Here is a 56,922-nt window from a genome sequence, read left to right on the forward strand (position 1 = left end):
GTGGTTGGGGCCGGGGCCCTGGCTGTCAGTTGGGAAGGAGGTCGTTTCTGCACCCGCGCTGCGTCCTTGTTGGATGCCCCGCCGCAGGTTGCTCAACCTGCCGCGGACGTCCTCCGGGGCGCGGGAGACCTGGGGGCCGTCCTGCGGGGTCTGCTGTGCGGCTCCGGGGACGAGGTTCGCCCGCGGTACCCGGCGCGGCAGTCCTGATGGGGTGACTCCGCCCGCCTTGGGATCGCGGGCGCGCTCGGCCCGCTCCCAGTTGTCGTCGTTCGCGGAACGCCACTCGTCGGCGTCCTGGGCCCCTCCCTGTTCCTGCGCGCGCTCCTCGTCCGGCACGTCCGGCTCGGGCTGCTGCCGCCACTGGGCGTCGCGGCGCGGCAGTCCGGCGTCGGTCACCGCGGGCGAGCCGCCCACCGCGGCGTCCGGCGCGTCGTAGCCTACGCGTTCCGGGGCCTCCCGGGGCGGTTCCGGATCGACTGCGGCAGGGGCCGGGGGAGCCTCCCAGCCATCCATGGAGTACCCCTGCTCCCAGCCGTGCCGGGGCGCGAAGGCGTCGGTTTCCGGCCGATCGGCCGGATACTCCGCTTGTGGGGCACCTGTGACGGGGTGTTCGCCGGTTGTCTCGTACGCCGTCTGGTGCGGGATGCCGAAGGCGCCGTCGTCCTGGTGCGAGGTTTCCCCCGCCCGCTCCTCGTAGCCGGGGTAGGCGGCCGGGTAGCCGGTGTCGTAGGGCTGCTCGTAGCCCTGCTCGTACGGCTCCCGGTACTCCTCGTCGTAGCCGGGGTACGGCTGCTCGTGCTCACCGCTGGTCCCGTCGGCCGCGGGCGCCTCGTCGCGGAACAGGGCGCTGGTGTCCACCCGGCGCTCGCCTGCGGCGGCCTCCAGGGCGGCCCTGCGCTCCTCGCGCATCAGCGAGCGGCCCACCGGGTCCAGGGAGCCGGCGTCGTCGGGGACCTCGTAGCGCCGGTCGTCGAAGCCGAGTTCGGCCGCGGTCAGCCCGCCACCGCGGACTTCGGGGGCGTCCGGCCCCGCGTGCTCGGGCACGATCCGCGAGACGGTGAAGTCGCGCGTCTCCGGCTCGTCGCCGCCACCGCCGTGGGTGATCGGCTCGGGCAGCATCACCAGGGAGGTGGTGCCCGCCTGCTCACCGGAGGGGCGCAGCTGCACCCGGATGCCGTGCCGGTCGGCGAGGCGGCCGACCACGAACAGGCCCATGCGCTGGGAGACCGAGGCGTCCACGGTCGGCGGGTCGGCCAGCTTGTGGTTGATGTCCGCGAAGTCCTCGGGGGTCAGGCCGATGCCCTTGTCGTGGATCTCCACCATGATCCGGCCGTCCGGCAGCCGGGTCGCGGTGACCTTCACCCGGGTCTGCGGGGAGGAGAACGAGGTCGCGTTCTCCAGCAGCTCGGCCAGCAGGTGCACCAGGTCGGTGACGGCCGCGCCGTGGATGTCGGTCTCCGGCACCCCCGATATCTCGATGCGCTCGTAGTCCTCCACCTCGGAGGCCGCCGCGCGCAGCACGTCCACCAGCGGAACCGGCTGGTTCCAGCGGCGGCCCGGCTCCTCACCGGCGAGGACCAGCAGGTTCTCGCCGTTGCGGCGCATGCGGGTGGCCAGGTGGTCGAGCTGGAAGAGGTTCTCCAGCTGGTCCGGGTCCGCCTCGTTGTTCTCCAGGTCCGTGATCAGGCCCAGCTGGCGCTGGATGAGGCCCTGGTTGCGCAGGCTGAGGTTGGTGAAGATCGCGTTGACGTTGCCGCGCAGCAGCGCCTGCTCGGCCGCGAGCCGCACCGCCTCGCGGTGCACCTGGTCGAACGCGCGGGCGACCTCGCCGATCTCGTCGCCCGAGGTGATCGGGATCGGGGTCACCCGGGTGTCGACCCGTCCCGGGTCGTTCCGGGACAACTGGTCGACCAGCGCCGGAAGCCGCTGCTCGGCGACGTCGAAGGCGGAGGTGCGCAGCTTGCGCATGCTGCGGCTCATCGAGCGGGCCATCAGCGCGGCCACCACGAAGGCCAGCAGCACTCCGAGCAGGACCGCGGCCGAGTCGAGGATCGCGTCGCGCTTGGCGCCGGAGGCGATGCCGGCCGCGTCGGAGGCCGCCTGGTCGGTCAGCGCCGACTCCACCGACCGGTAGGCGTCGAACGCCAGCGTGGTGGAGGCCATGTAGCTGTCCGGCGTGATGCCCTTGGCCTTCAGCGCCTCGGCGGAGGCGCCGGAGGCGATGTCCTGGGTCATCGTGTCGCGCGACGGCGGGGTGACGAACTGCTGCCCGGCCGCCAGCGCCTTGGCCTTGGCGGCGTCCAGCTGCTCCTTGCCCTGGGTGGTCGCCGTGGCCAGCGCGGCCTTGAGGCGGTCCATGTCCTGCGGGGTGCCGCCGTTCTGGTACTCGGCGAGCGCCACGCCCTCCAGGAACGAGTACGACGACAGCGCGGTCTCCTGCTGCCTGAGCACGGACGACGGCACGTGGCCCTGCACCAGGATGTGGGTGCCGATGGAACGGGTCAGCGACTCGGCCGCCATCGCCAGCGACACCGCGTAGAGGGTGCGGCCGTAGGCGGCGACGTTGTTGCTGCCGTAGCCCAGCTCGTTGTCGAACTCCATCAGCGTGTGCTGGATGTTGACGTACGCCTCTTCGGTCTGCGTACCGGTGAGCTTGGCCGTGTAGGCGTTCTTGCGGACCTGGGGGAGCGCGCCCTCGCCCTGCCGGAACAGCGCCAGACGGCGCTTGAGGCTGTCGGTCTGCGGCATCTGCTTGACCGCCGCGTCGAAGGCGGCGGCGGCCTGGTCGGTCGCCGCGCGGACCTGCTTGACGACCGGGGAGTTGGTTTGTCCGGCCAGAAGGGGAACCACGCTCTGGTCCCGCTCGTCAAGAAGAGCGTGACTGTATGTGGCGGCGGCGCGGACGAGGTTGGCGGTGCGGACCGCGTCGTCGGCCTGCCGCCAGCGGTTGATCGAGTTGTCGACGTTGAAGCCGCCGACCACCAGGGCCACCAGGACCGGGATCAGCAGGATCGCGTTCAGCCGGGTGCGCACCCGCCAGTTGTTGGGCGAGAAGCGGCTGCCGGACGGCTCCGGGGGCGCGCTGGTGTCGGCCGGGCTCCCGGTGTCACGGCCGGGCGGGGTGAAGTTCCCCCGGGCCGGTCGCACGGGATCGGGCCGTGTCCGCGTCGTATTTCTCACTCGACCAACAACCTCTCGGCGCCGACACACCGACGTGCCGTGTCTACTCCCTGGTTCACCGAATTCCAGCACGTCACGGCGGTGGGCACCAAACCCCTGGCCGAATTCGCCGATTGACCGAGACGGCCCGCATAAAACGGTCATAAGTGGAATCCGGCGGCAAAACAAGGGCGCGATCTGAGCCGAACGGAACTGATCGTGTGCGAGCGGTGGCCACCCCGCCGCGATTGCCTGCCGAAACGTTATGAAGCAGCGGACCGGCCGTGTCTAACGACACAGCCGGTCCGCTGACAACTCACAAGATCAAGCGCCTACTTGGCACGATCGGACGACTCACTTCAGTCGCGCCAGCAGCGCGTGCTCCACCAGCGAGATCAGCGTGGACTTCGCTTCGCCGCGGTTCCTGGCGTCGGTGGTCATGATCGGGGTCTCGGGTCCGATCTGGAGCGCTTCGCGTACCTCGTCGGGGGTGTAGGGCTGGTGGCCGTCGAAGCCGTTGAGGGCGATGACGAAGGGGAGGCCGGAGTTCTCGAAGTAGTCGACGGCGGGGAAGCAGTCGGCGAGGCGGCGGGTGTCGACGAGGACGACGGCGCCGATGGCGCCGCGTACCAGGTCGTCCCACATGAACCAGAAGCGGTCCTGTCCGGGGGTGCCGAACAGGTAGAGGATCAGGTCCTCGTCCAGCGTGATGCGGCCGAAGTCCATCGCCACCGTGGTGGTCGTCTTGTCGGCGACCTTGCTCAGGTCGTCGATCCCGGCCGACGCCGAGGTCATCACGGCCTCGGTGCGCAGCGGGTTGATCTCGGAGACGGCACCGACGAACGTGGTCTTGCCCACGCCGAAGCCGCCCGCCACCACGATCTTCGCGGAGGTGGTCGAGCGGGCGGGCTCCTGCCCGTAGGCCTGCCCCTGCGGCGCGAAGCCCGTGTACGGGTCGGCTGCCGCCTGCGGCCTAGAGCTTCCGAAGTCCACTGAGCACCCTCTCCAGCAAAGTCACGTCCGGCTGCCCGCCGGCCTCACCGTTGCCCGGCTGGTGGATGGCGACCATGCCCGCTTCGGCGAGGTCGGCCACCAGGATCCGGGCCACGCCCAGCGGAATGGCCAGCAGCGCGGAGATCTCCGCCACCGACTTGATCTCCCGGCACAGGTGGCAGATCCGCTGGTGCTCCGGGAGCAGGGCACCGTAGCTCGACGGATCCGCCGTGGTACTGACCAGGGCCTCGATGGCGAGTTGATATCTGGGTCTGGTGCGACCACCGGTCATGGCGTACGGCCGCACCAGCGGCTGGTCGCCTTCGCCTCCGTACGGCGCGTGGTGGGCGGCACCGTACGGGCCGGGTGAGGCGGATGGCGGAGTCATGGGTCAGGCCCTCCGAGCAGATGCGGATGTAACGGGTCCGGTCGTTGCGTGGGGGGAGGTGCGATGAAACTGGCGTACCGCACGGAGGGCGTCCGTGCGGTACGTGCCCGGCGGGGTCAGCCGCCGAGCAGGGTGCCCTGAAGCTCGGCGCGAAGGTCGGGGGTCAGGACGGTTCCCGCGCGGTCGACGAGGAGGGCCATTTCGTAGCCGACGAGGCCGATGTCGCACTCGGGGTGGGCGAGTACGGCGAGGGAGGAGCCGTCGGAGACGGACATGATGAACATGAAGCCGCGTTCCATCTCCACGACGGTCTGGTTGACGTTGCCGCCCTCGAAGATACGGGAGGCTCCCGCCGTCAGCGAGGTCAACCCCGAGGCGACGGCGGCCAGTTGGTCCGCGCGGTCACGGGGGAAACCGTCCGACATGGCCAGCAGGAGGCCATCGGCGGAGACGACCACCGTATGGGACACACCCGGGGTGTTGTCCACGAAGTTGGTGATCAACCAGTTCAGATTCTGTGCCGCCTGGCTCATCGGACTCAACTAACGCTCCTGCTGGTGAGTGGTGCCGAAACCGCGGCCGTCCGTCTGCTGGGCGCCGGCGCTCCGGCCCTGCTGGATACCGCGGCGGAGGTTGGTCAGCCGGCCGCGCACGTCGTCGGGGGCGCGCGAGACCTGGGGACCGGTGTGCTCGCTCTGCTGGGCCGTGCCGGGGACGAGGTTCGCCCGCGGCACCCGGCGCGGCAGACCTGACGGGGTCACGCCGCCCGCGGCCGGTTCACGGACCTGCTCGGCGCGGCGCCACCGCTCGTCGTTGGGGGAGACGCGCCACTCGCCGGTGTCGCCGGTGTCGCCGGGGCCGCGCTGCGGGGCGGACGCCTGCGGGTCCTGGTCACCGGCCGAACGCGCCGGGCCGCGCGGGGGCTCCGGCCGCTGCGGCGGGCCGGACTGCGCCGGTCCGGGCCGCGTCGACCCCGTATGGGGCGTCCCGGGCTGCGGCGGAGCGGACTGCTGCGGGGAGCGCTGCGGCAGCGGGGGCTGCGCGGCGGGCTGCCGCTGCTCACGGCGGGCCGGGGCCTGCGGGCCGCCGAAGGCCTGCGCGTCGTTGCCGGCCGGGCCGTCCGCGTAGCCGGTCGGCGCGGTGCGCTCGGCCTGCTGACGGAACCAGTCCGACTCCAGCGACTCGAAGATCGGCGAGCGGCCGTCACCCGGGGAGGTGGCGGGCGGCAGCGCCATCGGCTCGGCGGCGGGCGGCAGTTGGGGCTCGGGCCGCCGGCCCGCTGGGCGCCCCGGAGCCTGCTGCGGCTGCGGCACCTGCGGCGGTCGGGGGCCCTGCGGGGGCTGCTGCTGCGGCTGCCGGTCCCGAGGCGGGCGGCCCTGCGCCGTCTCGCCCGCGCCGATCGCCGGGAACTGCGCGGTCGAGGCCGCGTCCTGGTCGCCGAGCGAGCCGATCGCCGGGAACTGGGCCGTGGACGAGGCGTCGTCGTAGGCCGGGGCGGGACGGCGCTCCTCGCGCGGGCGCCGCGGCGGCAGGCCCTGCTGCGGGCCGCCGGTACGCGGGCCCCGGGGACCCTGCGGGTTCTGGTTGCCCGGCGCCTGCGGGTTGTTGCGGGCCGGGGGCTGCTGGGGCCCGCGGCGCGGCGGCGTCTGGCGGCCGCGGGGGCCGAAGACGTCGGAGCCGGAGCCCGCGTGCTGCGGCGCGCGGAACTCACCGGTCGGCGCGTCCCCGACGAAGCCCGCCGAGGCCGGGCCGGCGCCCTGCGGCGCGTTCGGGGTCTGCGGGGCGTTCGGGCCTTGGGGGAGCGGGAACTCGCCGGTGGAGCCGGGGCCGAAGACGCCGCCGCCGAAGCCGTCGAATCCGCCGTCCTGGCGCGGCGCGTCCTGCCGCGGCTGCTGGGGCTGCCGGGGCGCGTGGAACTCCGCGGTCGTCGCGTTGTCGCGTCCGGTGCCGTGGTAGTCGGGGCGCTCGTAGCCCTCGGGGGCGTCCATGCCGAGGACGTCGTCGTGGCCGCGCGGGACGTCCGCGCCCGCCCGGTCGTCCGCCTGTGCCCAGCTCGGCGCGGGACGCTCGCTCGCCGCCGGCTGCGGCGCGCGCGGCGCGGTGTTCGGGCCCTGCCGGGTGGGCAGGCCCGCACCGCGCTGCTGCTGCGGACCGGGGACCGGGGCGCCGAAGGCGTTGGTGCCGCCGCCCGCGGCGGGAGCACCCGGGGCGCCCGGCCCGTTGCCCGGGCCGGAGTCGTGGTTGCCGGTGAGCGCCGGACGCTGGGCGCCGCCGGGCACCTGGCCGCGCTGCGCGGCGCGGCCGATGGGCTGGCCCACCCCGCTGCCGGAACCGCCGGCGGCCGGGGCGCGCTTGGCCTGCGCCTGTCCCTGACCCTGCTGGCCGGGCGCGGACTTGGCGCCGCCCTGCGTGAGGTCGACCGGCAGCATGACCAGCGCGGTGGTGCCGCCGGAGTCCGACGGGCGCAGCTGGATGCGGATGCCGTGCCGCAGGGACAGGCGGCCGACCACGAACAGGCCCATGCGGCGGGAGACGGAGACGTCCACCGTCGGCGGGTTGGCCAGCCGCTCGTTGATGTCGGACAGGTCCTCCGGCGACAGGCCGATGCCGGTGTCGTGGATCTCGACCAGCACGCGGCCGTCGGGCAGCGCGTGACCGGTGACCCGCACCTTCGTCTGCGGCGAGGAGAACGAGGTGGCGTTCTCCAGCAGCTCGGCGAGCAGGTGGACGAGGTCGTTGACGACGCGTCCTGCGACCTCGGTCGGCGGGACCGCGGTCAGCTCGATGCGTTCGTACTGCTCCACCTCGGAGGCCGCGGCGCGCAGCACGTCGACCAGCGGGACCGGGCGGGTCCAGCGGCGGCCCGGTTCCTCGCCCGCGAGGACGAGCAGGTTCTCACCGTTGCGGCGCATGCGGGTCGCGAGGTGGTCGAGCTTGAAGAGGTTGGACAGCTGGTCGGGGTCGGCCTCGCGGGACTCCAGCTCGGAGATGAGCGACAGCTGACGCTGGATCAGGCCCTGGCTGCGGCGCGAGAGGTTGGTGAACATCGCGTTGACGTTCCCTCGCAGCAGCGCCTGCTCGGCGGCGAGGCGGACCGCCTCGCGGTGCACGTCGTCGAACGCGCGGGCCACCCGGCCGATCTCGTCGCGGGTGTTGATGCCGATTTCCTCGACCGAGGTGTCGACGTCCTGCGGGTCGGACTCCGACAGCTGCTTGACCAGGTCCGGCAGGCGCTTCTGCGAGACCTCCTGCGCGGTGTCCTGAAGACGCCGCAGCGAGCGGATCATCGAGCGGGCCACCACGAACGCGCCGACCAGCGACACACCGAGGACCAGCAGGATCAGCGCACCGGACAGCAGGGCCTCCTGCTGCGCCGAGGTGCGCAGGGTCAGCGCCTGCTGCGACATCTGGTCGAGGAGTTCGGCCTCGATGCGGGACATCTCCTGCATCTTGGTGTCGTCCTCGTCGTACCAGTCGAGGTAGGACTTGGGCTGCTGGGTGATGCCGTCCGGGGTCTGCAGGACGCGTTCACGGTACTGGTCGGCCTGGGTGATGACGGTGTTGCCGCCGTCGAGGGCCTTCATCAGGTCCGCCGAGCCGTTGCCGTACGTCTCGATGAACCGCTTGATCTCCGAGTCCTCGCTGTCCGAGGCGCTCTGCGCGTAGAGCCGGTCGGAGGTGGACAGCTGGGGTCCCGAGGGGTTGGCGAGCGCGGCGCTGATCACCGCGCGCTGTATGGACTCGTACTCCTTGGCGGAGGTGAAGGCCGCGAGCGCGCGGGTGCTGCGGATCATGTCCGAGTTGCTGGTCGCCTGCGCCATGTCCTGGGAGAGCGACAGCAGCGAGGTGATCAGCTGGTCGTAGCCGGAGACCGTCTGCGAGATGTACTGCGTGTGGTTGTACGCGTTGTCACGGATCTGCTTGAGGGTCTGCAGCTGACGCGTGATGTCGATGACGGTGCTGCGGACGCCGACCAGCGACGGGTCGTTGCTGTTGATGTTGTCGGTGGCCTTCTGGAAGGCCGTGACCTCTCGGTCGGTCTCCTCGCGGGAGGCGACCACCGAGTCGTCCGTGACGTGGCCGGAGGTGATCGGGCCCGCGGAGGCGTCGCGTTCGTCCTGGAGGGCGTCGGCGAGCTTGGTCGCGCTGCCGGTCATCTCGGTCAGCAGCTTCATGTGGTCCAGCTGGCTGACGTTCTCCAGCGAGCTCTGGATACGCAGCGCGCCCAGCGTGGTGGCCGCGACGACGGGCAGCGCCAGCAGCGAGACCAGACGGGTGCGGATGCTCCAGTTGCGCATCGCCAGCCGGGACGAGGCGTGCTTGCCCTGTTCCTTGCCGGTGACGGGTGGTTCGACGTCGCCGATGGCTGCGCCCTTGGCGGACGGGTCCTTGAGGCTCTTGGCACCCTTGCCGGACTTGCCGCCCTTGGCGTCGGCCGGGCCGGACGGCTTGGCGGCGCGTGGCGCGGCGGGACCGCCGTCCGCGGGCGCACCGGCCCTGGCGGCCTGCTGACCGGCCGGGGCGGAGTGCCCCGCGTCGTCGGCGGGGTTCCGCGGCTCGGGGCCACGGTCGGCTCCGCCGCGCGGCTCCGGGTCTCCCGCGGCGCCGCCATCCCTCTTGAAACGTCCCTGCACTAGCGTCGCAACCTCTGGACCAGGCGTCCCCCGCGCGGGCGGCGGACGGTGTCGAGTCTGTGGGGGCTCGCGCGGTCCCCCGGGGGGTAACGGTCGACCGGCGGATGCCCGAGCACCGCCGCTCGACGCGTCTGCGCGCCCCCTGCGTGCCGGTCTTCAGTCGCGGCGGTCCGTGGAATTCCAGCACAGGCGCGGAAGTCCAACAAGGTCCGTAGACCAGCCTGTGACAAGGGTTACGCAGTGCTGTTGCCGAATCACCGCATGTCGAGGAGGAGGGCGCCGATATCGGACTTATCCAGGCGAGCCCGGTGCGGGCTCCGGCTGTCCCGGTCGCGGCGTTCGGCGGCGAAACGCGGCAGTGGGTCCCCAATGTCCCATTCTCGTACGGAGGTTGGCAGGGGGAATTTGTCGCGAATCTGGGGGTGTTCGTGAGCAATATCACAGGGTGATCGTTGTCTGCGTCACGGAAACCGCCCGATGCCGCCGCCTAGCCTGATCCTTTGCAGAAGCCGAGTCGGCGACTGCGGAAGCCAAAGCTGACAACACCACACGAGGCCGGCACACGATGAAGACGACCCTGCTGACGCGTCCCATAGCCAACCCCCGCCGGACCACCCTCGCGCACCTGAAGGACGCCGACGAGCGTCCGCAGGCCGCGGCGGCCGTGGCGGACGGCGAGCGCACCGAGCGCCCGGTGGAACTGCCCAAGCAGACCGCCAACCCGCGCCGCACCGTCCTGGACAAGCTGCCCGCCGCCTGAGGCACCCCGGGCCCGGCCCCCCGACCGAGACGTCCGGGGCCGGGCCCACCTGCGCGATAGCCTGGAGCGTCAGTCTCCAGCCACCGCAGTGAGGGGCAGCAGCTTCCCGTGCGCATCGCCAGGTTCTCCATCGACGGCAATGTCGCCTTCGGCGTGGTCGAGGGCGAAGGGACCGGTCCCGACGGTCTCGTCCTCGACATCATCAAGGGCATCCCGTTCGCCGAGTTCGAACGCTCCGGCACCAAGGTCCCGCTGGACAAGGTGCGGCTGCTGCCGCCGGTGCTGCCCAGCAAGGTCGTGGCGATCGGCCGCAACTACGCGGAGCACGCCGCCGAACTCGGCCACGAGGTCCCCGACGCGCCGTTCGCCTTCTTCAAGCCCTCGACCTCGGTCGTCGGCCCCGGCGACGCGATCCCGTACCCCTCGTTCACCCGGGAGCTGCACCACGAGGCGGAACTCGCGGTGGTCATCGGCCGGATGTGCCGCGAGGTGCCGCGCGAGCGGGCCCACGAGGTGATCCTCGGCTACACCTGCGCCAACGACCTCACCGCGCGCGACGTCCAGCGCGCCGAGAAGCAGTGGGCCCGCGCCAAGGGGTTCGACGGCGCCTGCCCCCTCGGCCCCTGGGTGGAGACCGGCATCGACCTCGCGGCCGCCGGCGACCTGGCGATCACCTGCGAGGTCAACGGCGAGCTGCGGCAGGCAGGCCGGACCGGCCAGATGATCCACGGCATCGCCGACCTGATCGTCAACGTCACCGAGGCCATGACCCTGCTGCCCGGCGACGTCATCCTCACCGGCACCCCGGCCGGGGTCGGCCCGCTCGACCCCGGCGACGAGGTCGCCGTCTCCATCGAAGGCATCGGCACTCTCACCAACAAGGTGATCAAGCGTGGCTAGCGCACCAACCGCGTCCGACGTACGCGTCCGTTTCTGTCCCTCCCCGACCGGCAACCCGCACGTGGGCCTGGTCCGCACCGCCCTGTTCAACTGGGCGTTCGCCCGGCACCACAAGGGCACCCTGGTCTTCCGCATCGAGGACACCGACGCCGCCCGCGACTCGGAGGAGTCGTACCAGCAGCTGCTGGACTCGCTGCGCTGGCTGGGTCTGGACTGGGACGAGGGCCCGGAGATCGGGGGACCGCACGCCCCGTACCGGCAGTCCCAGCGGATGGACCTCTACAAGGACGTGGCCCGCAGGCTCCAGGAAGCCGGCCACGCCTACGAGTGCTTCTGCACGACCGCCGAACTCGACGAGCGCCGCGAGGCCGCCCGCGCGGCCGGCCGCCCCTCCGGCTACGACGGCCACTGCCGCGAGCTGAGCGCGGAGCAGATCGAGGCGTACCGCCGCGAGGGCCGCGAGCCCATCGTGCGCTTCCGGATGCCCGACCACCCGATCACGTTCACCGACCTGGTGCGCGGCGAGCTGACCTTCACCCCGGAGAACGTGCCGGACTACGGCATCGTGCGGGCCAACGGCGCGCCGCTCTACACCCTGGTCAACCCGGTGGACGACGCGCTGATGGAGATCACCCACGTCCTGCGCGGCGAGGACCTGCTCTCCTCGACGCCGAGGCAGATCGCGCTGTACGCGGCCCTGGCGCAGATCGGCGTCGGCAACGGCACGACCCCCCACTTCGGGCATCTCCCCTACGTCATGGGTGAGGGCAACAAGAAGCTGTCCAAGCGCGACCCGCAGGCCTCGCTCAACCTCTACCGCGAGCGCGGCTTCCTTCCGCAGGGCCTGCTCAACTACCTGTCCCTGCTGGGCTGGTCGCTCGCCGCCGACCGCGACATCTTCACCCTCGACGAGATGGTCGCGGCCTTCGACATCGACGACGTCAACCCCAACCCGGCGCGCTTCGACCTGAAGAAGTGCGAGCACATCAACGCCGAGCACCTGCGTCTGCTGGACGTCTCCGCGTTCATCGAGGCGTGCGAGCCGTGGCTGCGCGCCCCGTTCGCGCCGTGGCGCCCCGAGGCGTTCGACCGGGCGAAGTTCGAGGCGATCGCCCCGCACGCGCAGACCCGGCTGACGGTGCTGTCCGACATCACCGCCAACGTCGACTTCCTCTTCCTCGACGAGCCGGTGGACGACGAGGCGTCCTGGGCGAAGGCGATGAAGGAGGGCTCCGACGCGCTGCTGCGCACGGCCCGCGCCAAGCTCGCCGACGCGGAGTGGAACGCGGAGGCGCTGAAGTCGGCGGTCCTGGCGGCGGGTGAGGAGCACGGCCTGAAGCTCGGCAAGGCCCAGGCCCCGGTCCGGGTCGCCGTCACCGGCCGCACGGTCGGCCTCCCCCTCTTCGAGTCCCTGGAGGTCCTCGGCCGCGACCGCACGCTGGCACGTATCGACGCGGCGTTGTCCAAGCTGACGGCCTGACGCGACGCGTAGGCAGAAGGCGGCGGGCGGAGCCCTCGGGCCCCGCCCGCCGCCTCACGCGTCAGGGATAGCGCACCAGGCTGTGGGGGAGGAGGCCTTGGCCATGGCCGTTGCGGATGACCGACCGCAGATGCTGGTCGAGGAGTTCGAGCAGGTCGCCGCAGCGATTGACGACCTGGGCGTCCGGCTGGAGTTGCTCCGTGGGCAGCGGACGGTGTGCGTTACGAGTCGGCGAAGACGGTGCCGTTCGGCAAGCGGATCGAACTGCCGGAGCCGGTCGGTATCACCCTGGAGACGGAACCGCTGTCGCAGTGGACGCGCTGAGGGTTTCGTGTCCCGTATCGGCTCTGACGGCCGACGGCCGTCGGCCGGGCACAGCTCTCCGGACTCCTTTGTCACCCCCTTGTCCCCGGCAAGGGTTTCGTCAACCGAACTTGTTGCCGCAGACAAGGGTGAGACAAGCGATTCCGGAGGGGCGCGGTCGGCGGTGGCCGACTCGTAGCTAGCTCAGATGCCGGGTCAAGAAACGGGCCCCGTCGTCCACCTCGAACCACGGGGTGCCGGTGTGGCCGCCCAGATTGGCGTGCAGCGTCTTCTCCCTGCTGCCGAAGGCGTCGAACAGGTCCAGGGCCCGCCCCCGGTCGTTCCCCTCGTCGTCCCACTGCATCAGGAACAGCAGCGGGACACCGACCTGCCGGGCTTCCTCGCGCAGGGCGCCGGGCACGAAGCCTCCGGCGAAGAAGGCGGCGGCCGTCACGCGCGGTTCGACCGCCGCCAGCCGGATGCCGATGGCGGTCATGCCCGAGTACCCGACCGAGCCGCCGATCCCGGGCAGCGCGAGGAGGGCGTCCAGAGTGAGCCGCCATTCCGGGACGGCCTTCTCGACCAACGGGAGGACGAAGCCGTCCACGATGTCGTCAACCGGCTCGCCGGCCCGCATCGCCCGGCGGAGATCGGCACGGGATTGCTCGTCGGCGGCGGAACGCGGCCGGTCGCCGTGCCCGGGAGCGTCGATCGCGGCCACCGCGAAGCCGTACGCCGCCGCGTAGTGCCGGGCCCGGGCCACCAGGCGGGCTTCCTGCTTGTGCAGGCCGCCGTTGTGACCCATGAGGATCAACGGGGCCGAAGCGGATCCGGGCGTCCACAGGACGCCGGGGATCTCGCCGAGGGTGAACTCGCGTTCCAGAACGCCCTCGTCCAGGGGCTGTTCTGAGATGAATCGCATGGTCGTGTGTGTCCTTCGGGAGTGCTCCGAACGGCGCTCCCGGACGACCTATCGCCCGACCGTGGCCCCAGAGGGGAGCACCCATGTCGATACTGCGTTCACGGGTACCACCTCCTCGTTCTTGCGCACGGCCTCCGGCAAGGTAGCAGCGGCACGGCGCTCGGCCAACGGGTTTTCCGCCGGCCCACGTGTCGCGGTCGAGGCGAAGGGGTTGCGGGCTGCCTCGGCCCGTTCGCCGCCGCCCCGCGCGGGAATCGCGTTCTTGCGGTCGGTCAACACCCCGCCCGCTCCCAGCAGTTCGTCCGCCCGGTCGATCGTCTGCGGGCGGGCGATGCGTCTGTCCTGCTCGATGGACGCGATCTGCGCCTCGCCGTAGCCCGGTTGCTCACCCAGTTCCGCCTGCGTCAGTCCTGCCCGCTCGCGGAAGATCTTGAACCGGCGGCCGAACGACCGCACCAACTCGTCGGCGGGATCCTCGTTCCGCCCGCCCTGTCCAGGGGTCTGGGGCATCGGTCGCCTCCTCGAACGCCACCCCGACGAGCCCGTACCCCGACCCCCGCGGAAACGCTCTGTACCGGGGTCGTCACTGGTCACCGTAGCGACGGCTGGCCACTCTCGACACCATGTGCAGCGAATCCCTCCATCGTGATCCCGTCCAGGCCGTCCCGACCAGCCCACCTGGGCACGGGAGTTCGCGATGTCGTTCACCGCGACCGACCGGGGTCCGCGGCTCGCCCGGCGGCTGGTCACCCGGCGTCTGGAGGCCTGGGGGTGTCCCCGCGGCACGGAGGCGTCCGACTCCGTGACGCTGATCGCCGCGGAACTGACCGCCAACGCCGTCCGCCACGGGCACGTGCGGAGGCGGGAGTTCCGTCTTGTCCTCGGGCTGTGCGGGCCCGGTCCGGTCATCCTGCGCGTGGAGGTATCCGACGCCCGGGGCGATCGCCTGCCGCCGGAGCACGCGTCCGCCGCCGCGCCGGACGCCGAGTCCGGTCGCGGCCTCTGGCCGGTCGCGTCGCTCGCCGCGCGCCGGGCCGTCCTCCCGCGCGCCGACGCTCCCGGCAAGACGGTCTGGGCCGAGGTGGACGCATGACGACTCGGGAGTCCCGCCACTTCCCAGTGACTAACCCCGCCACCTCCTAGTGACCAGTAGGTGGCTTCCTGACCCGAACTCGGCTTCGCGCCCGACCGGATCGCGCGCGGCGGCGACCACCCTCGGCGCCGGCCGCGCTCCCGCGCGCCCCCCTTCGCGTGACGGCCACGTCACCGGCCGTGCCGGACCTGGGGGCGGGGGATTCGGTTTTGGTGCCACGGCCCGCATCCGGTAATGTTCTTTCTGCGCCGCCCGGGCGGGCCGAAAGGGCCGGGACCGGGAGGCGCAAGCCGAGCGAAAGCCCCTCAGGGGGTTGAGTTCCGGTGGGCTATGGTGTAATTGGCAGCACGACTGATTCTGGTTCAGTTAGTCTAGGTTCGAGTCCTGGTAGCCCAGCAGGTCGAAAGATATCGATCAAGCCCCCGTTGTGTAGCGGCCTAGCACGCTGCCCTCTCAAGGCAGTAGCGCCGGTTCGAATCCGGTCGGGGGTACTGATCCTGACACCGTCACCATCCGGGTCGCTCCTGGAGGCGATGGGTCACGGATCGCCAAGGGCCCCCGTTGTGTAGCGGCCTAGCACGCTGCCCTCTCAAGGCAGTAGCGCCGGTTCGAATCCGGTCGGGGGTACTTGATCGCGTAAGCCCTTCGCCTCGGCGAGGGGCTTCTTCGCGTTCCAGGGGGCGGGTCCAGGTTCCGCCGCCGTGACCCGTCTCACAGGCCGTACCGCCGCGCGGACTCCTCCTCCTGTGCCAGCCGCCGCAGGCTCAGCAGTACGGGTTCGTAGAGCACCGCCGCCGCCACGGCCGCCTCGACCTTCTCCACCGGGGTCGGGTACTCGTCCAGCATGTCCAGGTCCAGCGCCGCGGTGCGGGCCATCTGCTCCGCGTACGGTGCCAGGTGCGCGGCGTCGCAGGGGTACCCGAGCCGGGTCAGCGTGGCCAGCGCGGCGACCAGCGTGCGGTAGGCGGGGGACAGGTCGCCGATCTCGCGTGACGTCGACCACCCCAGCTCCGCCAGCAGCCGGTCCACCTCGCGTGCGGCGGCCACCGCGTCCGGATCGTCCGGCTCGGGCCGCACGCCCTGCGGCAGCGCCCACAGCGCGGCGCCCAGCCGGATCGTCTGCCCGAGGCTGTCGTCGTCCACGGCCGCCAGCACCTCCCGTGCCGCGGCCACCGGCACCCTGCCGACCTGGATCAGAGCCCGCACCAGCCGCAGCCGCCGCAGGTGCGCCTCGCCGTACTCGGCCTGCGTGGCGCTGACCCGCTCGCCGGGCGGCAGCAGGCCCTCCCGCAGGTAGTACTTGATCGTCGCGGTGGGCACCCCACTGCGCTCGCTCAGTTCCGCCAGCCGCACGCTCTCGCGCCCTTCCTCAGGGTCTCCGGGCCTTGTGCCCTCACTTGGGGAGTGCCACTATCCAATCACTGGGCAGCGGGCGCCGCCCCATGGCGTCCGCGCGTCGAACGGGGGCCACCCATGCCGCGAACGCCGATACCCGGCCGCACCACCGCCGCCGCCGAGGGCGACCTCGTCGTCTTCCTGATCGGCATGCGGATCAACCACTTGTGGGCCCCGCACCACTGGCTGCGGGTCCTCGTCGCCATGCCGCGCATGCTGCGGGAGCTGCGGCGCAGGCCGGACAGCGGACTGCTGGGATACCAGCTGCTCACCGGTTCGCCGCGCACGTACTACGTCGTGCAGTACTGGCGGACCAAGGAGCAGCTGCTGCGCTACGCCTCCGACCTCACCGGCCTGCACCGCCCGGCGTGGACCATGGTCAACCGCTACGAGCGCAAGAAGGCACTGCACGTGGGCATCTGGCACGAGACCTACGTGGTGCCCGCCGGCAACTACGAGTCGATCTACGGCGACATGCCTGCGTACGGCCTCGGCGCGGCCACCGGGGTCCGTCCGCTGCGGGAGGGCGTCAGCGCCCGGGCCCGCCTGGAAGGGCACCGCTGAACGCGGCGGCGGCGCCGGGCTGAAGGCCGCGCTCAGCCTCCGTTGCGCCGCAGGGCCTCCGTCAGCCGCGTCGCCGCGTCTATCACCGCCTGCGCGTGCATCCGGCCAGGGTGCCGGGTCAGGCGCTCGATCGGGCCGGAGACCGAGACCGCGGCGACCACGCGGTTGGAGGGCCCGCGCACCGGCGCGGAGACCGAGGCCACGCCCGGCTCGCGCTCGCCGATGGACTGCGCCCAGCCGCGCCGCCGCACGCCGGACAGCGCGGTCGCGGTGAAGCGCGCGCCCTGAAGCCCCCGGTGCAGCCGCTCCGGCTCCTCCCAGGCCATCAGCACCTGCGCCGCCGAGCCCGCCTTCATCGGCAGCGTGGAGCCGACCGGCACGGTGTCCCGCAGTCCGGACAGCCGTTCCGCCGCGGCCACGCAGATGCGCATGTCGCCCTGGCGGCGATACAGCTGCGCGCTCTCGCCGGTCACGTCGCGTAGGTGGGTGAGCACGGGGCCCGCGGTCGCGAGCAGCCGGTCCTCGCCCGCGGCGGCCGACAGTTCCGCCAGCCGCGGCCCGAGGATGAATCGGCCCTGCATGTCGCGGGCCACCATGCGGTGGTGTTCGAGTGCGACGGCGAGCCGGTGGGCGGTCGGGCGGGCGAGACCGGTGGAGGCGACCAGCCCGGCCAGGGTGGCCGGACCGGCCTCCAGTGCGCTCAGCACCGCGGCCGCCTTGTCGAGAACGCCGACGCCGCTAGAGTTGTCCATGCAACGATACTTACGTCTCACAGTGTGAAACGCAAGTTCAATTTTCTCCAGAAGCCGTCACGCTGGAGGACAACGCCGGATCGGCGTCCGCGAGTGGCCGCACACCACGGGGACCGGACGCCGCCGTACTCGGACGAGTTGGCCGGCGACGAAGCCGGCCGGAGGGAAAGCGATGGGACGGACACTCGCGGAGAAGGTCTGGGACGACCACGTCGTCAGGCGCGCCGAAGGCGAGCCGGATCTGCTCTACATCGATCTGCACCTGCTGCACGAGGTGACCAGCCCGCAGGCCTTCGACGGGCTCCGCCTGTCCGGCCGCACCGTGCGCCGCACGGACCTGACCATCGCCACCGAGGACCACAACACCCCGACCCTCGACATCGACAAGCCCATCGCCGACCCGGTCTCGCGCACCCAGCTGGAGACGCTGCGCAAGAACTGCGCGGAGTTCGGCGTACGGCTGCACCCGCTGGGCGACGTCGAGCAGGGCGTCGTGCACGTCGTCGGGCCGCAGTTGGGCCTGACCCAGCCGGGCACCACGGTGGTCTGCGGCGACAGCCACACCTCCACGCACGGCGCGTTCGGCGCGCTGGCCTTCGGTATCGGCACCAGCCAGGTGGAACACGTGCTGGCCACCCAGACGCTGCCCATGGCGCCGTTCCGCACCATGGCCGTCACGGTGGACGGCGAACTGCCCGACGGCGTCACCGCCAAGGACCTGATCCTTGCCATCATCGCGAAGATCGGCACCGGTGGCGGCCAGGGCCACGTCATCGAGTACCGCGGCTCCGCGATCGAGAAGCTGTCGATGGAAGCGCGGATGACCGTCTGCAACATGTCCATCGAGGCGGGTGCCCGGGCCGGCATGATCGCGCCGGACGCGACCACGTTCGCCTACCTCCAGGGGCGCCCGCACGCGCCCGAGGGCGCCGACTGGGACGCGGCCGTCGCGTACTGGAAGACGCTGCGCACCGACGAGGACGCGGTCTTCGACCACGAGGTGCGCATCGACGCGAGCGAGCTGTCGCCGTTCGTCACCTGGGGCACCAACCCGGGTCAGGGCGCGCCGCTGGCCGCCTCCGTGCCGGACCCGGCCTCCTTCGCCGACGCCGGCGAGCGCCTGGCCGCGGAGAAGGCCCTGGAGTACATGGGCCTGACCGCCGGTACCCCGCTGCGCGAGGTCGCCGTGGACACCGTCTTCGTCGGCTCGTGCACCAACGGCCGCATCGAGGACCTGCGCAACGCCGCCGCCGTGGTCGAGGGCCGCAAGGTCGCCGACGGGGTGCGGATGCTGGTGGTCCCCGGTTCGGTACGGGTCGCGCTCCAGGCCGTCGAGGAGGGGCTGGACAAGGTGTTCACCGCCGCCGGCGCCGAATGGCGGCACGCGGGTTGCTCGATGTGCCTGGGCATGAACCCCGACCAACTCGCCCCCGGCGAGCGCTCGGCGTCCACCTCCAACCGCAACTTCGAGGGACGGCAGGGCAAGGGCGGCCGCACCCACCTGGTCTCGCCGCAGGTCGCCGCCGCCACCGCGGTGCTGGGCCATCTGGCCTCACCGGCCGACCTGTCCGACGTCCGCACCCCCGTGGAGGCCTGAGCATCATGGAAGCGTTCACCACCCACACCGGCCGGGCGGTGCCGCTGCGCCGCGGCAACGTCGACACCGACCAGATCATCCCGGCGCACTGGCTCAAGAAGGTGACCCGCAACGGGTTCGAGGACGGGTTGTTCGAGGCCTGGCGCAAGGACCCGGAGTTCGTGCTGAACCAGCCGGAACGCCAGGGCGCCACCGTGCTGGTCGCGGGCCCCGACTTCGGCACCGGCTCCTCCCGCGAGCACGCGGTGTGGGCGTTGCAGAACTACGGCTTCGCCACCGTCCTGTCGTCGCGGTTCGCCGACATCTTCCGCGGCAACTCGCTGAAGAACGGCCTGCTGACCGTCGTGCTCCCGCAGGACGTCATCGAGGCACTGTGGAAGCTCACCGAGGCCGATCCGGCCGCCGAGATCACGGTCGACCTGGTCGCCCGCGAGGTGCGCGCGGAAGGGGTGACGGCGTCCTTCGAGTTGGACGACAACGCCCGCTGGCGTCTGCTGGAGGGGCTGGACGACATCAGCCTCACCCTGCGGCACGAGGAGGAGATCGCCGCGTACGAGGCGAAGCGCCCCTCGTACAAGCCGCGCACCGTGGAGGTCTGAGCCTCCCGCGGCCCGATCCGCGGCCTCGCACCGACCACTTCAGGCCATCGCCCAACGCGCCCCTCGCCCCTCGTGGCGGGGGGCGCGTTCGGCGTGCTGGGACCCCCGCGGACTAGAGTTGCTCCCTGCGGAGGTGACAACTCGCCTCAGATGGCACAATTGGCGCATGGATGGTGACGGCCAACTCGACCTGTACGCGAGGGTGGCCGCACGTCTCAAACAGGCGCATGCCCGCGTCGGCGCGGCGCAGCTGCCGGACGACGTACGGGTGGCGCTCAGCCGCAAGTTGCTCGTCATCACGGCCGCCGCGAAGCACGACGCGGCAGGCGCCGCGGAGCGGTTGGAGCGCTTCATGAGGGACTTCGACCAGGGCCGCTTCCCCGGCCAGGGAACTGACCAGTAGCCGAGTCCGTTGCGGCACAAGGGTGATTCGCCCGTTTCGTATTTGATTTGCGGTATATATCTCCCTAACGTGCGAAAAAGCTCGACTGCTTGGACACACTTTTTCGTTCCAGCAAAGTTTCCGAAGGGGAAGACGTGAACAAGGCGCAGCTCGTAGAAGCGATTGCCGACAAGGTCGGCGGGCGGCAGCAGGCCGCGGACGCGGTGGACGCCGTGCTGGACGCCATCGTCCGCGCGGTCGTCGCTGGTGAGCGGGTCTCCGTCACCGGTTTCGGCTCGTTCGAGAAGGTGGACCGGCCCGCCCGTTACGCCCGCAACCCGCAGACCGGTGAGCGGGTGCGGGTCAAGAAGACCTCGGTGCCCCGGTTCCGGGCAGGTCAGGGGTTCAAGGACCTGGTCAGCGGCAGCAAGAAGCTCCCGCGCGGCGGCGAGGTCTCGGTGAAGAAGGCGCCCAAGGGCAGCCTGAGCGGCGGTTCTTCCACCCGCACCACCGCCAAGGCCGCGGCGAAGAAGGCCACCGCCAAGAAGACCACGGCGCGCGGCACCGCCGCGAAGAAGACGACGGCGAAGAAGACCACCGCCGCCAAGAAGACCACGGCGAAGAAGACCACCGCCAAGAAGACGACCGCCAAGAAGGCCACGGCCAAGAAGGCCACGGCGAAGAAGGCGACCGCCAAGAAGACCGCGCCGGCGAAGAAGGCCACCGCCAAGAAGGCCCCCGGCAAGCGAGCCAGCGCCCGCAAGACCACCGCGAAGCGCACCGCGCGCAAGTGACACCCGCGGGCGGCCGTACGCCGACGCGGGCCGCCCACCCACCGCGACGGGCCGGACTCCCCCGGGAGCCCGGCCCGCGCTGTGTTCCGGGGCGCGTTCTCCGCCGCCGCCCGCGCTGTCCGCCGGGGCGCTTCGCGCGCCGCCGTCCGCCCTGTCCCGCGGCGGCCGTCAGCCGCGCTCGGGGTCCGGGAAGGTCTGGAGGGTCACGAAGACCACCCGGCGGGCCTCGCCCTCGCCCTCGGTGCGGATGCGCACCCGCTGGCCCACCCGCAGCAGCCGCAGGCCCCCCGCGTCGAACGCCGCCGCGTCGAACGGCAGCGGGGTCCCGTCGTCCAGCAGCACGCTGCCGCAGCGCGTGTCCGGATCGTAGGTGTACGAAGTCGCCTGCATACCCCGCAGCCTACCGGCGCGCCGGCCCGGACCGCCTTCCGCTCGCGCCCGGCCCCGACCGGCGCACCGGGCCCATTTACCGCCGCCGGTAATCACGAAGAAGGCCCCGCGGGCATTACCGCCGAATTCACCGAACACGCCCGCGAAATCGCCGGGCAAAGCACGAACGCGAGCCCCGCCGCCGAACACGCGGCCCCCGCGGGGAACACCCTCACTCCGCCATCAGCAGGCCCGCCACCGCCGCCGCCGTGCGCGGCCCGACCCCCAGCGACAGGGCGACCCGCAGATCCTCACCGGTGTCCACGTCACGGCGTACCGAGTCCACCCCGAGCAGCGCGATCTCCCGCGCCCCCGAGGCGCGGTGCCGGGCCCGGGAGGCGCCGCCGAACCCCGGGGCCAGCGCGGCCCCCGGGGCGGCCGCCAGCAGCGTGGTACCGACGCCCGCGGCGTCCGCCAGGAACGCCCGCGGCGCGTCAGGCGCGTGCCCCGGCGCCCCTTCCCGCGCGGCGTCCGCCAGCACCAGGGCCAGTTCACCGGGGCGCAGCGCGGGCAGGTCCGCGTTGAGCGCGGCCACCGGCGCCCACGGGTCCTCCTCGCGCACCGCACGCTCGCCGTGCGCCAGCGCCGCGTTGAGCCCCGCGGGCGCACCGGGCACCACCCGGGCCCCCAGCGCCGCCAGCTCACGGGCGGCCAGCGGGTCGTCGGTCACCACCGCGACCGCCCGCACCGCGGGGCAGGCCAGCGCCGCGGACACGGTGTCCAGCGCGAACGCCAGCGCCAGCCGCGGCCGCACCGCCTCGCCGGCGGTGTCCGCGAGCCGGCTCTTGGCCGCGCCCAGCCGCTTGACCGGCACCACGACATCCCACACCCTCACGCTGCGCACCGGCTCATTCTGCCCGCAGCCGCTGGTCCGCGCCGTGCGGCAGGGGGCTACGGTGTCGGTACGCGCCGGGCCGGTCCTGCTCGACAGGGCGCTGGGCCGGGGCCACACTTGTGCGGCTGTCCGATTGCCGGGGGCGCCCCGGCGCCGCGTCGAGACAGCGCCAATCGAGGAGGATGTCCTGGTGTCCCGCCGCAGAATCGGCTTCGTCTACCGCTTGGCCGCCGTCATCGCGAAGCCCATCCTGATCGCCGTGATCAACCGGGACTGGCGCGGTGTGGAGAACATTCCGGCCGAGGGCGGATTCATCACGGCCGTCAATCACAACTCCCACCTCGACCCGTTCTGCTACGCGCATTTCCAGTACAACACCGGTCGCGTCCCGCGATTCCTGGCGAAGGCGCCGCTGTTCAAGCCGCCGGTCGTCGGCTGGTTCATGCGCGGCACCGGGCAGATCCCGGTCTACCGGGCCACCACCGACGCCGCCCAGGCCTTCCGCGCCGCCGTGGCCGCGGTCAACGACGGGGAGTGCGTCGCCTTCTACCCCGAGGGCACCCTCACCCGCGACCCCGACGGATGGCCGATGACCGGCAAGACCGGCGTAGCCCGCGTCGCGCTGCTGACCAAGGCGCCGGTCATCCCGATCGCGCAGTGGGGCGCCAACGAACTGCTGCCGCCGTACAGCACGCGCCCGCGGCTCTTCCCGCGCAAGACGCACAGGGTGCTGGTGGGCAAGCCGGTCGACCTCGACCGCTTCTACGACCGGGAGCCCACCGCGGAACTGCTGAGGCAGGCCACCGACGCCATCATGGCCGACGTCTCCGCGCTGCTCGGTGAACTGCGCGGCGAGAAGGCCCCCGCCGAGCGCTTCGACCCGCGCCGTCACAAGAAGGCGGCGAAGGTCAAGGGCGGCGGGACGGGCGCGAGCGGCGTCAACGACGCGGACGAGACGGCCGAGTAGGCCCCGCGCGCGGACGCGGGCAGCAGGGGACAACCGGAGCGAAGGCAAGGGATCAGCAAGTGACGACGCGCTGCGCGGTGTACGGAACGGGCTCGTGGGGGACGCCGTTCGCGATGATCCTGGCGGACGCCGGCTGCGAGGTGACCCTGTGGGGCCGCCGCGCCGCCGTGGTGGACGCCATCAACACCACCCGCACCAACCCCGACTACATGCCGGGCGTCGAACTGCCCGCCGGCGTCACCGCCACCACCGACCCCGCGCGGGCCGCCCGCGGCGCCGAGTTCGTCTTCCTCGCCGTACCGTCGCAGACGCTGCGCCGCAACCTCACCGAGTGGGCGCCGCTGCTGCCTTCCGACGCCGTGCTGGTCAGCCTGATGAAAGGCATCGAACTCGGCACCGCCAAGCGGATGACCGAGGTCATCGAAGAGGTCGCCAAGGCCGGGCCCGAACGCGTCGCGGTGCTGTCCGGTCCCAACCTCTCGCCGGAGATCGCCGCCCGGCAGCCCGCCGCCGCCGTCGTGGCCTGCCGCGACGAGGACGTCGCCCGCCGCCTTCAGGCCGCCTGCCACACCGCGTACTTCCGCCCGTACACCAACACCGACGTGGTGGGGTGCGAACTCGGCGGCGCCGTCAAGAACGTCATCGCGCTCGCCGTCGGCATCGCGGACGGCATGGGGCTGGGCGACAACGCGAAGGCGTCGCTGATCACCCGCGGGCTCGCCGAGACCACCCGGCTGGGCCTGGCGATGGGCGCCGACGCGCACACCTTCGCGGGACTGGCCGGCATGGGCGACCTGGTCGCCACCTGCTCCTCGCCGCTGTCGCGCAACCACCGCTTCGGCATCAACCTCGGCCGCGGCATGACGCTCCAGGAGACCGTCGCCGTCACCAACCAGACCGCCGAGGGCGTCAAGTCCTGCGAATCCGTGCTGGATCTGGCCCGCAGGCACGGTGTGGAGGTGCCTATCACGGAGACGGTCGTCGGCATCGTGCACGGGGGCACGCCGCCGCTGGTCGCCCTCAAGGAGCTGATGTCGCGCTCCGCCAAGGCCGAACGCCGCTGACGGCGCTACGGTGGGCCGCACGGCCGGTTTTCCCCGAACCCGTGGCCATGCGTCGGCGATGGCGCGGGAACCACCAGGTAGGGTCTCAGCGACATGAGCAACGTGCCTACTGACCAGAACCCCGAGCACCGCAAGCCCCGGGTCGCCGTCGTCTTCGGCGGCCGCAGCTCCGAGCACGGCATCTCCGTGCTCACCGCGGGCGCGGTGCTGCGCGCGATCGACCGCTCCCGGTACGACGTGCTGCCCATCGGCATCACCACGGACGGCCGTTGGGCGCTCACCGCCGACGACGCCGACCGCATGGCGATCACCGACCGGGCCCTGCCCAGCGTCGAGCAGATCGCCGAGTCGGCGGAGGGCTCGGTGCTGCTGCCCGTCGCGCCGGACAGCCGCGAGGTCGTCCTCGCCGAACCCGGTTCGGTGCCCAAGGCGCTCGGCGACGTCGACGTCGTCTTCCCCGTGCTGCACGGCCCGTACGGCGAGGACGGCACGTTGCAGGGCCTGCTGGAGCTGTCCGGCGTGCCCTACGTCGGCTCCGGCGTGCTGTCCTCCGCGGTCGGCATGGACAAGGAGTACATGAAGCGCGTCTTCACCTCCTTCGGCCTGCCGGTCGGACCGTACGAGGTGATCCGGCCGCGTGAGTGGGAACGCGACCAGGCCGCGGCGCGCGAGCGCGTCGTGAACTTCGCCGCGGACCACGGCTGGCCGCTGTTCGTCAAGCCCGCCCGGGCCGGCTCGTCCATCGGCATCTCCAAGGTCGACGACCTCGGCGGCCTCGACGAGGCGATCGAGGAGGCCCGCAGGCACGACCCGAAGGTGCTGGTCGAGGCGCTGCTGACCGGGCGCGAGATCGAGTGCGGCGTGCTGGAGTTCGAGGACGGCCCGCGCGCCAGCCTCCCCGCCTGGATCCCGCCCGTCACCGACCACCACTTCTACGACTTCGAGGCCAAGTACATCGACTCGGCCGAGGGCGTCGTGCCCGCCCCGCTCACCGACGAGGAGACCGCCGAGGTGCGGCGGCTCGCGGTGGCGGCGTTCGAGGCGGCGTCCTGCGAGGGCCTGGTACGCGCGGACTTCTTCCTCACCGACGAGGGCGAGTTCGTGATCAACGAGATCAACACGATGCCGGGCTTCACACCGATCTCGATGTACCCGAGGATGTGGCAGGAGACCGGGGTGAGTTACCCGGAGCTGATCGACCTGCTGCTCCAGGCGGCGCTGCGGCGCTCCACCGGGCTGCGATAGCCGGTACGGCCTGCGCTGGCCGGTACGGCGCGCCGTACCGGCACCGGCGCGAGGGAAGGGCGCCGGGCCCGGGCGGTCCGGCGTCAGACCCCGGTCGGAACGGTGCGGCTGACCGCGTTCGCCAGATCGGTGAGCGCGCTCATGTCGCCGTAGGGGCCCGCGTACTTCTCCGGGATGGTCACCTCGACGTACGCCTTGCGCAGCGTCGTGGTGCAGCGGACACTGCCGTCCGACTGCTTCTGCGGGAGCCAGTCCACGCCGTCGATCTGCGCCGCGTCCGCGGTCGGGTCGTAGTGCGGGGTGCCGGGGGTGAGCACCGCGGGCTGCGGGACGCCGCAGCGCAGGGTGATGGACGGGTCGCCCCAGGCGGCGGTGAGGTCGGACTCCGGCCGCGTCGTGTGCCGGGACTGCCCGTCGACCCTGGCGGGCAGGGCGGCGTGCAGGGCGCGGCAGAGCTTCGCCACGTCGGGGGAGGGGCTCGGCACGGCGACCGCGTACGTCGAGCCGCCGGAGGAACAGGCGGCCGCCGCCAGAAGGCAGGCGGCGGCCGACAGCAGACGCAGGGAGCGGGACCTCGGAAGCGGCCGGAGGGTGGAAGAACTCACCGGCCGAGCATAGGCGGAGCTAGAGATGGACCACCGGACAGGTCAGGGTACGGGTGATCCCGTCCACCTGCTGGACCTTGGCGACCACCATGTGGCCGAGTTCGTCCACCGTGTCGGCCTGGGCGCGCACGATCACGTCGTACGGGCCCGTCACGTCCTCCGCCTGGATGACACCGGGAAGCTTGGAGATCACCTCCGCAACCGACGAGGCCTTGCCGACCTCGGTCTGGATCAGGATGTACGCCTGTACCACGGAACCTCCAGGGCGGCTACGAGGATCATGTGGAAGGGACGGCAACCGTACCGCGTCACGGCGTGGTGCGGGGAGACCCGCGCGGTCGGATCGGCGCGCCGGGGGCGCGCGGCGGGCGCCGTATTGACGAGCTTTGACCATCGTGACGGACGTGGTGCGGCCCCAGCGGGCCGCCGGGCGAAGGGGACTGCGTTGCCGGCGTTGACTGAGGAGCGGGTCGGATGAAGGGCACCGTGGGCGAGCTGGGGGAGTTCGGGCTCATCAGGGAGCTGACCTCCCGGCTCACCACCACCGAGGCGGTCCGGCTGGGGCCGGGCGACGACGCGGCCGTGGTCGCCGCGCCCGACCGCCGGGTGGTCGCCAGCACCGACGTGCTGCTGGAGGGCCGCCACTTCCGGCGCGACTGGTCCACCGCGTACGACGTCGGGCGCAAGTCGGCGGCGCAGAACCTCGCCGACGTCGCCGCGATGGGCGCGGTGCCGACCGCGCTGCTGCTCGGCCTGGTCGTCCCGGCCAGTCTCGCGGCCACCTGGCCGGTGGAGCTGATGGACGGCATCCGCGACGAGTGCCAGGTCGCCGGGGCCGCGGTGGTGGGCGGCGACGTGGTGGGCGGCGAGGCCATCACCGTGGCCATCACCGCGCTGGGCGACCTGGGCGGACGCGCACCGGTCACCCGCTCCGGCGCGCGCCCCGGCGACGTGATCGCGGTGACCGGCTGGCTGGGGTGGTCGGCCGCCGGGTACGCGGTGCTGTCCCGGGGATTCCGCAGCCCGCGCGCGTTCGTCGAGGCGCACCGCAGGCCGGAGCCGCCGTACCACGCGGGCCCCGCCGCGGCCGACCTCGGGGCGAGGGCGATGACCGACGTCAGCGACGGCCTGGTGGCCGACCTCGGGCACATCGCGGTGGCCAGCGGCGTCCACATCGACCTGCGCTCCGCCGACGTAGACGTGCCCGCCCAGATGCACGACATCGGCCAGGCGGTCGGCGTGGACCCGCTGCACTGGGTGCTGACCGGGGGAGAGGACCACGCGATCGTGGCCGCCTTCCCGCCCGACACCAAGCTGCCTGCCCGCTGGCGGGTCATCGGCGCCGTCTCGGCCCCCTCCGGGCCGCCGCGGGTGACGGTGGACGGCGCGCCCTGGGACGAGGCGGGCGGCTGGGACCACTTCACGCACGGCTGAGCCGCGACGGCCCGGCGCGGTGCGGCAGGCGCGGGCGAAAAGCGGGCGTGGGCGGATTCACAGCGGATCGCCGGGCAATCGCCGGGAAATCGCGGGCCGATCTTCGGCGGGCGTTGACCGGACGGCAACCGGCCACCGGCTAGGTTGCCCGCATGAGCATTCCGCCGCGCGTGCTGACCGTCGCCGGATCCGACTCCGGCGGGGGTGCGGGCATCCAGGCCGACCTGAAGACCCTGCTGGCCCTCGGGGCGCACGGCATGAGCGTGCTCACCGCCGTGACCGCGCAGAACTCGCTGGGCGTACAGGGCGTGTGGGAGCTGCCCGCCGAGGCGGTGACCGCGCAGTTCCGCGCCGTCGCCGACGACATCGGCCTGGACGCGGTCAAGACCGGGATGCTGTCCTCGCCTGAGCTGGTGCGCACCGTCGCCGGGCTGCTCGACGGCGTCGGCGTCCCCGTGGTCGTGGACCCGGTCGGCGTCTCCAAGCACGGCGACACGCTACTCGCCGCCGAGGCGCTGGACTCGGTCCGCACCCTGCTGCTGCCCACCGCCACCGTGGCCACCCCCAACCTCGACGAGGTCGAGCAGCTGACCGGGGTGCGGGTGACCGGGGAGTCCGGGATGCGTGCGGCGGCCGAGGCGGTCCTGGCGTACGGCCCGCGCTGGGTGCTGGTCAAGGGCGGCCACCTCCCGGGCACCGGAAGCGCCGCCGACCTGCTCTTCGACGGCGCCGAGGAGCACTGGTTCCGGGCCGCCCGCAACGACAACCGGCACACCCACGGCACCGGCTGCACGCTGGCGAGCGCCATCGCCGCGGAACTCGCCAGGGGCCGCGCGGTCCCGGAGGCCGTCGGCCGCGCCAAGGCGTACGTCACCGGCGCCATCGCGGGCGGGTTCGCGCTGGGCGCGGGCATCGGCCCGGTCGACCACGGCTGGCGGAACCGCTGATCCGGGTCCTGAGGGCATGACGAAGGGCCGGTCCACCACAGGGGCGGACCGGCCCTTCGAACAGCCGCAGGCTGCGCTACGACGACGTGTCGGACGTCAACGCGTCGACTAGCGCGCGACCTTGCCGGCCTTGATGCACGAGGTGCAGACGTTGAGGCGCTTCGGCGTCCGACCGACCACAGCACGCACCGTCTGGATGTTGGGGTTCCAACGACGGCGAGTACGGCGGTGCGAGTGCGAGATGTTGTTGCCGAAGCCCGGCCCCTTGCCGCAGACGTCGCAGTTGGCAGCCACGGGTCACTCCAAAGACTTCAGATGCACGTACGGTGAGATCCCACGCCGGACCGAAGGCCGGGACTGGGGGAATGGCCCGACTGGTGCCGGGCAACCGGAGCAGCATACAACGCCTGCTCCCGTACAACGAAACTACCATGGTCACGGCTCCGCCCGCCCCGGGCTGCCGGTCCCGGGGCCCGCCGCACTAAGGTCACGGCCAGATCTTCCGTCCACAGGTCTACGGGCCCGCAGACCACGGTCAGCGAGCCGCAGGAGGAACCCGGTGCCGCACACGCTCGACGCCGCCGCGGTCCGCGACTGGTGCCGCACCGCGCTGCGGGCGCTGGGCCGGGCCCGCGAGGAGATCGACGCGATCAACGTCTACCCGGTCGCGGACGGCGACACCGGCACCAACCTCTACCTGACCATGGAGTCCGCCGCGCAGTCGGTGGACGCCGTGCTCGACGGCCACGCCGCCTCCGGCGGCCTGCCGGAGCCGACCGAGGCGGTGCGGGCGATGGCGCACGGCGCGCTGATCGGCGCCCGCGGCAACTCCGGGACGATCCTGGCCCAGCTGCTGCGCGGGATGAGCGAGGCCCTGGCCGACCGCGCCGACGCCGAGGGCCTGCGCACCGCGCTCGGTCTGGCCGCCGCCTCCGCCTACCAGGCCGTCGCGCACCCGGTCGAGGGCACGATGCTGACCGTCGCCACCGCCGCCGCCCGCGCCGCCCGGGACTGCGACGGCGACGCCCTCGCCCCGGTCGCCGCTGCGGCCCACGCGGGCGCCCGCGACGCCCTCGCCCTCACCCCCGGCCAGCTGGGCGTGCTGGGGCGGGCCGGGGTGGTGGACGCCGGGGGCCGCGGGCTGGTCGCCGTCTTGGAGGCGCTGGAGCGCACGCTGCGCGGCGACGCCGCCGAGCAGGACGGGGGCCGCGCCGCGCACCGCACCGCGCCCCCCGTCCCGTACGGCTGCGGGGCGCGGGGCGCGGGCGACCCGCACGTGGAGCGGGGCGGGCCCGCCTTCGAGGTGATCTACCTGCTGGAGGCCGCCGACGACGCGGTGGCCGCGCTGCGCGCCCGGCTGGACCGGCTCGGCGACTCCCTCGTGGTGGTCGGAGGCGGCGGGCTGTGGAACGTCCACGTCCACACCGACGACGCCGGGGCCGCGGTCGAGGCGGGCGTCGAGGCGGGCCGCCCGCACCGCATCCGGGTCACCCACTTCGGGGACGCGCGACGGCTGCGGGAGAACGCGGCCGCCGAACCGGGCCCGCAGCCGTCCGGCCGCGCGGTGGTCGCCGTCGTCGAGGGCGAGGGCCTGGCCGGGCTGTGCCTCCAGGCCGGGGCGACCGTCGTCGCCGTGCGCCCCGACGAACCGCTGGCCAGCGGCGACATCGCGGAGGCGGTCCGGCGCGGCGGCGCCGACGAGGTCGTGCTGCTGCCCAACGACGACGCGCTGCGCGACATCGCGGGCGCCGCCGCCCAGCGGGCCCGCGCCGAGGGCCTGCGGGTCGCCCTCATCCCGACGCGTTCCGCGGTCCAGGGCATGGCCGCGCTCGCCGTCCACCAGCCCAGCCGCCGCTTCGACGAGGACGTGGTCGCGATGACGGCCGCCGCGGGTGCGACGCGGTACGCGGAACTGGCGGTCGCCGCGCGCGAGTCGTGGACCATGGCGGGTGTCTGCCAGGCCGGCGACGTGCTGGGCCTGATCGACGGCGACGTGGCGGTGATCGGCGGCAACCTGGTGGAGACCGGCACGATCGTGCTGGACCGGATGCTCGCGGCGGGCGGCGAACTGGTCACCCTGGTGCTGGGCGAGGGCGCCCCGCCGGACCTGGCGGACCGCCTCCAGACCCACGTCCGCGAGAGCCACCTCGCCGTGGACACCGTGGTCTACGCGGGCGGCCAGCGCGGCCGCCCGCTGCTCATCGGCGTGGAGTAGGACGAGCCGGCCGGACGTGGCGGGACGACTCACGGGACGGGAGCGGACGGCCGGTCAGAGGCCCGTTGTCCGAGACGTGCGCCAAGATGGACAGCGTGTCCGCCCTGCGAGAGCCCCTGCGCAAGGTGGTCGGCGACCGCACCGCGAAGGTCCTGGCCGACCACCTCGACCTGCACACCGTCGGTGACCTCCTGCACCACTATCCGCGCCGCTACGCCGAACGCGGCGAGCTGACCCGGCTGGCCGACCTGCCGCTGGACGAGCATGTCACCGTCGTCGCGCGGGTGGCCAAGGCGGAGAAGAAGACCTACAACCACGGCCGCGGCGTGCGGCTGGAGGTCCAGGTCACCGACGGCAGCGGCACGCTGACCCTGGTGTTCTTCAACAAGGCCGCCCATTTCCACCACACCAGGCTGGTCCCCGGCAGCCGCGGGATGTTCGCCGGCAAGGTCACCGTCTTCAACCGCGCCCGCCAGCTCGCACACCCCGACTACCAGTTGCTGGACGACGCCAGCGGGCAGGAGGCCAGGGACGCGGTGGACGCGTTCGCCGGGAAGCTGCTGCCGCTGTACCCGGCGTGCAAGCAGATCGCCTCCTGGCAGATCGCGCAGTGCGTGCAGACGGTGCTGGACTCCATCGACTGGACGGACGTCGCCGACCCGCTGCCGGAGCGGCTGCGCGAGCGGCGCGCCCTGGCCACGCTCCCCGAGGCGCTGCGGAAGGTGCACCGGCCGGCCACCAAGGCGGACATCGCCGCCGCCCGCGACCGCCTGAAGTGGGACGAGGCGTTCGTCCTCCAGGTCGCGCTGGCCCGGCGCCGGGCCGCCGACGCGAGCCTGCCCGCCACCGCCCGGGTCCCGCGGGCGGACGGCCTGCTGGCCGCGTTCGACGCCAGGCTGCCGTTCACCCTGACCGACGGCCAGCGGACGGTCTGCGCCGAGGTCTTCGCCGACCTCGCCACCGAACACCCCATGCACCGGCTGCTCCAGGGCGAGGTGGGTTCCGGCAAGACGCTGGTGGCGCTGCGGGCGATGCTCGCCGTGGTCGACAGCGGGGGACAGGCCGCGCTGCTGGCGCCCACCGAGGTCCTGGCCCAGCAGCACCACCGGTCGATCACCGAGATGATGGGGGACCTGGCGGAGGCCGGGATGCTGGGTGGGTCCGAACTGGGCACCAAGGTCGTGCTGCTCACCGGCTCGATGGGCGCCGCCGCCCGCCGCGCGGCGCTGCTGGACCTGGTCACCGGCGAGGCGGGCATCGTCATCGGCACCCACGCGCTGATCGAGGACAAGGTCGCCTTCCACGACCTCGGTCTGGTCGTCGTGGACGAGCAGCACCGCTTCGGCGTCGAACAGCGGGACGCGTTGCGCGGCAAGGGCAAGCAGCCGCCGCACCTGCTGGTGATGACCGCCACCCCCATCCCGCGCACCGTCGCCATGACCGTCTTCGGCGACCTGGAGACCTCCGTTCTCGACCAGCTGCCCGCCGGGCGCTCGCCGGTCGCCAGCCACGTGGTGCCCGCCAAGGACAAGCCGCACTTCCTCAGCCGTGCGTGGGAGCGGGTGCGCGAGGAGGTCGAGGGCGGCCACCAGGCGTACGTGGTCTGCCCGCGCATCGGCGACGACGAGGACGCTGCCGACGCGGAGGGCGCGCGGGGCGCGAAGGGCGCGAAGGCCTCGGGGAAGGAGGCCGACGCGGACGGTCCCGACGACGGTGAACGGCGGCCCGCGCCGGCCGTGCTGGAGGTCGCCGAGCAGCTGGCCGCCGGGCCCCTGAAGGGCCTGCGGGTCGAGGCGCTGCACGGCCGCATGGCCCCGGACGCCAAGGACGACGTGATGCGCCGCTTCTCGGCCGGTGAGGTGGACGTGCTGGTGGCGACCACGGTGATCGAGGTCGGGGTGAACGTGCCCAACGCCACCGTGATGATGATCATGGACGCCGACCGGTTCGGCGTCTCGCAGCTGCACCAGCTGCGCGGCCGGGTCGGCCGGGGCTCCGCGCCCGGGCTGTGCCTGCTGGTCACCGAGGCGCCCGAGGCGAGCCCCGCCCGCCCCCGGCTCGAGGCGGTCGCGGCGACCCTCGACGGCTTCGAGCTCTCCCGCGTCGACCTGGAACAGCGCCGGGAGGGCGACGTGCTGGGCCAGGCCCAGTCCGGCACCCGCTCCAGCCTGCGGATGCTCGCCGTCATCGACGACGCCGAGGTCATCGAGGCGGCCCGCGAGGAGGCCGGCGCACTGGTCGCCGAGGACCCGCGGCTCTCAGCCCACCCGGACCTGCTGACCGCGCTGGACGCGCTGGTGGACGCCTCGCGCGAGGGATATCTGGAGAAGGGCTGACAGCCGCCCGACGCACCTGGGGCCCCCGCCGGCGCACGGTTCCTGACGGCCCGTCATTGTCAGACCCCCCTGGGAGAATGAAAGCAGTTCGGCCGATCCGTCGATGGATGGGCCGAGTTGGACCATTGGGGGCTGAAATCATGGCGTTCCGTCATCTCAACGAACTGCCACTGGGCGAGCGGGTCTTCCGGATCGAACTCGCCAGTGACGACGACACCACGGTGACCCTGGGGCTGGCCGGCTGGAGCGAGGCCGACCCCGACACCCCGCTCGCGTCCGGTGAGCTGCGCCTGCCGCTGCGGGACGTGGCGTCCCTGCGCATCGCCCTCAACCGCGCCCTGCGCGCGCTGGCCCTGGTGGCCGACGTCGCCGAGCCGATACCCGACCGGGACGTGCTGCGGGAGCTGTTCCCCGGCCACGGCGCGCCCTGGATACCGCAGCACGAGGAGGAACTCGTCCGCAGGTTCCACGACGGCGAGACCATCGCCCGCATCGCCGCCCGCTTCGGCCGTACCCCGGACTCGCTGCGCACCAAGCTGCGCGAGCTGGGGCACGACCCGCGCCGCCCGGAGCACTGCCCGCCGGACGGCTGCCTGTCCTGGTCCCGTTACGCGTCGGCCGCCGTCGTCGGCGCCGCCGGCACGGTGGAGGAGGGGAACGCCGAGTGACCATGGCCCACACGCCCAGCAGTGGTGACGACGACAACTGGCACAACGGCTTTCGGGGCGACGCGCGGCGCGGCAGGTTCGCGCCCGCGCGGGTCGAGCCGGTCGCGGCCGGGTGATGTACTGGTGGAACGGCGCTTCAGCGGCGCCGTTCCACCGCCCACCCGACCCTTGAGGACGTGACGACGACGTGACCCGCGTGATCGCCGGAGCGGCCGGAGGACGGCGGCTGGCCGTGCCGCCGGGGCTCGGCACCCGGCCCACCTCGGACCGGGCGCGCGAAGGGCTGTTCTCCAGCTGGGAGTCGCTGCGCGGCACCCTGGACGGCGCCCGCGTGCTCGACCTGTACGGCGGCTCCGGCGCGGTCGGCCTCGAGGCGCTCTCCCGGGGCGCCGCCCACGTGCTGCTCGCCGAGGCGGACGCCCGCGCCGCCCGGGTGATCCGCGACAACGTGCGCGCCCTCGGACTGCCCGGCGCCGAGGTGCGCCCCGGCAGGGCCGAGAAGCTGGTCGCGGGACCGCCCCCGGGCGAGCCGTACGACCTGGTCTTCCTCGACCCGCCGTACGCCGTCACCGACGACGAACTGCGCGAGATCCTGCTCACACTCACCGCCGGGGGCTGGCTCGCGCCGGACGCCGTCGCCACCGTGGAGAGGAGCACCCGGGGCGGCGAGTTCCGCTGGCCCGAGGGGTTCGAGGGGCTGCGGGCCCGTCGCTACGGAGAAGGCACGCTTTGGTACGGTCGCGCCGCCGCGACATCCGCCGGTGATCACACCGGCGGCGCGGGCACGCCCGCGTCATGAACGCACCGGAGAGCGAGGAACCACTGTTGCGCCGCGCCGTCTGTCCGGGGTCCTTCGACCCCATCACCAACGGACACCTCGACATCATCGCCCGCGCGTCCCGGCTGTACGACCAGGTCTACGTCGCCGTGATGATCAACAAGTCCAAGCAGGGCCTGTTCGCCGTCGACGAGCGGATCGCGCTGATCGAGGAGGTCACCGCGGGGTTCGGCAACGTCGTGGTGGAGTCCTTCCACGGGCTGCTGGTCGACTTCTGCAAGCAGCGCGACATCCCGGCCATCGTCAAGGGCCTCAGAGCGGTCAGCGACTTCGACTACGAGCTGCAGATGGCCCAGATGAACAACGGCCTGTCCGGCGTCGAGACGCTCTTCGTGCCCACCAACCCCACCTACTCCTTCCTCTCCTCCAGCCTGGTCAAGGAGGTCGCCCAGTGGGGCGGCGACGTCTCCCACCTGGTACCGGAGCCGGTGCTGACCGCGTTGCGCGCCAAGCTGGACCGGAGCTGACCGCGTCCGGCGCGGCACGGCCCCCGACCCGCGGGGGGCTGACGCCGCGTCAGTCACTGTGCCGGGTGTGCCCGGTGGTCGTAGAGTCTGCTTGACCCGTACGGCGACCGCCGGTCCGCGGGGTCCGGCCGAGGAGAGACTGACAGCACCATGGACGTGCAGAAGAAGCTCGACGAGATCGTCGCGGCCGTCGAAGGCGCGCGCTCCATGCCGATGTCCGCCTCCTGCGTGGTCAACCGCGCCGACCTGCTGGCCCAACTGGCCGAGGTCCGCGACGCGCTGCCCGACTCGCTCTCCCAGGCCCAGGCACTGCTGGGCGACCGCGACCAGATGGTGGCAGAGGCGCGCGCCGAGGCCGAACGGATCATCGAGTCCGCCCACCAGCACCGCGGCTCCCTGGTCTCCGACACCGAGATCGCCCGGCAGTCCCAGGAGGAGGCCGACCGCATCCTCGCCGAGGCCCGCCGCGAGGCCGAGGAGATCCGGGCCGAGGCCGACGAGTACGTCGACAGCAAGCTCGCCAACTTCGAGGTGGTCCTCACCAAGACTCTCGGTTCGGTCGACCGCGGCCGCGAGAAGCTGCTCGGCCGCGACCCGGGCGCCCCGCAGGACGAGGCGGACGACGAGGTGCCCGAGCGCAGCGCCGACCCGGAGGAGCTGCGCCGCCGCGCCGACACCTACGTGGACGCCAAGCTCGGCGCCTTCGAGGCGGTGCTCGCCAAGACGCTCGAGGCGGTCGGCCGGGGCCGCCAGAAGCTCACCGGCCACCGCCCGATCGACGACCTCGGCGCGCACCTGGCCGCCCAGGACGCGGCCGAGGGCGGCGCGGCCCACCAGAGCGACGCGGAGTACCTCGCCGGGCTCGCCGGAGCCCCGTTCGGCGGCGAGGACCAGGCGGCCCAGGCCACCCCGGTCGACCCCGGCGCCGGTTACGGCTACCCGGAGCAGCCCCAGCAGCCGTACGACCCGGCCGCGGAGTACCCGGCCGCGGCCGCCGCCCAGCCCGGCGCGGAGTACGGCTACCCGCAGGACGGCTGGGCCCAGCCGCAGCCCGGCTACGACGGCTACGGCTACCCGCAGCAGCCCCAGCAGCGGCCCGAGTACGGCACCGAGTACGCCGACCCGGCCGCGTACGGCTGGCAGGAACAGCCGCAGGGCTACGACCAGCCGCACGTACCGCACCAGCAGTCCCCGTACGAGCAGCAGGCGCACCAGCCCCACCAGGCACCGCAGCCGGCCGGGCTGGACGAGACGAGCTTCTTCGACACCGGCATGATCGACCTGGACCGGCTGCGGGAGCTGGAACAGGGCCGCTGACCGGCCGGAGTCCGGGGCGGACGGGGGACGAGTTGGGTCTGCGACGCGCGTCCAGTATCCTGACACCTCCGGCCTGTGAACACGTGCCGGTTTTCGGCTGCCCGCTTTAACCCGGGCCCGCGCCGGACGGCACTCACCACGTCGTACGGCAAAGCACCAAGGAAAGCAGGAAGCCATCAACGCCCGCCTCGACCATCGCGACCCGCTCGTGTTCGACACGCGTGAGCTGGGTCGTCGTCCTGGCGCGATGAAGAAGGTCTCCCGCACGGCACCCGCACCGGCCGACCTCGGTCTCGCCGGGGTGATCGGAGTCCCGCAGGGGACGCCGGTCGAGCTCGACCTGCGGCTGGAGTCGGTCATGGAGGGTGTGCTCGTCACCGGCACCGCCCATGCGCCGGTCACGGGCGAGTGCGTAAGGTGTCTGGAGCCGATCGAGCGCGAGCTCGACACCGACTTCCAGGAGCTGTACTCCTACCCCGACGCCGGTGAGCGGTTCGGCGGCGAGTCCGCCGAGGCCGACGGTGACGACGAGGAGGAGACGCTCTTCGTCGAGGACGACCTGTTCGACCTCGAACCCGTGCTGCGTGACGCGGTGGTGCTCGCACTGCCGTTGCAGCCGGTGTGCCGGGAGGACTGCCCGGGTCTGTGCTCCGAGTGCGGAGCGCGGCTCGCGGACGACCCCGACCACCACCACGACGTCGCCGACATCCGTTGGGCGGCACTGCAGGGACTCGCCGACACCCTCCAGGACGGCGAGAAGGACAACGCACCCCGCGCGAGCGGGGACGACCCACAGGAGAAGTAGCCGTGGCTGTTCCGAAGCGGAAGATGTCGCGCAGCAACACGCGCCACCGCCGTTCGCAGTGGAAGGCTGCGCCCGTGAGCCTGGTGGCGTGCGAGCGCTGCCACGAGCCGAAGCTCCAGCACATCGCGTGCCCGAGCTGCGGCACCTACAACAAGCGTCAGGTGCTTGAGGTCTGATCGGCGGGTGACAGGCTCCATGTCAGACGCCACGTCGTCGGCAGACGCCGGTAAGGCAGCCTCGTCCCACACGCTCCTGGAAGGGCGGCTCGGGTACACACTCGAACCCGCCCTTCTGGTGCGTGCGCTGACCCACCGCTCGTTCGCGTACGAGAACGGCGGGCTGCCGACCAACGAACGGCTGGAGTTCCTCGGGGACTCCGTGCTCGGTCTGGTGGTCACCGACACGCTCTACCGCGCCCACCCCGACCTGCCCGAAGGCCAGCTGGCCAAGCTGCGGGCCGCGGTGGTCAACTCGCGTGCCCTCGCCGAGGTCGCCCGCGGTCTCGAACTGGGCAGCTTCGTCCGCCTGGGCAGGGGCGAGGAGGGCACCGGCGGACGCAACAAGGCGTCGATCCTCGCCGACACCCTCGAAGCGGTCATCGGCGCGGTCTACCTCGACCAGGGCCTGGACGCCGCCTCCGAACTGGTGCACCGGCTGTTCGACCCCCTGATCGAGAAGTCCTCCAACCTCGGTGCGGGGCTGGACTGGAAGACCAGCCTCCAGGAACTCACCGCGACCGAAGGGCTCGGTGTGCCCGAGTACCTGGTCACCGAGGCGGGCCCGGACCACGAGAAGACCTTCACGGCTGCCGCCCGCGTCGGTGGTGTCACGTACGGCACCGGCACCGGCCGCAGCAAGAAGGAAGCCGAGCAGCAGGCCGCCGAGTCCGCCTGGCGGGAGATCCGCGCCAAGCAGGAGGAGACGGCCAGGCAGGCCGCGGCGGCGCAGTCCGCGCAGGCCGGCGCCGCCGAGCCCGCCGGCACCGCGGAGACCGCGGCGCAGTAACGGCCCGGCGCGGGCGTTCGCTCCCGCCGGCTCCCGTCCGCATCCGTACGGCACCGGGCCCGCCCCCCACGCGCTGGGGGCGGGCCCGAGCCGGATCACCGTCCCGAGGAAGGTCATGCCGGAGCTGCCCGAGGTCGAGGTGGTCCGCCGCGGTCTGGCCCGCTGGGTCAGCGGCCGCACCGTCGCCGACGTCGAGGTCCGGCACGCCCGCGCGGTGCGCCGGCACACCGAGGGCGCCGAGGACTTCGCGGCCCGGCTGCGCGGCGCGGTGGTCGGCGACGCGCACCGCCGCGGCAAGTACCTGTGGCTGCCGCTGGACGACGGCGGCTCGCTGCTCGGCCACCTCGGCATGAGCGGCCAGCTCCTCGTCCAGCCGCCGTCCGCGCCCGACGAGAAGCACCTGCGCGTCCGGCTGCGCTTCGCCGACGACGTCGCCACCGAACTGCGCTTCGTCGACCAGCGCACCTTCGGCGGCCTTTCGGTGCACCCCCGCGTTCCGGACGGCCCGGACGCCGCGCTCGGCCTGCCGCTGCCGCTCGCCCACATCGCGCCGGACCCGATGGAGGCCGCGTTCGACGAGGACGCCTTCCACGACGCGCTGCGCCGCCGCCGCACCACGATCAAGCGCGCCCTGCTCGACCAGTCGCTGATCAGCGGCGTCGGCAACATCTACGCCGACGAGGCGCTGTGGCGGGCCCGCCTGCACTACGACCGCCCCACCGCGAGCCTGACCCGGCCGCGCACCGCCGAACTCGTCGGCCACATCCGTGACGTCATGACCGCCGCCCTCGACGTGGGCGGCACCAGCTTCGACAGCCTCTACGTCAACGTCAACGGCGAGTCCGGCTACTTCGACCGCTCGCTGGACGCCTACGGACGCGAGGACGAGCCCTGCCGCCGCTGCGGCACGCCGATCCGCCGCCGGCCGTGGATGAACCGCTCCAGCTACTTCTGCCCGCGCTGTCAGCGCCCGCCGCGCGCGTCGTAGGCCTCACGCGCCGCCAGCACCTCGGGCATCCGCCCCTCCACCAGGTCGAACAGCTCCCGCAGCCGCCGCACCACGTCATGCCCCAGCGGGGTCAGGCAGTAGTCGACACGAGGCGGGTTGGTCCCCTGCGACCTGCGGTTGACCAGGCCGTCGCGCTCCAGCGCGTGCAGCGTCTGGGACAGCATCTTCTCGCTCACGCCGTCCACCCGGCGCCGCAGCTCGTTGAAGCGCACCGTGCTGTCGCTGATCGCGGTCAGGGTGAGGCTTCCCCAGCGCCCGGTGACGTGCTCCAGCGTCTGGCGGGAGGGGCAGTGGCGGGCGAAGACGTCGTACGGCGAGCAGGGCTCCTCGGTGCGGGCGGCTTCCCGGCCGGAGGCCTCCCGGCTGGGGGCCTTCGGACCGGGGGCTGCCGGGGTGTGCGCCTTCGGGGTGGGGGCGGTCGCGTCCATGGCTCCAGCGTACTCCGACGCAGCGCTAACTAATGGGTTGCGCTTTCTTTTGGAAAGTGCTCTGATGTGGGAGCGGCGCCGCCAGGCCGTGCGCCGCGAGCATCCCGCCGTCCCGCCGCCTTCCGAGGAGCACCCGTGACCACCCCTGCCCCCGCCCCCGTCAACGCCGCCACCCCCGTCGTCGCCATCGCCTACCACTCCGGCTTCGGCCACACCGCCGTCCTCGCCGAGGCGGTCCGCGACGGCGCCGTCGCCGAGGGCGCCACCGTCCACCTCGTGAACGTCGACGGCATCACCGACGAGGGCTGGGCGCTGCTGGACGCGGCCGACGCCATCGTCTTCGGATCGCCGACCTACATGGGCACCGCCTCCGGCGCCTTCCACGCCTTCGCCGAGGCCACCTCCAAGCGCTGGGCCTCGCGGGCCTGGCAGGACAAGCTGGCAGCGGGCTTCACCAACTCCGGTTCCAAGAGCGGCGACAAGCTGCACACCCTCCAGTTCTTCACCGTGCTGGCCGCACAGCACGGCATGCACTGGGTGAGCCTGGGCCTGCTCCCCGGCTGGAACGCCTCCACCGCCTCCGAGAACGACCTCAACCGCCTGGGCTTCTTCCTCGGCGCGGGTGCCCAGACCAACAGCGACGAGGGCCCGGAGGGCGTGCACAAGGCGGACGTCGCCACCGCCGAACACCTCGGCCGCCGCGTCGCCCTGACCGCGAAGCGCTACGCCCCGGCCGCGGCGGCCTGACGGCGGTCCGTCGCGGGGGTCCCGGCGGCTCGGCGACGGCCTCGGCGGTTTGCCGAAACGGCAACTCCGGTCGCCTTCCCGGGCCGCCGCGCCGCATGATCAAGGCGTTTCACGGCCACCCGGGAGCCCAAGGAGAAGCCATGCCCCGACCCGCCCCGCCCGCGCACCCGCGCCCGCACCACCGCACCGTCGACGCGCCCGCCGGACGCCTGCACCTGGTCGAGCAGGGCACCGGGCCGCTGGTCCTGCTCGTCCACGGCTTCCCCGAGACCTGGTACTCCTGGCGCCACCAGCTCCCGGCCCTCGCCGCGGCGGGCTACCGCGCGGTGGCGCTCGACGTGCGCGGTTACGGACGTTCCTCCAAGCCGTCCGCGATCGAGGAGTACCGGATGCGGGCCCTGGTGGCGGACAACGTCGCCGTCGTGCGCGCGCTGGGCGAGGAGACAGCGGTGATCGTCGGGCACGACTGGGGCTCGAACATCGCGGCCGTCTCCGCCCTGCTCCACCCGGAGGTCTTCCGCGCGGTGGGGCTGCTCAGCGTCCCGTACACCCCGCCCGGCGGCCCCCGCCCCAGCGACGTCTTCGCGCGGATGGGCGGGGACCAGGAGTTCTACGTCTCCTACTTCCAGGAGCCGGGGCGCGCGGAGGCCGAGATCGAGCCCGACGTCCGGGGCTGGCTCGCGGGCTTCTACGCGGCGCTGTCCGGCGACACCATGCCGGGCCCGCAGGAGCCCGACCCGCACTTCGTCAGCGCCGGAGCGACCCTGCGCGACCGGTTCCCCGCGGACCGGCTCCCCTCGTGGCTCACCGAAGCCGAACTCGACCACTGCGCCGGGGAGTTCGAACGCACCGGCCTGACCGGGGCACTCAACCGCTACCGGAACATGGACCGCGACTGGGAGGACCTGGCCGGCCTCGACGGCGCCCCGCTCACCCAGCCGTCCCTGTTCGTCGGCGGTGCCCTCGACGCCTCCACCGTCTGGATGGCCGACGCGCTCGACGCCTACCCCGCCACCCTCCCCGCCCTGGTCTCCTCCCACATCCTGGACGGTTGCGGCCACTGGCTCCAGCAGGAACGCCCCGAGGAGCTCAACCGGCTCCTGACCTCCTGGCTCGCGGCGGTGTTCCGGCCCATGCCCCGGCGGTAGCGGGAGCGGAAGCGGCGGCGGAGGCCGGCACCGGCGGGACCGGCCCGGCGCGCCCGGCCCGGCGCGCGCCCGCCGAGGCCGGCTCAGAAGCCGAAGTCCTGGGTCCACCAAGGGCCGTCGGGGCCGTAGTACACGCCGATCCCGATGGAGTGGTAGTCGCAGCTGAGGATGTTGGCGCGGTGGCCCGGGCTCTGCATCCAGGCGGCCATGACCGCCTGGGCGTCGGCCTGGCCGCGGGCTATGTTCTCGCCGGCGAGGTTGCCGATCCCCAGCGTCTTCGCCCGGTCCCAGGGGGACTTGCCGTCCGGGTCGGTGTGGTCGAAGAACCCCCGGGTGCCCATCTCGGTGCTGAAGTCCTGCGCCAGCGCGGTCAGCTTGGCATCGGTGGCCAGCGGTTGGCACCCCGCCTTCGCCCGCGCCTGGTTGACCAGGGCCAGCACCTCGCCCGCCGCCACCGCGGACGCGCTCTGCGCGCTGGGCGTCGCCGTGGCGACCGGGGTGGCCGGACCCGACGCCGGCCCCGAGGAGGTCGCGCCGCCACTCGCGGTACCGGCGCCGGAACCGGACGGCGGCACGGTGACCGTCGGGCCCGGCCGGGTCGCCGTGCGGCCCGGGGTCGCGGTCGGCGAGACCGCGGGCGCGGGCACCGCGCCGCCGGTGGAAGAGCCGCCCCGGGTCTGTCCGCCGGGCGCGGTCGGGCCGCCGCCCGCGGTGGAGCCGCCGGAGTCCGGGCCGCCCAGCAGCGAGGTGGGCGTGCCGTCCGCCTGGGTGAGCCCGCCCGGCGCGTCGTCACCGCCTCCGAGGACGCGACCACCGCCCGGCAGGCCCGAGGGCGTCGGCAGCAGTCCGGTGGCCACCGCCACGGCCCCCACCGCCACTGCCGCGGAGGCGCCCAACAGGCCGGTGCGCGCCGGGTGTTGCCGACGCCGGTGACCGGCGGGGCCGCGCGGGGCGGCGGCCGGGGCGGGCGGATCGAGTCGGTGGCGGCCCATGCGCACGGCCCTCACTTCCGGGTGTCGGCTTCCCGCAATCACCCGAACGGGTGAACGCAGTTGCGGCGCGACTGTACCGAACCGGCGCCGTGACGGGAGTGAGGCGTGCGCAATTGACGGGATACGGTGGCCTCATGAACGGCTCCGCCCACACAGGTCACCAGGATGACCCGGACACCTCCGGCAGGCCCGTACGGCTGACCGCCTGGGTGCGCGGGCGGGTGCAGGGCGTCGGCTTCCGCTGGTGGACGCGCGCCCGCGCCCTGGAGATCGGCGGCCTCACCGGCTACGCGTCCAACCTCCACGACGGCCGTGTCCAGGTGGTCGCCGAGGGCCCGCGCGACGCCTGCGACCGCTTGCTGGCCTCGCTGCGCGAGGGGGCCACCCCCGGCAGGGTGGACGGCGTGACGGAGATGTGGGGCGCGCCAGGCGGCGGGTACGTGGGGTTCACCGAACGCTGAACGGCGGCGGGCCGGCGGGACGCGCTGAACGGTCGCGTCGCGCGGGCGGGACGCGCTGAACGGCGGCGGGCCGGCGGGGAAGGGCTCGCGCCCCGCGCCCTACGTCATCCATGACGTATCCACGACGTGGGGGTCCCGCCCGCGTGAGGGGCGCGCGGGCGGCGCGACCAGCCGGGAAGGGTGCCGGTGACAGCTTCCTGCGGAACCTTGCCAAACGGCTCCCGCCGTGCCAGGCTGCGGCAGCAAGGATGATCTCCGAGCCCCCGCGGGTGCCTCCGCGGCGCGTCGCGCGCCGCGTGTCGTGACGGCACGCCGGACGAGTGGGGCGTGATCGTGTTGACCGTCAAACCATTTGGTGAGACGCTGGAAGCCCCGCGCACCTTAGCTGTTCGGTCGTCTGACAAGCAACGGCAGCGGCGAAAACGGCGGGTGCGGCAGCCCCCTCACGACCCACACCGCACAGGTCGGTCACTCAGCGTGGAGGACCATCCATCATGGCAAAGGCGCTTCTCGGTTACGTCGGCGGCCCCGACCCGCGACTCCTCGCCGAGATGCGACGGCTTCAGCAGCGCGTTCAGGACCTGGAGTCCGAGCTCGTCCGGATCCAGGCCGAGAACGAAGCGCTGGTCTCGTCGCGCGAAGAGTCGCTGCTCGACAGCATTGACGTATCCCAGGCGGAGCCTGCTCTCGCTTGATCCGGTCCACGCCCCTCGGGCCGGATCAACCACGTCAGCACCGCAGATGATTCTGCAAAGGGACGCTTCGGCGTCCCTTCGTCGTTTCCGGGACGCCCCGCTCGCCGTCCGCCGTCTCCATGACTTCCGTGCCCGGCGTCCACGCACGCCTCGCGGCGTGGCCGCGCCCGCTGAGTGACACCCCCGTCGCTCGCCCCCGTTTCACCGGCGGTCACCGGGTCTTCGCCGACCCGTCCGCCGCCTTCTACCGTCTGATGTGCCCTGCGCCCTCCCCGGCGAAACCGTGGCCGAACTGTAGAGTCCGACTGCCCGGCAACCCGGAGGAGGAGAGGTCGGCGTGCACCTCAAAAGCCTGACCCTGCGAGGCTTCAAGTCCTTCGCCTCGGCCACCACCCTGCGTTTCGAACCGGGCATCACCTGCGTCGTCGGCCCGAACGGCTCCGGCAAGTCCAACGTCGTGGACGGCCTGTCCTGGGTCATGGGGGAGCAGGGCGCCAAGAGCCTGCGCGGCGGCAAGATGGAGGACGTCATCTTCGCGGGCACCACCGGCCGCCCGCCGCTGGGCCGCGCCGAGGTCTCCCTCACCATCGACAACGCCGACGGCGCCCTGCCCATCGACTACGCCGAGGTCACCATCACGCGGACGATGTTCCGCAACGGCGGCAGCGAGTACCAGATCAACGGCGACACCTGCCGCCTGCTGGACATCCAGGAGCTGCTGTCCGACTCCGGCATCGGCCGCGAGATGCACGTGATCGTCGGTCAGGGCCAGCTGGACTCGGTCCTGCACGCCGACCCGATGGGCCGCCGGGCCTTCATCGAGGAGGCGGCGGGCGTCCTGAAGCACCGCAAGCGCAAGGAGAAGGCGCTGCGCAAGCTGGACGCGATGCAGGCCAACCTCGCCCGGGTGAGCGACCTGACGGCGGAACTGCGCCGCCAGCTCAAGCCGCTGGGCAGGCAGGCCGCCGTCGCCCGGCGCGCCGCCGTCATCCAGGCCGACCTGCGGGACGCGCGGCTGCGGCTGCTCGCCGACGACCTGGTGACGTTGCGCGAGGCGCTGCGGGCCGAGGTCGCCGACGAGGCGGCCCTGAGGGAACGCAAGGACGCCGTGGAGGCCGCGGTCGAGGCCGCCGCCCAGCGGGAGGCCCAACTGGAGCAGCAGGTACGGGAGATCGGCCCGCGCCTGGCCGCCGCTCAGCAGACCTGGTACGGCCTGTCGCAACTGGCCGAACGCGTGCGTGGCACGATCGGCCTGGCCGAGCAGCGGGTCCGGCACGCCACCGGCCAACGGACCGAGGAGCGGCACGGCCGTGACCCGGAGGAGCTGGAACGCGAGGCGGCACGGGTGCGCGAGCAGGAGGCCGAGCTGACCGCCGCGCTGGAGGCCGCCCGCTACGCGCTTCAGGACACCGTCGCGCACCGCGCGGAGCTGGAACGCGCCCTGGCTGCCGAGGAAGCGCGCCTGAAGGCCGCCGCCCGCGCCATCGCCGACCGCCGCGAGCTGCTCGCCCGGCTGCACGGCCAGGTCAACGCCGCCCGCAGCCGGGCCGGCGCCGCCGAGGCGGAGATCGGCCGCCTCACCGCGGCCCGCGACGAGGCGGCGGAGCGCGCGGTGAGCGCGCAGGAGGAGTACGAGCGGCTGAAGTCCGAGGTGGAGGGCGCCGAGGCGGTCGACACCGAGCTGGAGGCGGCGCACGAGACGGCCCGGCGGGAGCTGGCCGACGCCGAGGAGGCGCTGGCCGCGGCCCGCGACGCGGCAACCGCCGCGGAACGCGAACGCGCCGCGCTCGCCGCCCGGCACGAGGCGCTGGCGCTCGGCCTGCGCCGCAAGGACGGAGGCGCCGCCCTGCTGGCCGCCGCCGGACGCCTGACCGGGCTGCTCGGTCCGGCCGCGGAACTGCTGACCGTGACCCCGGGCCACGAGGCCGCGATCGCCGCCGCCCTGGGCGCCGCGGCCGACGCGGTGGCGGTCGCCACGCCGGCTGCCGCGGCCGAGGCGCTGCGGCTGCTGCGCGAGGACGACGCGGGCCGGGCCGCGTTGCTCGTGGGCTGCGGCGAGGGGGAGCGCGCCCCGGCCCGGGCGACGGGCGCCTGCGCCGCCGCGACGGCCCAGGGCGATCGCGCCGAGGCACCCGCGCCGCCCGCCCCCCGCGCCCCGGAGCCCCGCCCGGCCTCCGTCGGTGTTCCCCATCAGAGCCCGGCGGCCCCGGAGGCGCCCGGCGCCGTTCCCGCCGCCGAACTCGTCACCGGGCCGCCCCAGTTGCTGCCCGCGGTGCGCCGTCTGCTGCGCGACACCGTGGTCGTCGCCGATCTCGCCGCCGCGCAGGAGCTGGTCGCGGACCGCCCGCAGGCCGTCGCGGTGACCGCCGACGGCGACCTGCTCGCGGCGCACTTCGCGCACGGAGGCTCGGCGGGCGCGCCCAGCCTGCTGGAGACCCAGGCCGCCGTGGACGAGGCCGCCGCGGGCCTGGAGCGCCTCGCGACCCGTTGCGCGGCGCTCGCCGAGACGCAGGCCGCCGCGAAGGAGCGCCGCGCGGCGGCCGCCCGCCAGGTCGACGACCTCGCGGCGCGGCGCCGCACCGCGGACAAGGAGCGGTCCGCCGTCGCCCAGCAGCTCGGCAGGCTCGCCGGTCAGGCCCGCGCCGCGGCGGGTGAGGCCGAGCGCACCGCCGCCGCCGTCGTACGGGCCGAGGAGGCGCTGTCGCGGGCGAGCGGCGAACTGGCGGAGCTGGCGGGGCGGTTGAGCGAGGCCGAGGAGGAACCCGCCGAGGAGGAACCGGACACCGCCGCCCGCGACCGGCTCGCCGCCGACGGCGCCAACGCCCGCCAGACCGAGATGGAGGCGCGGCTGCAACTGCGTACCCACGAGGAGCGGGTGAAGGCGCTGGCCGGGCGCGCCGACTCGCTGGACCGCGCGGCCCGGGCCGAGCGCGAGAACCGGGCCCGAGCCGAGCGCCGCAAGGCCCGGCTGGCCCACGAGGCGCGCGTCGCCTCGGCGGTGGCGTCCGGGGCCCGCGGGCTGCTGGAGTACGTGACGGTCTCGCTGGAGCGCGCCGAGCGGGAGCGCGCCGCGGCCGAACACGCCAAGGCGGAGCGCGAGGCGGCGCTCGCCGCGGAACGGGACGCGGCCCGCGGCTGGAAGTCCGAGCTGGACAAGCTGACCGACTCGGTCCACCGCGGCGAGGTGCTGGGCGCGGAGAAGCGGCTGCGCGTCGAGCAGTTGGAGGCCAAGGCGCTGGAGGAGCACGGCATGGAGCCGGCCGGCCTGATCGCCGAGTACGGCCCCGACCAGCCCGTCCCCGCCCCGCTGCCCGCCGAGGGCGAGCAGCCGCACGCGGAGGCTCCGCAGGCCGAAGCGGAGGAGGAGACGCCGACGCGCCCCTACGTGCGCGCCGAGCAGGAGAAGCGCCTGAAGGCCGCCGAGCGCGCCTACGCGCAGCTGGGCAAGGTCAACCCGCTGGCGCTGGAGGAGTTCGCGGCGCTGGAGGAGCGGCACAAGTTCCTCACCGAGCAACTGGAGGACCTGAAGAAGACCCGCGCCGACCTGCTCCAGGTCGTCAAGGAGGTCGACGAGCGGGTCGAGCAGGTCTTCACCGCCGCGTACCACGACACCGCGCGGGAGTTCGAGGGCGTCTTCTCGCGTTTGTTCCCCGGGGGCGAGGGCAGGCTGGTGCTCACGGATCCGGACGACATGCTGGCCACAGGCGTGGAGGTCGAGGCGCGGCCGCCGGGCAAGAAGGTCAAGCGGCTGTCGCTGCTGTCGGGTGGCGAGCGGTCGCTGACCGCGGTGGCCCTGCTGGTGTCGATCTTCAAGGCCCGGCCGAGTCCGTTCTATGTGATGGACGAGGTCGAGGCGGCGCTGGACGACACCAACCTGCAACGCCTGATCGGGATCATGCGTGAGCTCCAGGAGAGTTCGCAGCTGATCGTGATCACGCACCAGAAACGGACGATGGAGGTCGCCGATGCCCTGTACGGCGTATCGATGCAGGGTGATGGTGTCTCGAAGGTGATCAGCCAACGGCTCCGGGAGAGCGGCAAGCGCCCCGCCTGAACGGGCCCCGCGCCTTGGCCGCGTCCGTCCGATGGCCGATGGCATGCACCGCGATCTTCAACATGTGAACGCCGAGTGATGCGTCCTGTGTCCAAACAGACACCTGACCTCCTATTGACTTCGAAACTTGAACGCATAGCCTCTGAAACGTCGTTTCAACCTTCGACGGATGGTCGAGTGGTGACGGTCGGTGGATCGCCTGACACTCGAGATCCAGGCCCACACACCGCAGGGCTCACCGACGAGCCCCAGGAGTTCACCTTGACCAGCACACGACCAGGCGTGACGCCGGGTGGCCCGCAGGCCGCCACCGACCACCTCGGGCACGTCGTCTTCATCACCGCGGCGGCCGCCATGGGCGGTTTCCTGTTCGGCTACGACAGCTCCGTCATCAACGGCGCCGTGGTCGGCATCCAGGGCAAGTTCGGCATCAGCCACAGCCTGCTCGCGCAGGTCGTCGCCGCCGCGCTGCTCGGCTGCGCGGTGGGCGCCGCGCTGGCCGGACGGATCGCCGACCGCATCGGCCGTATCTGGGTGATGCGCATCGCCGCGGTGCTGTTCACCATCAGCGCGGTCGGCTCAGCCCTGCCGTTCGCCGTGTGGGACCTGACCATGTGGCGGGTGATCGGCGGCTTCGGCATCGGCATGGCCTCGGTGATCGGCCCCGCCTACATCGCCGAGGTCGCGCCGCCCGCCTACCGCGGCAGGCTCGGCTCGTTCCAGCAGGCCGCGATCGTCGTCGGCATCGCCATCTCGCAGCTCGTCAACTACGGCATCCTGCAGATGGCCAACGGCGACCAGCGCGGCAAGCTCGGCGGCCTGGAGGCCTGGCAGTGGATGCTGGGCGTCATGGTGGTGCCCGCCGTGCTCTACGGCCTGCTGTCCTTCGCCATCCCCGAGTCGCCGCGCTTCCTGCTGTCGGTCGGCCGGGACGACGCCGCCAAGAAGGTGCTCAGCGAGGTCGAGGGCGCCGGCACCGACCTGGACGCCCGCGCCGAGGAGATCCGGCACGCGATGCGCCGGGAGCACAAGTCCACCTTCCGCGACCTGCTCGGCGGACGGGGCGGCTTCCTGCCGATCGTGTGGATCGGCATCGGGCTGTCGGCCTTCCAGCAGCTGGTCGGCATCAACGTGATCTTCTACTACTCGTCGTCGCTGTGGCAGTCGGTCGGCATCGACCCGACGAGCTCGTTCCTGTACTCCTTCACCACGTCGATCGTGAACGTGATCGGCACGGTGATCGCGATGCTCTTCGTGGACAAGATCGGCCGCAAGCCGCTGTCGATCATCGGCTCGGTCGGCATGACGATCTCGCTGGCGCTGGCCGCCTGGGCGTTCTCGTACAAGACCGGGCACGGCAGCAACATCCACCTGCCCAACACCCAGGGCACGGTGGCCCTGGTCGCCGCGCACAGCTTCGTGCTGTTCTTCGCGCTGTCGTGGGGCGTCGTGGTCTGGGTGCTGCTCGGCGAGATGTTCCCCAACAAGATCCGCGCCGCCGCGCTGGGCGTCGCCGCCTCCGCGCAGTGGATCGCCAACTGGGTGATCACCGTCAGCTTCCCGACGCTGTCCGACTGGAACCTGTCCGGCGCGTACGTCATCTACTCGTGCTTCGCGCTGCTGTCGATCCCCTTCGTCGTCTTCCTGGTCAAGGAGACGAAGGGCAAGTCCCTGGAGGAGATGGGCTAACACCCCGCCGCCCGCTCCTCCAGCCCGCTGCCCCGGCCCGGCCGCCGTCCCCGGCCCCGAGCCGGGGCAGCTCATCGCCGTCACAGCGAGACGGCAACGGCGCGGCCCGGGGCCGCGAGCGGTGCGATTCCGCCCGCGGCCCCGGGCCGCGCCGTTCGTCCGCCCGCCGGGGCTCAGACCGTGGCGGCGGCCTCGGTCACCTCGGCCGGCTCCGCGGCAGGGGTGCGCGACGGGCGGCGCCGGGGCAGCACGCCGTACAGCACCGCCGAGACCACGATGGTCACCGCCCAGCCGAGGCCGTTGCGGCCGGGCCAGCTGGACGCCAGCGGGCCGGAGAACCAGGAGATCGAGGTGAAGCACAGGCCGCAGGCCAGCCCGGCCGCCCACGCGGTCATCGCCTGCCAGGCGAAGCCGCCCTTGTACCAGTAGGCGCTGGAGCGGGAGGTGTCCATCAGCGCCTTCGCGTCATAGCTCCTGCGGTGCAGCATGTCCACGCCGAACACGCCGATCCACGCCGAGAACGAGACCGCCAGCAGCGTCAGGAACGAGATGAACGAGCTGATGAAGCTGGTCGCCACGATCATCAGCAGCGAACCGAAGACCAGGCTGATCACCGCGTTGACGCTCACCGCCGCGGCGCGCGGGATGCGGAAGCCCAGGGTCTGCGCGGTGAAGCCGGCCGAGTACATCGACATGCTGTTGATCAGCAGCATGCCGATCAGCGCGATCAGCAGGTACGGCACCGAGATCCAGGTCGGCAGCAGCTTGCCGATGAACGAGACCGGGTCGGTGGCCGACGCCAGGTCCGGCGTGCCGACCGCCATCACCGCGCCCATCAGCACCAGCGGGACCACCACGATCCCGGCGCCGCCGACGGTGTTGCCGACGATGCCCTTGTCGGACGCCCGGCGCGGCAGGTAGCGGGCGAAGTCGGCGCCGGAGGGCGCCCAGCTGATGCCGCCCGCCGCTATCGTGCCGACGCCCGCGATCAGTGCGGCGGTGCTGCCGCCCGGCCGCGAGAAGACCTGCGACCAGTGGGTGTGCCCGACCAGGTAGACCAGCACCGCGACGCTGAACGCGCCGAACAGGTACGCCGACCACTTGTTGCACAGCAGCAGCACGGTGCGGCCCATGCCGGAGACGGTGAAGGTGCAGCCGACGAAGAACAGCAGCGTGACGACGATCAGCACCGTGTTGCTCTTGATCCCGAACAGCAGGTTCAGGATGGTCAGCACCGCGTAGGCCCCGGTGACCGCGTTGATCGTCTCCCACCCCCAGCGGGCGATCCAGGTGACCGCGCCGGGGAAGAGGTTGCCGCGCTGGCCGAAGACCGCCCGCGACAGCGTCATGCCCGGGGCGCCGCCCCGCTTGCCCGCGATGGCCAGGAAGCCCACGATGCCGTAGCTGGCGACCGGGGCGAGGATCGCGACCAGCAGTACCTGGTAGAAGTTCAGGCCGTTGGAGACCACCAGGCCCGCGCCCATGGTGAGCAGCAGCACGCTGATGTTCGCGGCGACCCAGGTCGGGAAGAGTTCACGGACACGGCCGCGTCGCTCGCTGTCGGGAACGGGCTCGATGCCCCGGGTCTCTATGGCGCTGCTCGCCTCGCCGGCGCGCGTGTGGTCCATGGCGGAGGTACTCCGGAGGAAGGGGAAGGCGGTGGAACCGCGGAGCGGAACAATGCTGCCGCGCATGATCTACGCGCGTCACGGCCCCAGGATCATATGCGCCTGAACAAAACGTCAACCGTGAGCTTTGTCCCATTGTGCCGGATCTCCCGCCGTCACCACGAGTCCCGGCCCGGCGACCCGGCCCACCGCCGCGCCGCCTGCGCACGGCGCGGCCGGGCCGTGGCCGATACTGGAGGGCGTTATGGAAACCGTCATCCTTGCTGTAGTCATCGCCCTGGTCGCGGTCGGCGCGCTCAGCGGTCTCGTGATCGGCAGCCGCCGTAAGAAGCAGCTGCCGCCCGCGCCGCCGTCGTCGGCAGAACCGAGGATCACCGCCCCTCCGGCCGAGCCCCACGTCGGCGAGGACGCGGAGACCCCACGTGACGAACCTCGCAGGACCATCGAGGAGGTGGGCCTGCCGGAGGCCCCGGTGGTCACCCTGCCGCCGGAGGCCGAGGAGCCCGAGGCCGCCGCCGCGCCGCCGGCCGTCGAGGTCCCCGAGCCCGCCGCGGGCCGCCTGGTGCGGCTGCGCTCCCGGCTGTCGCGGTCGCAGAACACCCTCGGCAAGGGCCTGCTGGCCCTGCTGTCGCGGGAGCACCTCGACGAGGACACCTGGGAGGAGATCGAGGACACCCTCCTGACCGCCGACGTCGGCGTCGCCCCCACCCAGGAACTCGTCGAGCGGTTGCGCACCCGGGTACGGGTCCTGGGCACCCGCACCCCGGCCGAACTGCGCACCCTGCTGCGCGAGGAGCTGCTGACGCTGGTCGGCACCGACCTCGACCGCACCCTGCACACCGAGAGCGTGACCGACAACCCGGCCGTGCTGATGGTCGTCGGCGTCAACGGCACCGGGAAGACCACCACCACCGGCAAGCTCGCCCGGGTGCTGGTCGCGGACGGGCGCAGCGTGGTGCTGGGCGCGGCGGACACCTTCCGGGCCGCCGCCGCCGACCAGTTGCAGACCTGGGGCGAGCGCGTCGGCGCCCGCACCGTGCGCGGCCCCGAGGCCGGCGACCCGGCGTCGGTGGCCTTCGACGCGGTGAAGGAAGGTATCGCCGAGGGCGCCGACGTCGTGCTCATCGACACGGCGGGCCGCCTGCACACCAAGACCGGCCTGATGGACGAGCTGGGCAAGGTCAAGCGGGTCGTCGAGAAGCACGGTCCGGTCGACGAGGTGATCCTCGTCCTGGACGCCACCACCGGGCAGAACGGCCTGGTCCAGGCCCGCGTCTTCGCCGAGGTGGTCGACATCACCGGCATCGCCCTGACCAAGCTGGACGGCACCGCCAAGGGCGGCATCGTCGTGGCCGTCCAGCGCGAACTGGGCGTACCGGTCAAGCTGGTCGGCCTGGGTGAGGGCCCGGACGACCTGGCGCCGTTCGAGCCGGAGGCGTTCGTCGACGCGCTGATCGGCGACTGAGTCCGCGCGGGACCCGTGCGGACCCAGGACGGGTAAGGGGTGCTCACCGTGGGCGAGCACCCCTTACCCGTTCCCGTAGGCGCTCAGAAGGCACGGCACCCGTCCCGTAGGGGCTCAGGAGCGCACGGGCAGCCCGTGGCGGTGGCACACGTACGCCAGCGTCCCGAGCAGCAACCGGGCCTCCGGCGGCTGGCGGTCGGGGGAGGGAGGGCGCAGCCAGCGGACCGGGCCGAGCCCGCCGAGGTCGGAGGGCGGCGCGGTCACGTAGTCGCCCCGGCCCAGGCAGCGCAGGTCGAGACCGGTGTCGTCCCAGCCCATCCGGTACAGCAGGCTGGGCAGCTCCGCGGCCGCGCCCGGCGCCACGAAGAACTGCGCCCGGCCGGTCGGGGTGGCCAGCACGGGACCGAGTCGCAGGCCCATCCGCTCCAGCCGGACCATCGCCTGGCAGCCCGCCTCCTCGGCCACGTCCAGCGCGTCGAAGGAGCGCCCGGCGGGCAGCAGCACCGCGGCGCCCGGTGTCTCGTCCCACGCCTCGGCGACCCGGGCCGGCGAGGTGCCCGCCGGGATCTCGGAGGCGAAGCGCAGCGGGTGCGCGCCCGGCGCGGGGCAGCCGGGGTCGCCGCAGCTGCACTCGCCGCGCACCGCGCGGGCGCCGGGGGCCACCACCCAGCCGTACCGCCCGGTGTACTCCGCGACCGTGGCGCGCACCGAGGTACGGGTACGGCGGCGGGTGCCGGGCGCGATGTCCCGGATCTCCCGGAAACTGCCGATCGTGAAGCCCATGTCACCTCCAACACTCCTAAGGGGCCGTTGGTTACGTAATCGGCCGATAACCCCTGGGAACTGACGGGTCGTCCGGGGGCGGGACGGGCGGCGGGGTGGCGTACCGCCGCACCCGGGGTCGCGCGCCCCTCGTCACGCGCCGCCGAACGCTCCCCTCCGCTCCGGCCCGGTCGCCACGTGTCAAGTGAATCGCGCGCGACGGAGGAAGAGTTCATCCGCGGGGGTGGCGAATGGTGGCGTTTCCACGTCCGCCCTCGCCGGACGGGTGATCGGGGGGTTACTTTCGGTTCACCGGCCCTCGGGGCCGGTACGCCCGGCGGGTATGCCAACGGCACTCCCCGCACACGTATTCGGCAACCAGGGTTGACGGATGGTGCGACAGGACCGCCAACCGGCGGCATGCTGAAGGCAGTTGACGGGGCGCCGAGGCGGCTGGGCAGCACAGCACGGGTGGCAACGGCACGGGGACACAGAACAGGGAGGCGTTCCGGGTGGGCGGCACCGACGACACCAGCGGCGGCACGAACGGCGGCGCGGGCGGGGGCAGCGAGAAGCAGGCCAACGCCAAGCTCGGCTCGTGGTTCGTACGCAGCGGCTGGTCGAAGGGCGAGCTGGCCCGGCAGGTGAACCGCAGGGCCCGGCAGATCGGCGCCACCCACGTGTGCACCGACACCTCCCGGGTGCGGCGCTGGCTGGACGGCGAGCAGCCCCGCGAGCCCATCCCGCGCATCCTGTCCGAGCTGTTCTCCGAGCGCTTCGGCGCGGTGGTCGCCATCGAGGAACTGGGCCTGCGCACCGCCCACCAGCCGCCCGCCACCTCCGGCGTCGACCTGCCGTGGGCGGCGCCGCAGACCGTCGAGATGATCAGCGAGTTCTCCCGCAGCGACCTGATGCTGGGCCGCCGCGGCTTCCTCGGCGCCTCCCTCGCGCTGTCGGCCGGGCCCGCCCTCGTGGAACCGATGCAGCGCTGGCTGGTGCCCACCCCCGGGAGCGGCGCGCCGCAGGGCCCCCTCGCCGCGGTCCCGGCCGCCCGGGGCTCCCGGCCGACCCGGCTGTCCGGCCCGGAGCTGGACCTGCTGGAGAGCACCACGGTGATGTTCCGCCAGTGGGACGCGCAGTGCGGCGGCGGCCTGCGGCGCAAGGCGGTCGTCGGCCAACTCCACGAGGTCACCGACCTGTTGCAGGAGCCGCACCCGGCGCCGGTGGCCAAACGCCTGTTCCGCGTCACCGCCGAACTGGCCGAACTGGCCGGGTGGATGAGCTACGACGTCGGCCTTCAGCCCACCGCGCAGAAGTACTTCGTGCTCGCGCTGCACGCCGCCAAGGAGGCCGGCGACCGCCCGCTCGGCGCCTACGTGCTGTCCAACATGAGCCGCCAGATGATCCACGTCGGCCGCCCCGACGACGCCCTGGAGCTCATCCATCTCGCGCAGTACGGCAGCCGTGACTCCGCCACCGCCACCACCCAGGCGATGCTGCACGCGATGGAGGCGCGCGCGTACGCCAGTCTCGGGCAGGTCAACAAGTGCCACCGAGCGGTGCGGATGGCCGAGGACGCCTTCAGCGACTCCCTGCCCGCCGAGGACCCGGACTGGATCCGCTTCTTCTCCGAGGCCGAGCTGAACGCGGAGAACGCCCACTCCTACCGCGACCTCGCCTACGTCGCCGGGCGCAGCCCCACCTACGCCTCGCTCGCCGCGCCGGTGATGAGCCGGGCCGTCGAGCTGTTCGCCGCCGACCCCGAGCACCAGCGCTCCTACGCCCTCAACCTGGTCGGCATGGCCAGCGTCCACCTGCTCAAGGCCGAGCCGGAGCAGGCGTCCGACCTGGCCGGACGGGCCATCGACGTCGCCAAGAAGGTCCGTTCCGAACGGGTCAACACCCGCATCCGCAAGACCGCCGACGCGGCGCTGCGCGACTACGGCACGGTGGCCGAGGTCATCTCGCTGCGCGACCGGCTCCGCACCGAACTGCCCGACGACGCCCAGGCGGCGGCCCGAACGGCCGTCTGAGCCCCAGACCCGCCCGTAAGCCCATCCCCGCGCTCCGGCCGCGGTGTCCTGCCGATCACGCCCGAACTGGCTCTCCCACGCCACGGTTCGACGCAGGACGCCGCGGCCGGTTCTCCCCGCCGCCGCCTCGCACGGCTCTTTCGCGCCGCGCGCGCCTCACTCCCTCACCCCACGCGCCCAGCTCGTCCCGCTGTGCCCCGGCCTGCACCGGCGCACCCGGTGGCGTGCGGCGGTTCACCTCGCCGTAACACGGCGGCCGCCTTCGTCACGCCCGCGAAACACCGTGCTGCGACGCAGGAAACCCGGCTGCGTCAGTCTCGTGGCGAAAACCGGCCCATCAGCTCCATCCCCTCGCGGGCCGTCCGACGACGAGGAGACGCCGATGCCAGCAGGCATCATGACGACGCTTGCCGCCGACAAGCCCGTCCTTGACACGGGCCATACCGCGTTCATGCTGATCAGCGCCGCCCTGGTACTGGTGATGACCCCCGGGCTCGCCTTCTTCTACGGCGGCATGGTGCGGGTCAAGAGCGTGCTCAACATGCTGATGATGAGCTTCGTCTCGATCGCCGTCATCACGATCCTGTGGGTCCTGTACGGCTTCACCGAGGCGTTCGGCACCGACCACGGCGGCGTCATCGGCGGTACCGACTGGCTGGGCCTGCGCCACATAGGCATCACCCAGCTGTGGCCCGGCTACGGCATCCCCGTCTACGTCTTCGCCGCCTTCCAGCTGATGTTCGCGATCATCACCCCCGCGCTCATCTCCGGCGCCCTCGCGGACCGGGTGAAGTTCTCCGCCTGGACGCTCTACATCGCGCTGTGGGCGACGCTGGTGTACTTCCCCGTCGCCCACTGGGTCTGGGGCGCGGGCGGCTGGCTGCTGAAGTTCGGCGTCATCGACTTCGCGGGCGGCACCGCCGTCCACATCAACGCCGGTGCCGCCGCGCTCGGCGCGATCCTGGTGATCCGCAAGCGGGTCGGCTTCGGCAAGGACCCGATGCGGCCGCACAACCTGCCGCTGGTCATGCTCGGCGCGGGCCTGCTGTGGTTCGGCTGGTTCGGGTTCAACGCGGGCTCCTGGCTCGCCGCGGACGGCGTCGCGGGCGCCGCGTTCGTCAACACCCAGGTCGCCACGGCCGCCGCGATGCTCGGCTGGCTCGGCTACGAGAAGATCCGGCACGGCTCGTGCACCACGCTGGGCGCCGCCTCCGGCGCCGTGGCGGGCCTGGTCGCCATCACCCCGGCCTGCGGGTCGGTCTCCCCGCTCGGCTCGATCGGCCTGGGTATCGTCACCGGCGTGATCTGCGCCTGGGCGGTGGGGCTGAAGTTCAAGCTGGGCTTCGACGACTCCCTCGACGTGGTCGGCGTCCACATGGTCGGCGGCATCGTCGGCTCGCTGTCGATCGGCCTGCTGGCCACCGGCGGCGTCGGCCAGACCGCCAAGGGCCTGTTCTACGGCGGCGGCTTCGCGCAGTTGGGCAAGCAGTGCGTCGGCGTGGTCTGCGTGTTGGTGTACTCGCTCGTGATCTCCGCGATCCTCGCCAAGGTACTCGACCTGGTGATGGGCTTCACCGTGAGCGAGGACGACGAGGTGTCGGGCATCGACTCCGCCGAACACGCCGAGACCGGCTACGACTTCGCGGGCGTCGGCTCCGCCGCCCGCCTGCTGCCGGCGCTCACCGGTGCGGCCACCCCCGCCTCCCGCCGAAACGACGACAATCGGCCCGCCGGACCGGCCGGGCCCAAGGCCCCGAAGGTTGACGCATGAAGCTCATCACCGCGGTCATCAAGCCGCACCGGCTGGACGAGGTCAAGGACGCGCTGCGGGACTTCGGCGTGGCCGGCCTGACCGTCACCGAGGCCAGCGGCTACGGCCGCCAGCGCGGCCACACCGAGGTCTACCGGGGCGCGGAGTA

The 56,922-nt window shown here is 72.8% G+C and carries 52 protein-coding genes and 3 tRNA genes (1 of these 55 cut by a window edge); 37 read left to right on the forward strand and 18 right to left on the reverse strand.

What is annotated here, in order from left to right; translation table 11 throughout:
• The 5 genes from CK485_RS19885 to CK485_RS19905 form a co-directional block, all read right to left on the reverse strand.
• On the reverse strand, positions 1-3,147 hold a 3,147-nt coding region (locus CK485_RS19885; RefSeq protein ID WP_241968414.1), incomplete at its 3' end, for a nitrate- and nitrite sensing domain-containing protein.
• A 366-nt stretch (positions 3,148-3,513) separates the two neighbouring features.
• Positions 3,514-4,041 (reverse strand): ATP/GTP-binding protein, encoded by a 528-nt coding sequence (locus tag CK485_RS19890; RefSeq protein ID WP_109453299.1) that lies wholly within the window; start codon positions 4,039-4,041, stop codon positions 3,514-3,516.
• Positions 4,042-4,132: 91 nt separating this feature from the next.
• The gene (locus CK485_RS19895) at positions 4,133-4,540 is read right to left on the reverse strand and encodes a DUF742 domain-containing protein (RefSeq protein ID WP_109452423.1); all 408 of its coding nucleotides are present in this window, start codon (positions 4,538-4,540) and stop codon (positions 4,133-4,135) included.
• A gap of 116 nt (positions 4,541-4,656) precedes the next feature.
• Complete coding sequence (locus CK485_RS19900; protein WP_199239448.1) at positions 4,657-5,073, reverse strand: roadblock/LC7 domain-containing protein; 417 nt, start codon at positions 5,071-5,073, stop codon at positions 4,657-4,659.
• Positions 5,074-5,082: 9 nt separating this feature from the next.
• On the reverse strand, positions 5,083-9,174 hold the full coding sequence (locus CK485_RS19905) for a nitrate- and nitrite sensing domain-containing protein (RefSeq protein ID WP_109452427.1): 4,092 nt from the start codon (positions 9,172-9,174) through the stop codon (positions 5,083-5,085).
• 565 nt (positions 9,175-9,739) lie between these two features.
• On the opposite strand from CK485_RS19905, the gene CK485_RS19910 reads away from it, so the two are divergent.
• From CK485_RS19910 to gltX, 3 genes are all read left to right on the forward strand, one after another.
• On the forward strand, positions 9,740-9,934 hold the full coding sequence (locus tag CK485_RS19910) for a hypothetical protein (RefSeq protein WP_109452429.1): 195 nt from the start codon (positions 9,740-9,742) through the stop codon (positions 9,932-9,934).
• A gap of 108 nt (positions 9,935-10,042) precedes the next feature.
• Positions 10,043-10,834, forward strand: coding sequence for a fumarylacetoacetate hydrolase family protein (locus CK485_RS19915; protein WP_109452431.1), 792 nt, complete (start codon positions 10,043-10,045; stop codon positions 10,832-10,834).
• Positions 10,827-12,314, forward strand: coding sequence for a glutamate--tRNA ligase (gltX, locus tag CK485_RS19920; protein WP_109452433.1), 1,488 nt, complete (start codon positions 10,827-10,829; stop codon positions 12,312-12,314). Before CK485_RS19915 ends, gltX begins: the two co-directional genes overlap by 8 nt.
• A gap of 502 nt (positions 12,315-12,816) precedes the next feature.
• On the opposite strand, the gene CK485_RS19925 is transcribed toward gltX, so the two are convergent.
• On the reverse strand, positions 12,817-13,539 hold the full coding sequence (locus CK485_RS19925) for an alpha/beta hydrolase (protein WP_109452435.1): 723 nt from the start codon (positions 13,537-13,539) through the stop codon (positions 12,817-12,819).
• 48 nt (positions 13,540-13,587) lie between these two features.
• Positions 13,588-14,049, reverse strand: coding sequence for a helix-turn-helix transcriptional regulator (locus CK485_RS19930; RefSeq protein ID WP_109452437.1), 462 nt, complete (start codon positions 14,047-14,049; stop codon positions 13,588-13,590).
• A gap of 187 nt (positions 14,050-14,236) precedes the next feature.
• Here CK485_RS19930 and CK485_RS19935 point away from each other — a divergent pair, with 187 nt between their 5' ends.
• The 4 genes from CK485_RS19935 (at position 14,237) to CK485_RS19950 (ending at position 15,259) form a co-directional block, all read left to right on the forward strand.
• The gene (locus tag CK485_RS19935; protein ID WP_109452439.1) at positions 14,237-14,632 is read left to right on the forward strand and encodes an ATP-binding protein; all 396 of its coding nucleotides are present in this window, start codon (positions 14,237-14,239) and stop codon (positions 14,630-14,632) included.
• A 324-nt stretch (positions 14,633-14,956) separates the two neighbouring features.
• A tRNA-Gln gene (locus tag CK485_RS19940) sits at positions 14,957-15,028 on the forward strand.
• A gap of 22 nt (positions 15,029-15,050) precedes the next feature.
• Positions 15,051-15,123, forward strand: a tRNA-Glu gene (locus tag CK485_RS19945).
• A 63-nt stretch (positions 15,124-15,186) separates the two neighbouring features.
• Positions 15,187-15,259: transfer RNA gene (locus CK485_RS19950), tRNA-Glu, on the forward strand.
• Between the two features lie 84 nt (positions 15,260-15,343).
• Here CK485_RS19950 and CK485_RS19955 read toward each other — a convergent pair.
• Positions 15,344-15,985: a MerR family transcriptional regulator gene (locus CK485_RS19955; protein ID WP_109452441.1), complete on the reverse strand. Its 642-nt coding sequence runs from the start codon at positions 15,983-15,985 to the stop codon at positions 15,344-15,346.
• A 120-nt stretch (positions 15,986-16,105) separates the two neighbouring features.
• On the opposite strand from CK485_RS19955, the gene CK485_RS19960 reads away from it, so the two are divergent.
• Positions 16,106-16,591, forward strand: coding sequence for a DUF4188 domain-containing protein (locus CK485_RS19960; RefSeq protein WP_109452443.1), 486 nt, complete (start codon positions 16,106-16,108; stop codon positions 16,589-16,591).
• A 32-nt stretch (positions 16,592-16,623) separates the two neighbouring features.
• Here the strand turns inward: CK485_RS19960 and ndgR are convergent, their stop codons facing one another.
• Positions 16,624-17,343 carry an IclR family transcriptional regulator NdgR gene (gene ndgR, locus CK485_RS19965; protein WP_109452445.1) on the reverse strand — a complete coding sequence of 240 codons (720 nt, stop codon included), beginning with the start codon at positions 17,341-17,343 and terminating at the stop codon, positions 16,624-16,626.
• Positions 17,344-17,515: 172 nt separating this feature from the next.
• Between ndgR and leuC the strand changes: the two genes are divergently transcribed.
• From leuC to CK485_RS19985, 4 genes are all read left to right on the forward strand, one after another.
• Complete coding sequence (gene leuC / locus CK485_RS19970) at positions 17,516-18,940, forward strand: 3-isopropylmalate dehydratase large subunit (protein WP_109452447.1); 1,425 nt, start codon at positions 17,516-17,518, stop codon at positions 18,938-18,940.
• A gap of 5 nt (positions 18,941-18,945) precedes the next feature.
• Positions 18,946-19,539, forward strand: coding sequence for a 3-isopropylmalate dehydratase small subunit (gene leuD, locus CK485_RS19975; RefSeq protein WP_109452449.1), 594 nt, complete (start codon positions 18,946-18,948; stop codon positions 19,537-19,539).
• Between the two features lie 166 nt (positions 19,540-19,705).
• Positions 19,706-19,942 (forward strand): hypothetical protein, encoded by a 237-nt coding sequence (locus CK485_RS19980; protein WP_109452451.1) that lies wholly within the window; start codon positions 19,706-19,708, stop codon positions 19,940-19,942.
• Between the two features lie 134 nt (positions 19,943-20,076).
• Positions 20,077-20,715, forward strand: a complete 639-nt coding sequence (locus CK485_RS19985; protein WP_109452453.1) for an HU family DNA-binding protein — start codon at positions 20,077-20,079, stop codon at positions 20,713-20,715.
• Positions 20,716-20,883: 168 nt separating this feature from the next.
• Here the strand turns inward: CK485_RS19985 and CK485_RS19990 are convergent, their stop codons facing one another.
• Both CK485_RS19990 and cofC read right to left on the reverse strand, forming a co-directional pair.
• Entirely contained in the window at positions 20,884-21,105 is a 222-nt protein-coding gene (locus CK485_RS19990) for a hypothetical protein (RefSeq protein ID WP_109452455.1), read from the reverse strand.
• Positions 21,106-21,316: 211 nt separating this feature from the next.
• Positions 21,317-21,979 (reverse strand): 2-phospho-L-lactate guanylyltransferase, encoded by a 663-nt coding sequence (gene cofC, locus CK485_RS19995; protein WP_241968497.1) that lies wholly within the window; start codon positions 21,977-21,979, stop codon positions 21,317-21,319.
• A gap of 190 nt (positions 21,980-22,169) precedes the next feature.
• Here cofC and CK485_RS20000 point away from each other — a divergent pair, with 190 nt between their 5' ends.
• From CK485_RS20000 to CK485_RS20010, 3 genes are all read left to right on the forward strand, one after another.
• Positions 22,170-22,946, forward strand: a complete 777-nt coding sequence (locus CK485_RS20000; protein WP_109452458.1) for a lysophospholipid acyltransferase family protein — start codon at positions 22,170-22,172, stop codon at positions 22,944-22,946.
• A 59-nt stretch (positions 22,947-23,005) separates the two neighbouring features.
• Positions 23,006-24,010 carry an NAD(P)H-dependent glycerol-3-phosphate dehydrogenase gene (locus tag CK485_RS20005; RefSeq protein WP_109452460.1) on the forward strand — a complete coding sequence of 335 codons (1,005 nt, stop codon included), beginning with the start codon at positions 23,006-23,008 and terminating at the stop codon, positions 24,008-24,010.
• A 93-nt stretch (positions 24,011-24,103) separates the two neighbouring features.
• Entirely contained in the window at positions 24,104-25,255 is a 1,152-nt protein-coding gene (locus CK485_RS20010; RefSeq protein WP_109452462.1) for a D-alanine--D-alanine ligase family protein, read from the forward strand.
• A gap of 83 nt (positions 25,256-25,338) precedes the next feature.
• Here CK485_RS20010 and CK485_RS20015 read toward each other — a convergent pair whose 3' ends face one another.
• Together CK485_RS20015 and CK485_RS20020 are read right to left on the reverse strand one after the other, a co-directional pair.
• Positions 25,339-25,860, reverse strand: coding sequence for a DUF3515 domain-containing protein (locus CK485_RS20015; protein ID WP_241968415.1), 522 nt, complete (start codon positions 25,858-25,860; stop codon positions 25,339-25,341).
• Between the two features lie 19 nt (positions 25,861-25,879).
• A complete protein-coding gene (locus CK485_RS20020; protein WP_109452464.1) occupies positions 25,880-26,113 on the reverse strand; it encodes an Lrp/AsnC ligand binding domain-containing protein in 234 nt (77 codons plus the stop codon).
• Positions 26,114-26,334: 221 nt separating this feature from the next.
• On the opposite strand from CK485_RS20020, the gene CK485_RS20025 reads away from it, so the two are divergent.
• Both CK485_RS20025 and thiD read left to right on the forward strand, forming a co-directional pair.
• On the forward strand, positions 26,335-27,294 hold the full coding sequence (locus tag CK485_RS20025; RefSeq protein ID WP_109452466.1) for a thiamine-phosphate kinase: 960 nt from the start codon (positions 26,335-26,337) through the stop codon (positions 27,292-27,294).
• Between the two features lie 152 nt (positions 27,295-27,446).
• On the forward strand, positions 27,447-28,241 hold the full coding sequence (thiD, locus tag CK485_RS20030) for a bifunctional hydroxymethylpyrimidine kinase/phosphomethylpyrimidine kinase (protein ID WP_109452468.1): 795 nt from the start codon (positions 27,447-27,449) through the stop codon (positions 28,239-28,241).
• 108 nt (positions 28,242-28,349) lie between these two features.
• On the opposite strand, the gene rpmB is transcribed toward thiD, so the two are convergent.
• On the reverse strand, positions 28,350-28,535 hold the full coding sequence (gene rpmB, locus CK485_RS20035; protein ID WP_014628431.1) for a 50S ribosomal protein L28: 186 nt from the start codon (positions 28,533-28,535) through the stop codon (positions 28,350-28,352).
• A 265-nt stretch (positions 28,536-28,800) separates the two neighbouring features.
• On the opposite strand from rpmB, the gene CK485_RS20040 reads away from it, so the two are divergent.
• The 10 genes from CK485_RS20040 (at position 28,801) to mutM (ending at position 38,880) form a co-directional block, all read left to right on the forward strand.
• Positions 28,801-30,456: a DAK2 domain-containing protein gene (locus CK485_RS20040; RefSeq protein ID WP_109452470.1), complete on the forward strand. Its 1,656-nt coding sequence runs from the start codon at positions 28,801-28,803 to the stop codon at positions 30,454-30,456.
• Between the two features lie 86 nt (positions 30,457-30,542).
• Positions 30,543-32,792: an ATP-dependent DNA helicase RecG gene (gene recG, locus CK485_RS20045; RefSeq protein WP_199239398.1), complete on the forward strand. Its 2,250-nt coding sequence runs from the start codon at positions 30,543-30,545 to the stop codon at positions 32,790-32,792.
• A gap of 140 nt (positions 32,793-32,932) precedes the next feature.
• A complete protein-coding gene (locus CK485_RS20050; protein WP_109452472.1) occupies positions 32,933-33,460 on the forward strand; it encodes a hypothetical protein in 528 nt (175 codons plus the stop codon).
• Positions 33,461-33,647: 187 nt separating this feature from the next.
• The gene (gene rsmD, locus CK485_RS20055) at positions 33,648-34,259 is read left to right on the forward strand and encodes a 16S rRNA (guanine(966)-N(2))-methyltransferase RsmD (RefSeq protein WP_109452474.1); all 612 of its coding nucleotides are present in this window, start codon (positions 33,648-33,650) and stop codon (positions 34,257-34,259) included.
• Positions 34,260-34,285: 26 nt separating this feature from the next.
• Positions 34,286-34,765, forward strand: a complete 480-nt coding sequence (gene coaD, locus CK485_RS20060) for a pantetheine-phosphate adenylyltransferase (RefSeq protein WP_241968499.1) — start codon at positions 34,286-34,288, stop codon at positions 34,763-34,765.
• A gap of 150 nt (positions 34,766-34,915) precedes the next feature.
• Positions 34,916-36,082 (forward strand): cell division initiation protein, encoded by a 1,167-nt coding sequence (locus CK485_RS20065; RefSeq protein ID WP_109452478.1) that lies wholly within the window; start codon positions 34,916-34,918, stop codon positions 36,080-36,082.
• Positions 36,083-36,290: 208 nt separating this feature from the next.
• Positions 36,291-36,887, forward strand: coding sequence for a YceD family protein (locus CK485_RS20070; protein WP_199239399.1), 597 nt, complete (start codon positions 36,291-36,293; stop codon positions 36,885-36,887).
• Between the two features lie 2 nt (positions 36,888-36,889).
• A complete protein-coding gene (rpmF, locus tag CK485_RS20075; RefSeq protein WP_109452482.1) occupies positions 36,890-37,063 on the forward strand; it encodes a 50S ribosomal protein L32 in 174 nt (57 codons plus the stop codon).
• 19 nt (positions 37,064-37,082) lie between these two features.
• Complete coding sequence (gene rnc / locus CK485_RS20080; protein WP_109452484.1) at positions 37,083-37,892, forward strand: ribonuclease III; 810 nt, start codon at positions 37,083-37,085, stop codon at positions 37,890-37,892.
• A gap of 115 nt (positions 37,893-38,007) precedes the next feature.
• A complete protein-coding gene (gene mutM / locus CK485_RS20085; protein WP_109452486.1) occupies positions 38,008-38,880 on the forward strand; it encodes a bifunctional DNA-formamidopyrimidine glycosylase/DNA-(apurinic or apyrimidinic site) lyase in 873 nt (290 codons plus the stop codon).
• On the opposite strand, the gene CK485_RS20090 is transcribed toward mutM, so the two are convergent.
• Entirely contained in the window at positions 38,856-39,329 is a 474-nt protein-coding gene (locus CK485_RS20090; RefSeq protein WP_109452488.1) for a helix-turn-helix domain-containing protein, read from the reverse strand. The two genes, mutM and CK485_RS20090, sit on opposite strands and share 25 nt — an antisense overlap.
• Positions 39,330-39,464: 135 nt before the next feature.
• Between CK485_RS20090 and CK485_RS20095 the strand changes: the two genes are divergently transcribed.
• Positions 39,465-40,076 carry a flavodoxin family protein gene (locus CK485_RS20095; protein ID WP_109452490.1) on the forward strand — a complete coding sequence of 204 codons (612 nt, stop codon included), beginning with the start codon at positions 39,465-39,467 and terminating at the stop codon, positions 40,074-40,076.
• Positions 40,077-40,216: 140 nt separating this feature from the next.
• Positions 40,217-41,224, forward strand: a complete 1,008-nt coding sequence (locus tag CK485_RS20100) for an alpha/beta hydrolase (protein ID WP_109452492.1) — start codon at positions 40,217-40,219, stop codon at positions 41,222-41,224.
• A gap of 83 nt (positions 41,225-41,307) precedes the next feature.
• Here the strand turns inward: CK485_RS20100 and CK485_RS20105 are convergent, their stop codons facing one another.
• Positions 41,308-42,087 carry a CAP domain-containing protein gene (locus CK485_RS20105; protein WP_241968416.1) on the reverse strand — a complete coding sequence of 260 codons (780 nt, stop codon included), beginning with the start codon at positions 42,085-42,087 and terminating at the stop codon, positions 41,308-41,310.
• Between the two features lie 263 nt (positions 42,088-42,350).
• On the opposite strand from CK485_RS20105, the gene CK485_RS20110 reads away from it, so the two are divergent.
• The 4 genes from CK485_RS20110 (at position 42,351) to CK485_RS20125 (ending at position 49,115) form a co-directional block, all read left to right on the forward strand.
• Positions 42,351-42,677: an acylphosphatase gene (locus tag CK485_RS20110; protein WP_109452496.1), complete on the forward strand. Its 327-nt coding sequence runs from the start codon at positions 42,351-42,353 to the stop codon at positions 42,675-42,677.
• A 494-nt stretch (positions 42,678-43,171) separates the two neighbouring features.
• Positions 43,172-43,372 (forward strand): hypothetical protein, encoded by a 201-nt coding sequence (locus CK485_RS20115; protein ID WP_109452498.1) that lies wholly within the window; start codon positions 43,172-43,174, stop codon positions 43,370-43,372.
• Between the two features lie 337 nt (positions 43,373-43,709).
• Positions 43,710-47,426, forward strand: a complete 3,717-nt coding sequence (locus CK485_RS20120; RefSeq protein ID WP_109452500.1) for an AAA family ATPase — start codon at positions 43,710-43,712, stop codon at positions 47,424-47,426.
• A gap of 261 nt (positions 47,427-47,687) precedes the next feature.
• The gene (locus CK485_RS20125) at positions 47,688-49,115 is read left to right on the forward strand and encodes a sugar porter family MFS transporter (RefSeq protein WP_199239400.1); all 1,428 of its coding nucleotides are present in this window, start codon (positions 47,688-47,690) and stop codon (positions 49,113-49,115) included.
• 173 nt (positions 49,116-49,288) lie between these two features.
• On the opposite strand, the gene CK485_RS20130 is transcribed toward CK485_RS20125, so the two are convergent.
• The gene (locus CK485_RS20130) at positions 49,289-50,743 is read right to left on the reverse strand and encodes a cytosine permease (RefSeq protein ID WP_109452504.1); all 1,455 of its coding nucleotides are present in this window, start codon (positions 50,741-50,743) and stop codon (positions 49,289-49,291) included.
• A gap of 244 nt (positions 50,744-50,987) precedes the next feature.
• Between CK485_RS20130 and ftsY the strand changes: the two genes are divergently transcribed.
• A complete protein-coding gene (ftsY, locus tag CK485_RS20135) occupies positions 50,988-52,208 on the forward strand; it encodes a signal recognition particle-docking protein FtsY (protein WP_109452506.1) in 1,221 nt (406 codons plus the stop codon).
• Positions 52,209-52,322: 114 nt separating this feature from the next.
• On the opposite strand, the gene CK485_RS20140 is transcribed toward ftsY, so the two are convergent.
• Positions 52,323-52,991: a bifunctional DNA primase/polymerase gene (locus tag CK485_RS20140; RefSeq protein WP_109452508.1), complete on the reverse strand. Its 669-nt coding sequence runs from the start codon at positions 52,989-52,991 to the stop codon at positions 52,323-52,325.
• A 491-nt stretch (positions 52,992-53,482) separates the two neighbouring features.
• Between CK485_RS20140 and CK485_RS20145 the strand changes: the two genes are divergently transcribed.
• The 3 genes from CK485_RS20145 to CK485_RS20155 form a co-directional block, all read left to right on the forward strand.
• On the forward strand, positions 53,483-55,003 hold the full coding sequence (locus CK485_RS20145; protein ID WP_109452510.1) for a hypothetical protein: 1,521 nt from the start codon (positions 53,483-53,485) through the stop codon (positions 55,001-55,003).
• Between the two features lie 382 nt (positions 55,004-55,385).
• Positions 55,386-56,774, forward strand: coding sequence for an ammonium transporter (locus CK485_RS20150; RefSeq protein WP_109452512.1), 1,389 nt, complete (start codon positions 55,386-55,388; stop codon positions 56,772-56,774).
• On the forward strand, positions 56,771-56,922 hold the start of the coding sequence (locus CK485_RS20155; RefSeq protein ID WP_109452514.1) for a P-II family nitrogen regulator. It continues 187 nt past the right edge of the window; only the first 152 of its 339 coding nucleotides appear in the window; the start codon lies at positions 56,771-56,773; its stop codon lies off the right edge, out of view. Before CK485_RS20150 ends, CK485_RS20155 begins: the two co-directional genes overlap by 4 nt.

The sequence above is a fragment of the Streptomyces sp. ICBB 8177 genome, assembly GCF_003144095.1.
GTDB lineage: Bacteria > Actinomycetota > Actinomycetes > Streptomycetales > Streptomycetaceae > Streptantibioticus_D.

What these genes read in the sequence shown, in the direction of transcription:
- CK485_RS19895 (WP_109452423.1), bottom strand. Translation starts at nt 4,540, where the DNA reads ATGACTCCGCCATCCGCCTCACCCGGCCCGTACGGTGCCGCCCACCAC.
- CK485_RS19900 (WP_199239448.1), bottom strand. Translation starts at nt 5,073, where the DNA reads ATGAGCCAGGCGGCACAGAATCTGAACTGGTTGATCACCAACTTCGTG.
- CK485_RS19910 (WP_109452429.1), top strand. Translation starts at nt 9,740, where the DNA reads ATGAAGACGACCCTGCTGACGCGTCCCATAGCCAACCCCCGCCGGACC.
- CK485_RS19925 (WP_109452435.1), bottom strand. Translation starts at nt 13,539, where the DNA reads ATGCGATTCATCTCAGAACAGCCCCTGGACGAGGGCGTTCTGGAACGC.
- CK485_RS19930 (WP_109452437.1), bottom strand. Translation starts at nt 14,049, where the DNA reads ATGCCCCAGACCCCTGGACAGGGCGGGCGGAACGAGGATCCCGCCGAC.
- CK485_RS19935 (WP_109452439.1), top strand. Translation starts at nt 14,237, where the DNA reads ATGTCGTTCACCGCGACCGACCGGGGTCCGCGGCTCGCCCGGCGGCTG.
- CK485_RS19960 (WP_109452443.1), top strand. Translation starts at nt 16,106, where the DNA reads ATGCCGCGAACGCCGATACCCGGCCGCACCACCGCCGCCGCCGAGGGC.
- ndgR (WP_109452445.1), bottom strand. Translation starts at nt 17,343, where the DNA reads ATGGACAACTCTAGCGGCGTCGGCGTTCTCGACAAGGCGGCCGCGGTG.
- leuC (WP_109452447.1), top strand. Translation starts at nt 17,516, where the DNA reads ATGGGACGGACACTCGCGGAGAAGGTCTGGGACGACCACGTCGTCAGG.
- leuD (WP_109452449.1), top strand. Translation starts at nt 18,946, where the DNA reads ATGGAAGCGTTCACCACCCACACCGGCCGGGCGGTGCCGCTGCGCCGC.
- CK485_RS19980 (WP_109452451.1), top strand. Translation starts at nt 19,706, where the DNA reads ATGGATGGTGACGGCCAACTCGACCTGTACGCGAGGGTGGCCGCACGT.
- CK485_RS19990 (WP_109452455.1), bottom strand. Translation starts at nt 21,105, where the DNA reads ATGCAGGCGACTTCGTACACCTACGATCCGGACACGCGCTGCGGCAGC.
- CK485_RS20010 (WP_109452462.1), top strand. Translation starts at nt 24,104, where the DNA reads ATGAGCAACGTGCCTACTGACCAGAACCCCGAGCACCGCAAGCCCCGG.
- CK485_RS20025 (WP_109452466.1), top strand. Translation starts at nt 26,335, where the DNA reads ATGAAGGGCACCGTGGGCGAGCTGGGGGAGTTCGGGCTCATCAGGGAG.
- thiD (WP_109452468.1), top strand. Translation starts at nt 27,447, where the DNA reads ATGAGCATTCCGCCGCGCGTGCTGACCGTCGCCGGATCCGACTCCGGC.
- recG (WP_199239398.1), top strand. Translation starts at nt 30,543, where the DNA reads ATGGACAGCGTGTCCGCCCTGCGAGAGCCCCTGCGCAAGGTGGTCGGC.
- CK485_RS20050 (WP_109452472.1), top strand. Translation starts at nt 32,933, where the DNA reads ATGGCGTTCCGTCATCTCAACGAACTGCCACTGGGCGAGCGGGTCTTC.
- CK485_RS20065 (WP_109452478.1), top strand. Translation starts at nt 34,916, where the DNA reads ATGGACGTGCAGAAGAAGCTCGACGAGATCGTCGCGGCCGTCGAAGGC.
- rnc (WP_109452484.1), top strand. Translation starts at nt 37,083, where the DNA reads ATGTCAGACGCCACGTCGTCGGCAGACGCCGGTAAGGCAGCCTCGTCC.
- mutM (WP_109452486.1), top strand. Translation starts at nt 38,008, where the DNA reads ATGCCGGAGCTGCCCGAGGTCGAGGTGGTCCGCCGCGGTCTGGCCCGC.
- CK485_RS20090 (WP_109452488.1), bottom strand. Translation starts at nt 39,329, where the DNA reads ATGGACGCGACCGCCCCCACCCCGAAGGCGCACACCCCGGCAGCCCCC.
- CK485_RS20100 (WP_109452492.1), top strand. Translation starts at nt 40,217, where the DNA reads ATGCCCCGACCCGCCCCGCCCGCGCACCCGCGCCCGCACCACCGCACC.
- CK485_RS20110 (WP_109452496.1), top strand. Translation starts at nt 42,351, where the DNA reads ATGAACGGCTCCGCCCACACAGGTCACCAGGATGACCCGGACACCTCC.
- CK485_RS20115 (WP_109452498.1), top strand. Translation starts at nt 43,172, where the DNA reads ATGGCAAAGGCGCTTCTCGGTTACGTCGGCGGCCCCGACCCGCGACTC.
- CK485_RS20130 (WP_109452504.1), bottom strand. Translation starts at nt 50,743, where the DNA reads ATGGACCACACGCGCGCCGGCGAGGCGAGCAGCGCCATAGAGACCCGG.
- ftsY (WP_109452506.1), top strand. Translation starts at nt 50,988, where the DNA reads ATGGAAACCGTCATCCTTGCTGTAGTCATCGCCCTGGTCGCGGTCGGC.
- CK485_RS20140 (WP_109452508.1), bottom strand. Translation starts at nt 52,991, where the DNA reads ATGGGCTTCACGATCGGCAGTTTCCGGGAGATCCGGGACATCGCGCCC.
- CK485_RS20150 (WP_109452512.1), top strand. Translation starts at nt 55,386, where the DNA reads ATGCCAGCAGGCATCATGACGACGCTTGCCGCCGACAAGCCCGTCCTT.